Below are 57,671 nucleotides of genomic sequence, written 5' to 3'. Positions count from 1 at the left end.
ACAAAACGCATCTATTTCTGGCGCCGAAGTCGGTTGCCAAGGTGAAGTGGGGGTAGCTTGCTCCATGGCTGCCGCTGGTCTCGCAGAGCTAATGGGTGGAAGCCCAGAGCAAGTCTGTATGGCTGCAGAAATCGCAATGGAGCATAACCTTGGTCTAACTTGTGACCCTGTTGCTGGTCAAGTTCAGGTACCTTGTATTGAACGTAATGGTATTGCAGCAGTAAAAGCCATTAACGCTACTCGTATGGCATTGCGTCGTTCTTCTGATCCACGAGTATCTCTTGATAAGGTCATCGAGACAATGCTGGAAACGGGGAAAGACATGAACGCCAAGTATCGAGAAACATCACAAGGCGGATTAGCCGTAAAAGTTATTTGCTGATAACTTAATCTAGAAATAAACTAAGGGCATGGATATCCATGCCCTTATTTGTATATATAACTATTATGATTGCGATTAAACGCCCTAAAATTAAGCATTTTTCTTCGCTTATAGAATTGAACGTTACGTCAGAACAGAGCTTATTTGTAGAAACCTTTGACCACCTGTATGAACACAGAGACAAACAGGATGTCATTTATTCAGTTTCTGAAGACGGTAAGCCGATTGGTTTCTTTGCGCTTGATGAAGGATATGAAAAGAAGTTTACCTTTGTAAAAAGCCGAGAAATTGGATTAAAAAACCTGGTAATAGACCAACGTTTTCAGCGACAAGGAAAAGCAAAGGCAACACTCGAGCGCCTATTCGTTTACCTTTATACTGCATACGCAAATTACGATTCTGTATGCGTCATCGTAGAAAAGGAAAATGAAGCCGCTTATGAGTGCTTTTTAAGTGCCGACTTTAAAGACACTAACAAGCCATTTTATGATGGTAATAAACAGCTTAGAATCTTACGAAAAGCGATAACCGCACCTTTCTGAAGAACCTAACACGCTAGGACTGTTGACCTTTCTGCATCGAACCTATGTGCATTTCAAGATACTTAAGCGTTTAGGTCTTAGGTATTTAGGTAATTAGGTATAGATACAAAAATCCCGAGACATGCTCGGGATTTTCATATTCTAAATATCAAGGCGATTACTCACCTTTATAGATACAACCTGCAGTACAGGTTTCTTTGATTTCGACTTTACTCAGCAACGGTAATGACGGTTTCAGTTCATTCCATATCCATTTTGCCAGTACTTCGCTGGTTGGGTTTTCCAAGCCAGGAATGTCGTTCAAATAATAGTGATCTAAGCGGTCATAAATCGGCTTAAATGCTGCTTTTATCTCAGAGAAATCGATAACCCAGCCAGTATATTGGTCCACTTCACCTTCAACGTACAAGCGAACAAGGAACGAATGACCATGCAAGCGGCCACATTTGTGTCCTTCAGGAACATGTGGAAGACGGTGCGCCGCTTCAAACATGAACTCTTTATACAATTCAGTTTTCATCAGTTAACTATGCAGTAGCTTAATTAGGGGGCAATGCTACTCAAATCCCTCGCATTAGACAAGGGAAGATCGGTAACATCTTATTGTTGAGGAAGAGTTGCAGTATATCCCGAAAGTAACCTAAATATGCCAGAGCAAAAAACGGTAGATACAACAGCTTAAACCGTAAAGAAAACACGTGAAAAGAAACCAATAGTAATAATCACAGATAGCGCGCTGAATGCACATAACGTCGGCGTTCTCGCCTTGGGGTATTTTTCTAACAACAATACAAGGCAGAAAAACGCGGGGTACAAGCCAAAGATGTATCTGGGCATTGCGTTTACTCCAGAAGAAAACGGCAGATACAAGTTAATGAACATGAAAATCGCTTCCGCAAAGTAGCGTTTGACACATAGGTACCCCACCATCGCAAACCCGAGCAAAGCCATTAACGTGAGGTAGAGTTTGGCCCCTCCCCTTTCAAACCCATATTCAATCCAATTGAACGGGTGAGAAAAAGTTCGCCCCCAAGCGATTTGTATATGTCCAAACGCCAGCGCGTCTCCCGTTTGAAAATACAGAAATGTCATGAACCCGAAAAACCCCAAAGGCACGACCCAAATGGCCGTCATAGCTTTGGCTGCCGGCATTTTAAAACGAATCAGCTCTCGAAACCCGTAGTACTGAACGGCGATGATAAGTATGGAAAATACGAGCATCACACCTAAGTTACGCGTAATGGCGGCAACAAGCCCCAGTAACGCAACGTATAGCCACTGCTCTCGATAAGCAAAAAGAAAGACACCAGCAACCAGCGCAATAAATAAAGGTTCGGCATACCCAGCCATTGAGTAGACGGTAAAAGGACAAAAACACATAATCCATACAGCGTTTTTCTGCCCAGACGCGCTGATCCCCATTTGTTTTAGCACCATAACGAAGACAGGAACACTGAGTGCAAAAGAGAGATTTGAGACAACAATCAACGCTAGCCTAGCGTCATCTATGATGGGCAAGAGTAATTTAGCTAGGTACGGAGTAACTGGCATGAATGCCCAGTTTGCGGCATTTTTTCCACTTAGCCACTTAGGATATAGATCATAGCCATAATCCATCATTCTCCTGAACCATACGCAATCAAATCGACAGATCACCTGCCAAGTAGTGAGGTCGCTGGTATCGACAGTATTAAAAGAATCAACTCCTATAAAACCGACTAGATACAACAAAGCACGGCTGAATATTACGGCAAAGAGTATTAGTAGCCATTCTTCTTTTGATAACGAGATATCGATTTCTTGTCTTGGTGACGTTTTATTTAACAAGCCTTCACGATGAGGGGTAACATTAGGAATCATTGAAACACCACTGAGCTTATATTAATTTCATCGGGTGCATTTATTTTTAAATAATTCAATTCAATTAAAGACTCGTTCATATTCGGAATTGACAGTTTAACTCCATCAAAGGTACGGAATGAGCTCAACTTAATTCCATTTAAAAAATAAGAAGCATTATTCGCCATGTCTAATTCTTTTATTTTTATGGCGATTATTTTCTTACCCAGTGGAATAGAAGAAAAGTAGATTCCACCTTCAGATTTTAAGGTCCGAAAGCCCTGCTGTGTTTTCTTCGTCCAGCCTTCTCTCGATATTAGAGGGGATTTTTGGGTTAAATCGACAACACCGGATGGAGGTATCTTAAAGGTTTCACTATCTCGCCCCCAGTAGCGCGTTTTTTTATCTATATAATAGGTTTTGTAAGATAAACTCACTTGTGGGGTGGCAATGAGGTACAACACCCAGAGGTAGTAACAGGAAAGCACAGCAAACAGTATAAGAAGGAAAACACGAGTGCTCGTTTGCCCCTTACTCAATCTAATCCCATCACTGTTTGAACCCTGTTCCTGAATCACGTAGTTCGACACGTTTTTACCTCCTTGTTAGATTCACCTTTGAAGTTTGCTGTCTTCTATATACCCAAGTGATCTCAAGATGCAGGATTCAGAGCCTCATATTCTGTTCCAGTTCAAGGAGAAGGACGCAGTGGAATGACGAGTCCTTTCCAAGTTCTTTGACGATGAAATGGGATAGAATATGGGCTCCCAGGGGCGAGTTTAACTGGCTTTCATACTGCGTTACCGATTCTTGATTTAGAATGACTAGATCTTCATATCGGTGCCTTGTCTGAAAGCCAGTTCCCTATTCTTTGGTAGGGAAGCCGCTGAACTCCGCATCTTGAGGTTACTTGGGTATAGTGTTCATCGAAGGGTTAAGTTCTACATTACGCCTGTGGGATCATTGTCAGCCTATAGTCAGCTAACAGACATGCTATTGACCAGATTTGATAAATATAAGCTGGATTCCAATATCTCTTTCTTCTTTCTTCTTTCTTCTTTCTTCTTTCTTCTTAGTAAAATCTGAACGCTCTAGAAATAAACCGTATTTACAACTTTCGGGAAGGTTAATATTTATTTTAATTCAAAAAATATTAAATAAAGCTCACTAATATCTGAGTTATTCACTCAAGTATTCAGATTTTATTTGTTCTAAATCAATTTTATATTAACTATTAACATCGACTTCACATTAATAATTTAAAAGCACGAGTCGGCGATATTTATTAACATAAAATACATGGCGTCTACAACGAACATTAGAAGTCATCATTTATGCAAATTTCGATTACATCTAAGCTACTATTAACATTGGTTTCAGTTTTCACTCTGGTATTAGCTTCATCAACAACCTACCAGTACTTTCAGCAACGTAACTTAATCAATACCGTATTAAGTGAACAGTTGATGGATAAAGCAGGGAACTATTTTGACAGCCTTAATATGATGATGTTAACAGGCACAATGTCGCAGAAAGAGACATTACGAGAAAAGGCATTAGCACAAGATGGCATCGAAAACGTTAGGGTGTTGAGAGCTAACGCCGTTTCTAAGCTTTATGGAGCGGGCGCAGATTATCAAAATCCAAGAGATGAGATTGATAAGCGCGCGTTGGCAGGCGAAACCGTAATAGAAACCATTGAGGCGAAATGGGGAAAAGGCATTGTTGTTGCTTTGCCGATGATGGCTAGAGAAAACTACCGAGGCACCAATTGTATCGCCTGTCACATGTCTAAAGATGGTGAAGTGCTCGGTGCTATTAGGCTGGAATATAACTTAAGCCATTTAAATACCTTGGTGAGTCAACGCACTTTAATCGCCGTCGCTATCATGACTGGAATTGCTGCTTTAGGTTTTTTCATAGCGCTAGGCGTTATACGCAAAATTGTCGTCAACCCCCTTAAGAAAACGTCTTTATTTATGAAGCAGGTCAGCACAAAGAAAGACCTGTCTATCCGACTGGAAACTCATAAGAAAGATGAAGTGGGCCAACTCACAGAAGACATCAACACACTGCTCGATAATGTTGCAGACAGCTTAGCTCAAGTACAGAGGACTTCTCATTCTTTGGCTCTATCTGCAACGCAACTTACTGGCGTTGCACGCGACAACGACAATGCCGCGAACAATCAGCAAATAGAAACGGCCGAAGTCAATCAGAACATTATCGAGCTGCAAGAGCAGCAGCAAAGAATTGAAAATGCGACCATTGAAGCTTCCTCTTTAATTACGCACACCACAGACACGGCCAAATCGGGCTCCACACGTTCGCACAACGCAAGTGAAGACATTCAAAACCTAGTGGGTGATATTGAATCGGTAAAAGGTATGATTACCGACTTAAATGAACAAACAGGTCAAGTCTCTTCTATTCTAGCGGTCATCAAAGGCATTGCCGAACAAACCAACTTACTTGCTCTAAACGCGGCAATTGAAGCAGCCCGAGCAGGTGAGCAAGGAAGAGGGTTTGCCGTCGTTGCGGACGAAGTTCGCCAACTTGCCAGCCGCACTCAGGAAGCCACAGCCAGCATCGAAAACATCATCTCGAATTTTCAACAAGGCAGTGATCAATCCCTAGAATCTGTGGATCATGTCTGTCAGCAAGCTCATTCGAGAGCAGAGTCTATTGAATTGTTGTCTCGAACATTGACAGAAGTGGTAGAGGAAATGCAGCAAGCGAATCAACATGCCAATAGCATTCAGGAACAGGTGAGAATGCAGACCTCTGTTAGCAACAATGTGAGCCACAAGCTGGAAACCATCACTTTACATGCCGATCAAACCTCCGCCTCCGCTAGTCAAACACGAGAGATCAGTCTAAATCTTGAGCATTTATCCGAACAACTTGAGGCATTACTTAATCAATTTACGCTTCCACACGACATTAAAGGTTGAAGCTAATGATTTGACAGGTAATATGTCAGGTTGAAATTGAAGAAATGATTTCTAACCCGATTGAGCGTTCACAAATCACTCAATCGGGTTGTATTTTGACCTCTATGGAGAATATATCAAACATGACTTACGCGCCTGTAACAGACGTACTAAGCGGTAAGCTGGCTGTAGATAGTGAAGTCACTGTCCGCGGTTGGATCCGTTCACGTCGTGATTCCAAAGCTGGAATCTCTTTCCTTGCCATTTATGACGGCTCTTGTTTCGACCCGATTCAGGCCGTGGTCCCAAATAATCTTAATAATTACGAAGACGAAGTATTAAAGCTAACTACAGGCTGCTCTGTTGAAGTAACAGGTAAGATTGTTGAGTCTCCTGCAAAAGGTCAAGATTTCGAACTCGCTGCAACCGACGTTAAAGTTGTAGGCTGGGTAGAAGATGCTGACACTTATCCAATGGCGAAGACACGTCACTCTATTGAGTACCTTCGCGAAGTAGCACACTTACGCCCACGTACAAACGTGATTGGCGCAGTGGCTCGTGTTCGCAACTGCTTGTCTCAAGCTATTCACCGTTTCTACCACGAAGAAGGTTTCTTCTGGACATCTGCCCCACTTATCACTGCATCTGATGCAGAAGGCGCAGGTGAAATGTTCCGCGTTTCTACGCTAGACATGGAAAACCTACCTCGCACTGAAAAAGGCGACGTAGACTACAACGAAGATTTCTTCGGTAAAGAGACTTTCCTAACGGTTTCTGGCCAGCTTAATGCGGAAGCTTATGCTTGTGCACTCAGCAAGGTTTACACATTTGGTCCAACTTTCCGCGCGGAAAACTCAAACACGAGTCGCCACCTAGCAGAATTCTGGATGGTTGAGCCTGAAGTTGCATTTGCTGATCTTGACGATGTAGCGAAACTGGCTGAAAACATGCTTAAGTACGTTTTCAAAGCAGTTCTTGCAGAGCGTCGTGACGACCTAGAATTCTTTGCTCAACGTATCGACAAAGAAGCAATCACTCGCCTAGAGCAGTTTGTTGACGCTGATTTCGCGCAAGTTGACTATACAGATGCGATCCAAATTCTACTTGATTCAGGTAAAGAGTTTGAATTCCCAGTTGAGTGGGGCATCGACATGTCTTCTGAGCATGAACGTTTCCTTGCAGAAGAGCACTTCAAAGCGCCAGTAATCGTTAAGAACTACCCGAAAGACATTAAAGCTTTCTACATGCGTCTAAATGATGATGGTAAAACAGTAGCGGCAATGGACGTACTTGCGCCGGGCATCGGTGAGATCATCGGTGGTGCGCAACGTGAAGAGCGTCTAGATATTCTCGACGAGCGCATGATTGCAATGAACATCGATCCTGAGCACATGAGCTGGTACCGCGACTTACGTAAATACGGTACGGTTCCACACGCTGGTTTCGGTTTAGGTTTCGAGCGCTTGGTTTCTTACGTAACAGGTATGGGTAACGTTCGTGACGTGATTCCATTCCCACGTACGCCACGTAGTGCAAACTTCTAGAAGCTGCCTACCCTTCTGAATCCAAACGCCACTCAGATGAGTGCCGTTTTTGTTTTAATTGTCTCAATCTCAGTTAGGAACCAAACCATTTCTTGAGCTTTTGCTTGCTGTATATCCAATTAACTTCAAGAAATGGGTTAGCTGAAATGAAAAGAATAATAGGTCGGTCTTATCCTTTAGGGAATATAATTCAGCCAAAGTGCTAGACTGAAACAAAGATAAGATAGACCAAAGAACTATTAAGGATTGTCCTATGAACGCCAAGGACTTTAATACATCACTTACTTTTAAATTGTATACGATAGCAGGATTACTATTTGGTATTTACGGGGGGCGAGTATGCCCAATGCTGGAGACTCTAACACTTAAAGAAGTGCTTTTTCATACTGGTGTGGTCTATGCCATTCTTTTTGTAATAAGACTCACGGTCACTAACCTTTACATTAACAAGCAAAATGCCAATTTCATTCGCTTAGATACCGCACTATTTTTCTTAATTAGCCTTCCTTTTGCTTATTTTTACCACTCTGTTTATGAGTTCCCCATCGAGAGTAATTTAAAAGTTCTCTTTGGTATGACATTGTTTGGGTTCTTTACCGGAAGCATTTTACATTTGAGCTATCAAATAAAAGATTTCAGCTCTTTAATTAAACAAGATCAAACGAGCATCAACTTAATCGGCAAGCGGCACTCTATGGTAAAACAAATGATCACTTTGGTCGTTTTGTTGCTTTCTACGTTGGCCATCATGCTCAGTATGGTGGCATTTAAAGATATTCATTGGCTTGAAAATACACCAGAAGCCCTGCACGACGGTTCTGGAAAACTCAGTATCTTAAAAGAGTTTATATACATTGCCGCTGTGCTCACCGGTTATGCCATTACCATTATGGTGCTTTGGGCAAAGTTAATGAAAAAGGTGCTACTCAGCCAAGAAAAAGCACTTATTCAAGTAACAAATGGCAATATCGCAGCTAGACTTCCGATTGCACAAAATGACGAATTGGGCGCGATGGCCACTTTAACGAACCAAATGTTGGATTCACTGCAAGAATCACAGGATGAAGTGCAAACCACACGTGACGTCGCTATCGTTAGCCTTGCCGCACTCGCTGAGTCTCGTGATAACGAGACTGGAGCGCATATCTTACGTACTCAAGAATATGTGAAAGCGTTGGCTATTCATCTTTCTTCTTCGGAAAAATTCAGCAGCCTCTTAACCCCTTCCTATATTGACCTTCTTTATAAGTCAGCTCCTTTGCACGATGTAGGTAAAGTCGGTATCCCCGACGCCGTACTATTGAAGCCAGGAAAACTGACCGATGAAGAGTTCGATATTATGAAAGGACATCCACAAATTGGTGCAGACGCTTTATCCATTGCGGAAAGGCGAATGGGCAGTTCATCATTTTTGAAGCTTGCTCGTGAGATTTCATTGTCACACCATGAAAAATGGGATGGCAGTGGCTATCCAAATTCGCTTTCAGGAGAGAGCATTCCACTCTCTGGTCGTTTAATGGCTCTAGCGGATGTTTATGACGCTCTAATTTCTAAACGCATATACAAGCCTGCTTTTAGCCATGAGAAAGCGAAAGGCATCATTCTGGAAGGGCGTGGTCAACACTTTGACCCTGAAGTGGTAGACGCATTTTTAAGTGTAGAGGAAGAGTTCAAACAAATAGCCGCGCACTATAAGGACAAAAAGCAGGAATCCGAAGAGCAAAAGCCTGATGCCGACAACCTACAATTTGCATAATCTTACTCAGTTCTGCATTCGAGCTTCCCTACTCCGAGAACAATGTATGGTTTGCTCTATTTACTGGCGATAATCGTCTAGATTTACAGGAGATTAATTAGATTTTTTTAGCGTTGTACGGTCACTGGTCCGCTAACAAATAAAAATACCACTTTCTGTTGAAATCCGGTTGTAACCCGTGTCGGGGAAAGGTATAAATAAGCGTATATCGATACTCAAGTTTAACCTTTCCCCATTAATTAAAACGGACGCCGATTATGTTTGAAAAAGTCAATGCCGCCCCCGCTGACCCAATCCTTGGTCTAACTGAAGAATTCAAAAAAGATACCCGCGAGGCTAAAATTAACCTAGGTGTTGGTATCTACAAAAATGAGCAAGGTCAAACTCCTGTTCTGGCGACAGTTAAAAAAGCGGAAGCAGCGCTTCTTGAAACAGAAAAAACCAAATCTTACCTGACTATTGAAGGAACAGCTGAGTACGGTTTAGCGGTACAAAAGTTACTATTTGGTGCGGATTCTGATGTCGTTGCGTCTAAGCGTGCAAAAACAGCACAGGCTCCAGGTGGTACTGGTGCATTGCGTGTTGCTGGCGAGTTCATCAAACGTCAACTTAACAGCCCTAAGATCTGGATCAGTAACCCAACTTGGGCTAACCACAACGGCGTATTTACAGCGGCTGGTCTTGAGACTGCTCAATACAGCTACTACAACGCAGAAACGAAAGACAAAGATTTTGCTTCTATGGTCGCTGATCTAGAAACAGCAAGTGCTGGCGACATCGTGCTTCTTCACGGTTGCTGTCACAACCCAACGGGCATTGACCCAACTGAAGATGAGTGGGAAACACTGGCTAAGCTTTGTGCTGACAAAGGCTTACTTCCTCTATTCGACTTCGCATACCAAGGTTTTGCTAAAGGTGTAGAAGAAGATGCTGCGGGTCTTCGTGTATTCGCGAAGCACAACTCAGAGATTCTAGTGGCGAGCTCTTTCTCCAAGAACTTCGGCCTGTACAACGAACGTGTTGGTGCATTTACTCTCGTTGCCAAAGAAGAAGACGTTGCTGCAACTGCTTTCTCTCAAGTGAAAAGCATCATTCGCTCTATCTACTCTAACCCACCAGCGCATGGCTCTGCGGTTGTAACTCACATTCTTAACGATGCTGATCTTCGTGTTGAATGGGAAAAAGAAGTCGCTGAAATGCGCGACCGTATTCAAGAAATGCGTGAGCTTTTCGTAGCCACTTTAAAATCGGAAGGTGTAGAGGCAGATTTCAGCTTCATTGAACGTCAGAATGGCATGTTCTCATTCTCTGGTTTATCCAAAGAGCAAGTGACTCGCTTGAAAGAAGAATTCGCTATCTACATCGTGGGTTCTGGTCGTATCAGCGTTGCTGGTATGACAAAAGAAAACATGGGACCACTTTGTAAAGGTATTGCAGCGGTTTTGTAATAGATTCGCTCTGTATTGTTTCGTTGGATTTGTCTTTTTAATGAACTAGATGGATTTAATGAACAACTCTGATTCAAAAGACCAGCCTCTTGGCTGGTCTTTTTTATTGATTCCTATACGATGAATATATCCAAGGCATCCCTAGGTCTGGGTTCAGAAAAATTTCCATCATTAGACCTCGTTACGCACTCTAAAAAATCAGCGACACCAGTAATAGAAGGTCAGCCAAGAGCGAATCATGCAAGCAGAAATTATAGAAATAAAATCCTTCATCTCTCAATACCCTCCGTTCAACGTATTGACAGAAGACCTGCTCGACAGTGTTGCAAACAGCATTGAAATCTCCTATTTCAGGCAAGGCACACCTATTATTCATTTTGGCGATCACATCCACGATTTGTACCTAGTTCGAAGTGGTGTTGTCGAAGTCTACCGCCGGAATGGTGAACTTTATAACCGCCTCGATGAAGGGGATGTATTTGGGCAGATGGGTTTGCTAACCAACAACAAAGTTCGCTTCCCAGTCACCGCGATTGAAGACACCCTTGTGTACTGCATTCCGGAAGATACATTTCAAACACTTTACGATGAAAACGATAACTTTGCGGATTTTGTTGAAGTAGAGGATTCAGCAAGGTTGCGCCAAGCGGTATCAAACAACAGTGACGCGAACGATCTTACAACCTCTAAAGTTAGAACGTTGCTAACCAGAGAGCCCGTAACGATTTTCAGCGACCAATCCATTCAAGAAGCCGCGCAGCTCATGGCAGCAGAAAATGTTTCCTCTTTATTGGTGTTCCACCAAGAAACCGCTGAAAACGAAGAAGATGACAGCCCCTTAAAAGGCATTATCACCGACCGCGATCTGTGCACAAGAGTACTTGCTGCTGGGCTTTCTCCTGATTCCCCCGTAGCTGATGTTATGTCGACCGATGTTGTCTCTCTCGATCACAATGCTTATGTGTACGAAGCCATGTTGACCATGCTCAGATACAACATGCACCATCTCCCGGTTGTGAAAAACCACCAGCCACTCGGTATTATCGAAGCAACAGATATCGTGCGCTACGAATCCCAGAACTCTCTCCTACTTGTGAGCAGTATTTTCCAGCAACAAACTTTAGAAGAATTAAAAAGCCTTTCTGAGCAAGTTAAAGACAGCTTTGTGAGGCTCGTGAACGAAGACGCCAATTCTCATATGGTGGGCAGCGCTATGTCGGTCATTGGGCGAAGTTTCAAACAAAGAATCATTGAAATGGCAGAAGAACAGCTCGGCTCTCCCCCTGTTCCCTACTGTTTCTTGGCTCTGGGATCCATGGCGAGAGATGAACAACTCATCGTGACCGATCAAGACAACGCCATCATTCTCGATGAAAGCTACGACGCAGAGAAACATGGTGAGTACTTCGAAAACCTTGCCACCTTTGTGTGTGATGCGTTGAACGAATGTGGTTACAACCACTGCACAGGCGATATCATGGCAACCAACCCAATGTGGCGCATGACACGCCGAGAGTGGGAAGAGTGCTTTAATGATTGGATCGATGATCCCAACCCTAAAGCACTATTGAACAGTTCCATATTCTTCGATCTGGATGGGGTTCATGGTCGCACTAAATGGGCTGAGCAGCTCAACGGATATATTGTTCGACGAGCAAGGAAAAACAACCGCTTCTTGGCGTGTTTGGCTCGTAATGCCATCAATCGCACGCCACCATTAGGCTTCTTCAAAAGCTTTGTGATGGAAAAAGATGGTCAGCACAAAAACTCCATTAATCTAAAAAGGCGTGGTACCGCTCCTCTTGCGGATCTGATTCGAGTGCACGCTCTCGCGGTAGGCTCACGCTCTCAAAACTCTTTTGAACGCCTAGACGACATTATTGATGCCGGCATCCTACCTAAGGGGAAAGGCGAAGATCTCCGTGATGCAATGGAGTTTATTTCAACCGTTCGTATTCGACACCAAGCACTGGATGTTGAAGCCATGATAGAGCCGGATAACAATATCGAACCAGACAATATGTCTGATTTCGAACGCCGTAACCTAAAAGATGCATTTCAGATTTTAAGCAACGCTCAGAATTTTTTGAAATATCGTTACCAAGCAAACACCTTTAAATAGCAGGTAGCATTTTGAATCCATTTAGAAAAAACCGGCTCGGTCATTCTGAGAACTGGGTGGGTCGGTTTAAAGATAAAGCAAACACCGTAACTGATGAACGGCTACGAAGTTTCTATGAAGCGGGCATTGTTGATGGTTCGACACCGCTTTCAGAGGTTCCAATGGTTGCATTGGATTTTGAAACCACTGGGTTGAATGCCGAAAAAGACGATATCATCAGCATCGGATTGGTTCCCTTTAACCTAAACCGAATTTTCTGCCGTCAAGCAAGACATTGGATCGTTCAACCCAACACCCCACTTGAAGAAGAATCGGTTGTGATCCACGGTATTACTCACAATGACATATTGGGCGCACCCGACTTAAAACGCGTTCTTGATGAAGTGCTGGATGCTTTAGCTGGTAAAGTCGTGGTTGTGCATTACCGAAAAATAGAGCGTGAGTTCCTTGATATCGCATTGAAAGAACGCATTAAGGAAGGCATCGTTTTCCCAGTCATTGACACCATGGAAATTGAATCTCAGGTTCAAGATGACTACACCGCTGGCATCATGAATCGCTTTAAAGGAACGAAGCGACAATCGGTTCGGCTAGGGTCTTCTAGAGAACGATATGGGTTGCCGACCTACCCTCCGCATCACGCACTAACCGATGCAATGGCAACGGCCGAATTGCTCCAAGCGCAAATTCAGCATCACTTTTCAGGTGATACACCAATCGAAAAGATCTGGCTTTAAGCGCTCACTCAAGTAGAAACAGATCCTGCTTAAAAATACCCATAAAAAAAGCTGCCGAAGCAGCTTTTTTTGTATCTTATACCGACATTTTACATCAGCTTATCGATACGTCTTTTCCGTTTTCATACCCATCACAAGGCTGACACACATCAGCAATAGGATAAAGGTAAACGGTAGAGCAGTAGAAATCGCACCAGCTTGCAATGCTTGAATGGCTTGTGTACCACCCACCCAAAGCAATGCAGCAGCAATTGCGCCTTCCATAAATGCCCAGAACACTCGTTGCATTACAGGAGCATCCACTTTACCACCAGCGGTAATGCTGTCGATAACCAATGAACCTGAGTCCGAAGAGGTAATAAAGAACACCATGACAAGGACAATCGCAATCACAGAAAGCACAGTACTAAATGGAAGCTCTTCAAACATCTGGAACATTGCTAATGGCACTTCTTTCAAACCATCTGTCCCTAATGCACCTACACCGTTGATCACTTGATCAATCGCTAAGCCACCGAAGACTGACATCCAAATCAAAGTCACCACGGTTGGAACGATCAATACAGCGGTCATGAATTCGCGAACCGTACGACCTTTTGAAACACGAGCGATGAACATGCCGACGAATGGCGACCAAGAGATCCACCAAGCCCAGTAGAAAACAGTCCAACCTTGGAACCAAGCTTCATCTTCACGTCCGTGCGGGTTACTCAGTGGAATGATGTTTTCAACATACGCCATAAACGTTGTTGGAATAGAACCAAACGCTACAGCATAACCTAAAAGAGCCACAAAAATCAGCAGTACAAAAGCAACAATCATGTTGATGTTACTGATAACTTTTACGCCGCCATCAATGCCACGGAAAACAGAAACAACAGCAAGCAGTGTAACCAATACGATCACAGCAATTTGCAAGCCGATACCGCCATCCATGCCAAACACATGATTAATACCACTTGCAGCCTGTTGAGCCCCTAAACCTAGCGATGTCGCCAAGCCAAACAAGGTCGCCAGTACGGCAAGAATATCAACAACGTGACCAGCCCAACCCCATGCTCTGTCGCCTAAAATAGGATAGAAAATTGAGCGAATAGAAAGAGGTAAGCCTTTGTTGTAAGCAAAGAAAGCTAATGAAAGAGCTACGATACCGTAAATAGCCCAAGGGTGAAGCCCCCAATGGAACATTGTGGCACCTAGCGCCAATTTAGCCGCTTCTGGTGTGTTTGGTTCAACGCCAAGAGGTGTTTCATACCAACCGGTAAAATACGCGACGGGTTCTGCGACACTCCAAAACATCAAGCCGATGCCCATGCCTGCTGCAAATAGCATCGCTAACCAAGACATGAAGGAGTAATCTGCTGAAGCATTTTCACCACCAAGACGGATCTTACCGAATGGCGAAACAATCAATGCAAGACAGAAGACTAAGAAAATGTTGCCCGACCAAATAAACAGCTTGTCAAACATGCCGATGATTTGCCATTTCAAACCATCTAGTGTTGATTTCGCAGTTTCGGCATCAGAAACTAAAACAGCAATTAAAAATAGAATGATCAATCCGGCACTGGTGCCGAAAACTGGATTATGAACATCAAATCCCCACTTCTGTACGTTATCTTGACCAACGGTATAGTCGGTACTGTCGATACTGTACTTGTCGATTCCTTTTGTCATATCTCCTCTTTAACCTTGTAACAGGTTCGTTAGATTAGAACGCAATTCACCAACATTCAGAACAGGAATGATTAGTGAACAGAACAGTTCATTGTTTTAAATCTCACAAACCCTAACCAAATTGAACGTTCAAAACCAGAGATAACTCGAAAAACCTGCCAAAATCTCAGATTTCACATTCCGAATGCTTATTTTTAAACCAATCAATACAGCTATTTGTTTTGTAGTCTAAACATTCGTACTCGTATCACATTATGCAGGGTTCAGCACTTTATCTCCAAAAAGAGTGTTCTATCATTTATTTTGGCGTACCCAAGCGACGTAACTTAGGTATACTCAACACAATTATGCTAAAAACCTTAAGGTGTCATCGCCTTTAATAACGACGAATAGACGTCGCAAATAGATATATCTCACCGTATAAATTTGGGTGATAATGCAGTTTACTCTCCTCTACAACACTGGAACGGAAAAAATAAGTTGGAAAAACACGAAGAAGTTCTGATAGCGATGCGCCAAATCATTCGGGCGATCGACTTACATTCAAAAAAACTTGGTAAAGAGTTGGGGTTAACCGGACCACAACTCATTCTTATGCGTTCTATTCGCGAGCTGGGTGAAGTCACCATTCGCGAATTGTCGAACAATACCAACATGAGCCAAGCTACAGCGACGACTATCCTTGATCGCTTAGAACGTAATGGTTATGTAGAAAGGAAGAGAAGTGTGAGTGATAAACGCAAAGTGCATGCGTACCTCACAAATGAAGGCAATGAAATTTTAGAAAAAGCCCCTCTCCCATTGCAGGACAACTTCATTGATCAGTTCCACAAGCTGGATGAGTGGGAGCAAAGCCTACTGCTATCTTCTGTTCAACGCATCTCATCAATGATGAATGCTGAAAGCTACGACGTAGCCCCAGTTCTTGAATTAGGCAGTATCACAAAAAACGAACAGCCAGTCGGTTAATCAGAATTATTTACAAAGTCGAAGCGAGTGATTCCACTCGCTTTTGTATATCTAAATGTTACCTACGCAACCTAGTCTACCAACCCTTTCTCTAACGCATATTTAGCAAGCTCTGCTGTCGAGTGAAGATCCAGCTTGTGTTTAATATTTTGCCTATGCGTTTCTACAGTTCGGTAACTAATGTTGAGTGCGGATGCTATTTTCTTACTGCTCTGCCCTTCCGCCACCAGCTTAAGTACAGCCTCTTCTCGTCGACTTAGAGGGTTGGGTTTTTGGTTAGCAGGCATAATAGGCTGGGTGAATAACGTTTGAGTAACCGACTCACAAAAATACGTTGAACCTTGAAAAACCGTTTTTATCGCCTGTACCATCTTTTCTGCCGAAATCTCTTTCAGCATGTACCCCACCGCACCAGCTTGCATGACTTTCATGATGTATTCACGGTTATCATGCATGGTCAGCATCAGGACTTTTACATCAGGATATTCTTCCTTAAGTAGCATGGTGGCTTCTATGCCGTTCATAACGGGCATGCTTACATCCATCAAGACAACATCTGGTTTTTCGCGCGAGACGGCTTCTATCGCTTCAACGCCATTACTTGCTGTCGCAATCACATTAATCTCTTCTTCCATTTCTAGACGCGCCAAAAAACCATCCAATACCACTTGGTGGTCATCAACGATTACAATATTAATAGCCTTACCTTGGCTTACTGCTTTTTGCATTCCATTCATCCAGATAAATTAAAGTTGCTCTGATATCTCTTAAAGGTAGTTTCACGGTTAAAGCTATACAGTACTTAAATCAAGACCAACACAGTAATTTCTGTACCGTAATTGGGTTCGCTAAAGAGCTCAAAATCCCCACCAATAAACTCAACCCTTTCCCGCATATTTCGGAGCCCTATCCCTTTAGCTCTCATCGTATCGCTCACCGAAAAACCGCGTCCATCGTCACGTATCATTAGCTGAATTTGATCGCCAATTTGGTGGACAATCACTTCAACTTTAGTGGCAAACGAATGTTTCTCAATATTCATGAGTGATTCTTGCACAACACGGTACAAGGTTGTTGTTACCTCAGAGTTCATTCTCGACAAAGAATTGTCGATATTGTATTCCACGTGAATCTCAGAATGATCTTTAAAATCCTGAAGTAAAGTAACTAAAGCCGCTTGCAGCCCTATATCATCCAGAGAACTCGGGCGCAGGTTATGAGATATACGGCGAACTTCATTAATGGCAGTGACCATCGAGAGCTGTGATTTTTCTAAGTGTGCCAGAGTTTTATCATCAATATCAGGGACTTTTTGTTTTAATTTGTGCGCTAATAACTCTAGATGACACTTACAAGACACCAAGAGCTGGTTAATACCATCATGAAGCTCTCTAGCTAAGTGCTTTTTCTCGTCCTCTTGAAACATAACGGTTTTATGCGCCAGCTCTTTTAAGTTTTTATCCGCTATTCGGTGCTCATGCCAATTAACCGCAAGCGTCAGCACAACAATCACGGCTACTGTGACACTCAAGATAGAAATAGTACTGATAAACGTTGCTTCTATATTTTCATTTATAGATGCCTCCATTTGAGCAACTTCCAAATGGATATCTTCAATATATAACCCTGTTCCTACCATCCATTCCCACTTCGACAGCCAAGCGGCGTAGCTCAGTTTAGGGACAATTTCATTAGTGGAAGGCTTCTGCCACAAATAGTTTGCAAACCCACCTCCGTTGCGAGCTTGGTCAATCAAAGACACAATCAGCAAGTTTCCATTTTCATCTTGCATATCTATCAGGTTTTGACCGATCAACTCAGGAAGGATCGGATGAACTAAATTGACGCCTTCTTTATCGTATGCAAAGAAATACCCATCCGAACCGTATCTTAATCTGGTTAGGATTTTTTTTACCTGCTCTTTGGCATCGTCGTCGTCTAAGGATTCGTCGGTGTATACATGATGAATTGCATCAAACGCTAGGTCGAGTTTATCTTTCAACGCGTTTTCGCGAGAACGAATAAGGCTTGTGCGGAGAGTTTCTACCTCTTTCAAGCCTAAAGCTTTTGTTTGATGTATCGAGATCCAACTAATGCTGGCTGTAACCAAGATTAGTGGTAATAGAGTGAGCAAAATCAATTTGGCTCTAAGAGGCATTCCATTCCCTCTTTCACCCAAGCGTTGAAACTATTTGGGGATAACGTTTAACCTGCCTCTGACTGTATCAGAGGCAGGCATTAAGTCCCATTCTTTCAACGAAACTAGCGATAGCAATAATCGTGAGATCACATTCCGTAGAAAGAAGGGAAAGCAAGGATTGAACCTAGAACCGCAACTTGAATGGCGATAAAAGGCATCACACCGCGGTATATATCCCTCGTTGTGACTCCTTTAGGAGCAACCCCTTTCAAATAGAATAGGCTAAAACCAAATGGCGGAGTTAGGAAAGAGGTTTGTAGATTCATCGCTATCAAGATAGCAAACCAAACCATGTTGATGCCCATTAGCTCGGCAACTGGCGCCAATATAGGAACAATGATGAAACAAATTTCTACGAAGTCGATGAAGAAACCTAAAATCAGAATCACCAGCATAGTAATGATTAGGAAACCCCATTTTTCACCTGGAATTTGCAACATCCACTCTTCAACTAGGTAATCACCACCTGTATAAGTAAACGCCATAGAAAACGCCGTTGCACCGAGTAAGATAGCGAAAACCATTGCCGTAACTTTAACGGTTTCTTTCGACGCCTCGTACACCATGCTCCAACTAAATTGACGATATAAAAGTGCCAAAACTATCGCACCAGCACCACCAAGCGCTGCCGATTCTGTAGGCGTAGCGACACCAGCGAAAATTGAACCTAGAACAACAACGATAAGAGCCAAAGGAGGAACAACGGCTTTTAGCGCTTCTATCACCTCTTCACGGCGAGAAACAGATTCATCACGATCAATAGGCTGCGCTGCATCTGGGTTCATTTTTGCGTAAATTAAGATGTAAACAATATACGCGCCCACCAGCACTAAACCAGGAATCACAGCTGCTTGGAATAAATCCCCTACAGGAACCCCTAATACATCACCAAGAAGAATCAATACGATAGAAGGTGGGATAATTTGACCTAACGTGCCCGAAGCACAAATGGTTCCGCAAGCTAAGCCCTTGTCATACTTATATTTAAGCATGACAGGCAAAGAGATAAGCCCCATAGCCACGACAGAAGCACCAACCACACCAGTAGAGGCTGCAAGCAACGCACCGACTAACACTGTCGATATCGCGATACCACCGCGCACCGTACCAAACAGGCGCCCCATGGCTTCAAGCAGCTGCTCAGCCAATTTGGTCTTTTGCAGAACAAGCCCCATGAAGATGAACAGTGGTACAGCCATCAAAACCGTGTTCTGCATAATGGATTCTATGCGATACGGCATAAAGGCAAACATTTCTGCCCCTTCAGCCCACACGCCAAAGAGCAGAGCAATACCACCAAAGGTAAACGCGACAGGAAACCCTAATAGCAAAGCCACCAGCGCAACCAGAAACATGACAATTCCAATCATAAAAATACTTCCTTGTTATCTGGTATGAGCTGGGCTTGGGTTAAAAATCTTATTCAATGAGTTAAGCAGTAAACCAATGCCGCTAACCGCCATGAAGAAGAAAGAAACTGGGATCACTGCTTTAATGATCCATCGATACGGCAATCCGCCGGGATCGCCTGATGTCTCTCCTAGAGCATAAGATTCTTTGGCAAAGTCGATGCCATACCACGCAACAAGAAGACAAAAGGGAAATAGGAAAAAGAGGGTGCCCAAAATATCGATGATCGCTTTTGCTCGGTAAGAAAGGCGCTCGTAAAAAATATCGACACGAACATGCCCACCCGCTTTGAGTGCGTAAGGTACACCCAGCAAGAAAACAGCAGAAAACAAATGCCATTCCATCTCTTGGAAGGCAATGGATACATCGTTAAAGGCATACCGCATTACAACGTCGTAAACAACATTAAGCAGCAGTAATAGAAATAATATACTGGAGATCCAACCCAGCACATCGCTGATACGGTTAAAGAATCGTTCCATGTAAATGAGGCTTCTCATTCCATACTCCTTGGAAAGACAAACGAGAGGTCAGGGTCTTACTCAGTACTACGTCGACAATCTAAGGGGGGCGTAGAATCGAAGTAGACCCTGATGTTTCTTGGGCTTATGTACTCAAATCACTAAAGCATTTCAACTGAAAATGACTGAGCACAAGCTGGGTGATGACTCACCCAGCAGCAGGTTCTTTGACCTATTTATCTTTAGGGTCTAATGACCGAATTATTGTTGTGCCTGACTGTTCAGGTAAGCACGGTGTGAAATGTCAGTCCATGAGCGAACTTGCTTCAAGTAATCCGCTTGAGATTTTTGAATCTCTTTTGCAAGCTCATCACTTTCAGCGTGTTTCGCTAACAAACGATCATTCGCTTCACGTAATGCACTCATTACGGATGCAGGGAAATCTTTCACCTGAACGTTTGGATATTCAGACTTGATTGTTGACCAGTTTTTACCACTTTCATGGGTTGCTTGCGTGTACATATCGTACGCCGCTGTTTTCATTGCCACTTGAAGGATAGCTTTCAAGTCATCTGGTAGACGTTTCCAAGTACGCTTGTTCACAAGGAATTGAAGCTCTGAACCTGGCTCATGCCAACCTGTGTAGTAGTAAGGTGCAATTTTGTGGAAACCCATTCGTAAATCTAACGATGGACCAACCCACTCTAACGCATCAATGGTGCGGCGCTCTAATGAGGTATACAGTTCACCTGGTGCAATGTTTGTAGGCTTCGCTCCTAGCTCTGCAAGGATTTCTCCAGCAAAACCTGGGATACGCATTTTCAGGCCTTTTAAGTCATCAACCGAGTTGATCTCTTTTTGGAACCAACCACCCATCTGAATATCTGTGTTACCACCAGGGAAAGACATCAAGTTGTGCGGTGAGTACACCTTATCCATCAACTCCATACCGCCACCATGGTAGAACCAAGCATACTGCTCTGCTGGTGTCATACCGAAAGGCATAGACGTAAAGTAAAGCGTGTTAGGCACTTTGCCTTTCCAATAGTACGAACCAGAGTGACCCATATCATATTGACCCGATTTCACCATATCGAAAACACCAAGAGGCGCTTTGTGCTTGTTCGCGGAGTCAATACGAATCTGTAGACGACCGTTAGACATTTCTTCGGCCATCTTCGCCATGTTCTTAGTCGCATCACCGAATACTGGGAAGTTTGGTCCCCAAGTTTCAGCCAGTTTTAGTCGATACACCTTGTCCGCCGCGCTTGCGGAAGCTGCCACCATTGCAGCACATGCCGCAGCAGCGATTAAAGTGCCTTTTAGAGTGCGTTGAATTGATTTTTTTAAGAGACTCATTGTTTCACGTCCTATGTTGTGTTTGCTCACAAACCATCCCTGAATGGTGTTGCGAATATACCCAAGTGACCTCTACATCCAGATATTCTTGTTACCCATACCTTCTCTTCACCAAAAACGTTAAGAAGTTAGGCTAGAACCTTTCCGGATCTCACTTGGATTACACAACAATGCCCTATTACAACCCATTAACCTATTAGGGTGAGCACGGACGTAATTATTTACACTGAGAGCATATAGAACTTTAGTCTTACGTAGATATACGTAATCCAATAGATATCTGTAATTATTAAACTTTTTATTTCAACAGGTTGAGCAAGGTAGGATTTGAAGCGTTTAGGAAATGTACGTACGAACTGTTGCGTTTTTTACGTTAAATTAATTGAAAAAAAAGAAAGCAAAAAGCCCCAAAACTGGGGCTTCATCACGATTCGAATCGCTAATTAGTCTCTGCTTTGGATAAGAACAGCGTAATTTATGGCGCTAAATCGACACTGAGTGTATATCCAGAGTTGAGGTTATTTATACTGGCTTGTAAACAACTTTGTTGCCTGCCAATTGCTCTTTCACTACTAGGCTTTCTTCTAGAAGTTTTTTTAGAGCACCTGTTGCCCAAGATGCCGCTTTCGCGTCTTCTTGACCAGCTTCTAGGCCAATCCCTTTAGGGTTAATGCCTTCTGGATTCTTTGCAACGATATCCAAAACACTCTGTTGTTTTGGCGTTAAGCTAACAGTGGATTGCGCTTTTACAGCTGGCTTTTCCACTTTTGCTTCAACGGCTTTCTTAGCAGCAGGCTTCTTTGCTTCAGGAGCTGCTTTAGCCACATTTAAAGTCGCTTTGATGCGTTTTTGCAGTTTAGCCTGCACTTTACGTTTGTGAGCGAGTCTCATTGGGTTTTCTCCATTTCACTGCTATACCGCGCAGTGGTGAAAAATTTGAAGCGCGATTTATACCAAAATCTGACACTAATTTGTAGCCTATCGGGAACTTTCAACGTAAAAATGGGGGAAGACCCGCCGAAAGGCTATTATTTAAGCAGAACCTGAAGCCGGAGCTATCACTCAAAGGGATTGAATAGAGCAACATTATGAATACCGTGCACCTAACCAACATACCGTTCAGTTACTACTCTTCTACTGGAAAAGTAGTGATGGCACTGGCAACACTGATTGCCTTTTTTCTGCTCGTGCTGTCACCAGGTATTCCACAAGCTTTACTGTCACTTTTTGGTCTTCTAACCTTTTTTATTGTCACTCACTTTCTTATTGAAAAGAGTAAAGTATCTTTCACCCTAACAGCGACCCATTTTCAACAACACATGTTCAAAGGGGGCTGGGTTGTTAAATGGAGCAACATTAGTCAGGTCGATATTTGCACTTACGAGAAAGAGGGGTGGCACCAACCCATTCCTTGGATTGGTATCAAGTTAAAGGACTACGAACCTTATCTTGATAACATTTGCCCAAGAATCAGTACACAGCTGCTTTTGGAACAACGGTCTTTGCTTTATTTAGGAATGAAGCAATCAGGAAAGGAGAATACGCCCTTTGAAGATGTGGTTTTGGATTCCAAGCATTTTGTCACCCCCAGCGGCTTTAAGTACAAAGGGTTACAAGCCATGCTGGCAAATAGAATGGCGTATCAACGAGAAAACTTTGGATACGATATTTTTATTTCTACGTCGGATTTAGATAGAAGTGGCGATGAATTTGTCGGCTTAGTTAGACGATATCTAGCAGCAGCCGACAAGGAAAGCGTGTAAGCATCATCACTCTTAATAGAGCGGCATTTCATCTGCTACGAACGGGTTAGTTGCTCTTTCACGACCAAATGTTGATTCAGGACCATGACCCGGTACGAATTTCACATCATTGCCAAGCGGCCAAAGCTTCTCTTTAACAGAACGAATGAGAGTATCGAAGTCACCTTGTGGGAAATCCGTTCTTCCTACACCACCATTAAACAACACGTCGCCGACGAATGCCGTCTCGGATGCGTAGCTATGGAAAATAACGTGCCCTGGACTGTGACCAGGAGTATGGAAGACATCAAGCTTCTCATTACCAAAGGTGACGATGTCACCCTCATTTAACCATTCAGTTGGTTCAAACGCTTCAGTTAATGGAAACCCAAACATTTGGCTTTGCCCTTCTAGACCTTGTAACCAAAAGTTATCGGCTTTGTGCGGTCCAATGATGTCAACCTTATGGGATTGCGCTAGCTCTTCAGTGCCACCAACGTGATCTAAATGACCATGAGTGAGAACGATCTTTACGACTTTAACGCCCAATTCACTGATTGTCGCTTCCAGTTTTGGCACGTCGCCCCCAGGATCAACCACAATGGCCTCCATGGTTACATCACACCAGACAATGGAACAATTTTGTTGGAAAGAAGTGACAGGCACCACTCTATATTGAAGGCTCATTTTCCTTACCTTGTATAGACTTAAACTGCCAAGAACTATGACATTTACCTTAAATTTTTACAAGCAAAGAGACGGGCTGAAGAAAGCTACCAAGCCCGAACGGGACCAGTATCAATATGGATAAAATTACTTTTAGGGTAATACCCTACTCCGCCCGCTTTTAAGGATAGTGCCGCTTTTTTAACTTCGGACAACCGAACGCCATCCAATCTAAAATCGATCGCTCTTCCTTGCATGTGGTAACTTTTTTTAGCGACCGCTTTGGATTTTTTACGTAACGCTTCATTCGTTGTTGGCGATCGGTATCCGGAAATGATTTGAACTTCCGCTTCACTGCCAATGATGCGCTGAATGGCATTTATCTGATCGAATAAAGCTCTATCCATTGCATGCACTTCATTTCGACGATGATCGCGGCACAAACGGTTTATAAGAGCCATCTCGTCTGACACATACTGTTTGCCATCGAAATAGCAAGACTCAAGCAATTCACCCGTATGTAGGTTATTGAGTACCAATGTTCGCGGCTGATTTGCATATGTTGCAAGTACTGAAGGAGTAAAAGGAAGAGTTGCCATAGCACCAACTAAAACGGTACTGCGTAAAAAATCTCTGCGAGTGAGTTCTCGTGTTGTCATCTCAATGGTCTAGCGCGGTTTGCAAAGTCGCGACAGTAACCACAATTGATATAACCGTCAATTAGCCAGCAGCTCAAATTATTGACGGTTGGACCTAATAGTAGTGGTTAGTTATTGAGCAGAAAGATTTTTATTTAAATTGATCAAATTTGTAAGTTTAGCGTCAAAATTTGAACTACGACTCAGTTGGTCGTATTTGTACACATCACTGCGATATTGAACTTGCCCGTTTTCCGTCCATACCGTTTGGTAAATAATGGAAACAGGTATCCTCTCTTTTAATGCCACCGCAACCGTTTCTTTTCGGCTTATTCTTTCATGATGGCTGGGGCGCATTTTGGAATGGGTGTTTAACAAAAGGTGCGCAAAATTCTCTGCAGACTCAATACGAATACAGCCAGAACTGAATGCCCGTCGAGATTGAGTAAACAACGACTTAGCCGGCGTATCATGCAAGAAGATCGCGTTCTTATTTGGGGTATTGAATTTGTATTTACCTAGCGCATTAAATGGCCCGGAGGTTTGACGCATGCGATAAGGAAATTGCTTAGGGTCAATGCTTGCCCAATCTATCTCTTTTGGGTCGATCAACGTCCGATTGTGCCAGCTTTCTACAATCTCGTAGTTATGGCTGGTCAAATACGATTCCTCGTTGATGACCTTGGGTAATATGTCTTTCTCCATGATTTTACGAGGCACATTCCAACTCGGATTCACAATCACTGAATCCATTCTGGTATCGATCAAAGGCGTCTTCCTAGAAGGGCGACCGACAATCACATCAGAAGAAAAGGTTTCTTTCCCATCTAACCAGTACGACATGGAGTATTGAGGAACGTTGACCAGCACAATGCGATCTCTTTGAAGCGGCCAGATACGCAACCGCTGTGCATTCAACGCGATGAGACGAAGGCGTTCCTCAATTGACACATTAATCCATTTGATCGTTTTAGGCCCAATAATGCCATCAGGCTCTAAACCATGCTGCGTTTGAAACTGTTTGATCAGCACTTCAAGGTTGGCATCGTATCGTTTATCTGCATTGTTTTGAGTTGAAAGATCTACCGACGACACGTCGTACCTCAACACCTCAAGTCGATTAAGCAATACACGTTTATGTGAAAGCTTATCTCCACGACGAGCGTATCGTTTCTTTTGGGTGTAATCGCTCAAATAGATGTTAAGCCATGGCTTGAGCTCACGAATCGCAAATTGATAGTTGGAATATAGAGGGGATTGCGGTGCCAGAGCTGAAATAAACTCAACCAGCTTATCCTGAGATAACGCTACACGAAACGCATTCAAGTTGATTTCAGAAGGAAGAGACAGGGTTGCAGGTACTCTTCCTCCAAAAAACCACCCCTTCCCCATAGATTGAGCTAACTCTGTATAGCTGATGTAATTCAAGAGAGTGTCTGTCGCCAGAACATCAAACTCTTGCCAGCGATTGTGATAACGAGCTTCTTTGAGTGCCATCAACCTTTTATAAAAAAGCTCACTTACGTCCGACAGTGCTAGGTTTTCTAACTGAGATTCAAACGCAACGATCGCATCATATTGAAACCAAATAGGTTGATATTGATATTCGTGGTAAAGCGAAGTGATGGCGTCTTGATGCGATAAAGTCACCCCTATTGGGGTTGAGCTGTTTACCCATGTTGCAGCGTAGTAATTGTTCGCTGACGAAAAATACGGAAGCATAGCTATAAGTATGAAAAAACAGCACTTCTTCAATCCCATAGCCAGCCTCACTTACTTTAGTTTCTAATATATGTGTTCCTAAAGTATGGCAAAAAATACTGTAAAAACTTGTATCAGTTTTTAGATTATCGCCGACCAGTGGTTATCCCAATGAATACCGGATGAATATTTTTTTTCATCACCTTGAACTGGTCGTGAAATCACCTTTCCTGCACCTGAGCTTATTTTGAAAGAATTGTTATTAACAACAACCCCCGAAGCATCAGGAAGTGATTCAATTTCCAATAATTCTCCAGTTGATATGCGCCATATTCCATAGCAATTCCCTCTTGGAGATGTGGCTAGCACCCAATCACCCGCAACAGCGATGCTTGCGATATAGTGATTAAAGCGCGCCCACTGCTCAGGTTCTGCGTTAAATTGAACCATAGGTTGCCCTAATCGATGGGCAGCGAGCAGAGCTGGATAATCATCTGGTGAACCACGATACTGCTGCCCACAAAAAACGAGATCTTGAGTGTGAGTGGAATCATCAATTCCATAGGCTAAATGGCGAATACTCAACTTGTTATCTGGAAGAGATACTTGCTCTAATATTTTACCTTCAGCACTTATATAGGTGAGGGATGGCGACATTGTTTCGAGGTTTAACGGTGTGCGCCCATTGGTGTGAACCCCACCGACTCCCACCGCTAAATTGCCGCTAGGTAACATGATGATTTCGTGAGGGCCTAAGCCAAACCCTGTGAACTCAGAAACCTTTTCGAAATTTCTAGCAACGTCATAAACGCCAATGATCCCCCGACTTGAGCCTTTTTCCCCTTCCGTGGCATACAGTAATTGCCCATCAGGAGAAAATACGCCGTGCCCATAAAAATGACGCTCAGGTTTCGCTGCTACAATCGGCAACATGTCACCAGTATGAAAATCAAAAGGCTGGAAGAAAGCACCTGGTCTTCGACCAAAGACCACTGCCAGTGATCCATTTTTGTGGATTGCCACACCATGGCCTCTTGCAGGAAGCGGGATCTGGTGGATTGGGCTGCCTTCTATATCTGCGACCGTCGCAAAGTATTTATCGCGGTTTAGAATGGAGCATCCTATCAATGCAGGCGAATTCAGGGCATATGAAGAGTCGTGCTTTTGCCCTCTTGATGAGCAAGCGACCGTTAAAAATGGCGCAGAAGCACCAAATAAGGCTGCTTTGAGCAGCCTTCTACGTGTGTGATCAGTCACCATCAGTTGCGTTAAACCCTACTACTACACCCAATTCAATCGCAACCTCTTCATGGATCAGATATTTCAAATGATCCAATTTATTGTATTGCGCCAACGTGCTTTGATAGCCTTCTTTCGACTTCAGTTGTACAAATAGGCTTGCATCTTCCGGCCACGTATCAAGAGTAAGTTCAAACTGCTCAACAATGGCATTTGCCAGTGCCTCTCTTCCACGTTGTCTCAATTGATTGTCGAGACCATACCCATGAGCCAAGTGCAGAGACTGCAGAGCCTTTACGTTTGCTTTTAGGTTTGATAGCGACGTTTGTGAGCGCCAAGATTCCGAAAAATACGGTCGAGGATTGCCAATCTTAGCAAGCGGTCTGCTCATCTTTTTCAAGCTATATTCCAACTGGTTCGACAGTAGGCTGAGGTATTCAGAGTTCCACTTGTTGCTATCCAATGATCGCCACGGGTTTTCTTCCCATGCCTGCGCAATCACTTGGGCTCGGTTAGCAATGTTTTCACTGATCGCCAAACCACTCTGACAAGTCTTGCCTTTATCCGTTGAAATTGGTGATGCCGAATCATACAGCAACCACTCAATGGCTCCTAAACCTTGAACAGTCACGCTTTTTGTAGAGATTTCTTCAGCGGTCCAGACTTGGTTTGACTTCACTAATGCAGACATTTTTCTGCCCGTCGTGTTCTTTTTATCTGGCCAAAACTGCATATTCCAACTTTCATTTAATGCATCTTCAGGACCTCGTTCTTGTCCTTGTAATGCCATCCAGCTGATCATGGTGCTATGCCAAACAGACTTAAGCGCTTCCTCGCTCAAATCCTGAGAAAGACAGTATTGTTGCCATCTGAGTGCTTGAAGTTTACTTTCAGCAAGCAGTAAAAATGCCGCTTCTTTTTCAACTTCATAAACGGCTTCACTAGCATGGCTACCCGCGTAATCTTTTGTCGCTGGGTCATAGGCAACGGCTGAGCCGTTATCGCCGCTCTGAACCATAACCGCTTGAGGGCTCTCAGCATCGTTGGACTGACACCCCGCCAAAGCGAGTAGACATAAACTCAATGTTTTTTTCATGTTTCGCCTCAATTACAGTGAGTTAAGGAACGCGACCAAAGCTTCACGCTCTTTTTTCGACATGCTTAGAACTTTCTCTTGCGCTGGTTTTGCTTCACCACCATGCCAAAGTACAGCTTCCATGACATTTCTGGCACGACCATCATGTAGGAAATTCGTATGCTTATTCACTTCTTGTGTATAGCCAATACCCCAAAGTGGTGGTGTTTTCCATTCACGACCATTTGCAAGATACTCTGGTCTGTTATCTGCAAGCCCTTCGCCCATATCATGCAATAACATATCAGTATAAGGGTGAATGGTCTGTTCTGATAATGCAGGCAGGCGATCATTTTTGGCCGTTTTAATGTTTACAGCATGGCAAGATTGGCATCCCGCTTCAACGAATTTTGCTTGACCTAATACGACTTGAGGATCTTTTACATTTCTTCGAATCGGTACAGCTAAGTGTTGAGAATAAAATTCGACGAAGTTAAGGATCTTCTCACTCACTTCTGGTTTTCCACCATGAGGTAAGTCGGCACAAATAGACTGTGCACTGGTGCAGTTTTCATTTGGGAATAGCGCGCTCGTTAGACCTAAGTCTCCGTTAAAAGCGGCCGCATTCTGCTGCATAAGATTAGGTTGACCCGCTTTCCACCCAAATCGACCCAGCGCATAATCGTTTGCTGCGACATCCCATACGCGGTTTGCTTTCCCTGAAATTCCATCTTTATTTTTGTCTTCAGGATCAGCCATCGCTTGGATAGTCTCTTCCGGAATCGCCTCTAAAAGCCCTAGGCCAATCATTGGAGGCGCAATACGAGCAGAAAGCTGCGTATCTGGGTGCATTGGACCATAATTCAGGTTTGTAATACTTAGATTGGGTTTTCTTAACACCACTTTTTCACCATCGGAAAACGCCACTTCTACATCACTGTAGGTGAGTTTGATTCTCCCTTCTGGCTTGGCGTCAGGAAGACCAAAATCTTGTAACTGCCCACCGTATGTAGGTTCAGGAACAATACCATCACGTATGAACTGTTGTTTTTGTTCTGGAGTCATCGCCGGAATACTTAGCCTAACTAACATGGAAACGGCATTTTCTTCGCCAGGCTCTGGCGGGTGACCACGTCCATCTTTAATGTGGCAATTTTGGCAACCATTGGTATTAAACAAAGGACCTAAGCCATCCCGAGCATCTGTTGAAGCTGGCGCTTGAACCCATGGGTTACGGAAAAAACTGTTACCGACACTGAATTCTAGACGTGATGTCATGGGTAAATTATTAGCAGGAAGTGAAAACGCGTTAGAACCGTCTTTTTTTACGCTGGTTCCACCACCGGATTTGGTTTCATAAGCGTGAGTACTGGCTGAGATTAGCGTGGCGATAATGGTAGGAATTAGAAACTGCTTCATTCTTGTGCTTCTCAAGTGTAAAAAGGGCTCATATAGAGCCCTTTAATATTTTTATAATAATGTGCGATTAAAACTCGTGGTCAGCAGTATCTGGGTTAAGGCTATCGATGCCAATAATGTTAGCAGCACGCTCAATAGAACCAGTCTGCGTTACAAGAGACATGATGGTGTCGTTAACCAATGCATTACCCTGTGGGTTATTAGATGCAATCAACTGATCAAAGTGTTGGTTGTTTTTCTCTGCAGAAACAACCAATTGACCAACCTGAGCACGCGCCATATCAAATTGCTTCTGAATTTCTTTCGCTGCTTGTTTGTCTTTTTGAGCAACTAAGTCATAAATACTCGGACCTGAAACAAGCTGACCATTTTCACGCTTGTACAAGCCAGTGAAAACATTATAGATACCTTGTTCGTTATAGTAATGAGAGTTATGAGTGTTATCAGAGAAACAATCGTGCTCGTCTTCCGTCGAGTTTGCTTCTAGTGCAACTTTCATACGCTCACCTGCGAGCTCACCAAGAGAAAGTGAACCCATGCCGAATAGCATCTTGCGCAAGCCATTGTCTGCTGAACCCGCTAGAAGTTCTTTACGGTAGTTGTCTGATTGATTTGGAGCCCACTGCTTTTCCATCCACTCAAGATCTTGGATTAGAAGCTGAGAGGCTGCTTTCAAGTAATCGCGGCGGCGGTCACAGTTGCCGTTGGTACAACCGGAACCGTCAACAAAATCGGTGTATGAACGTTCGCCAGCACCAGAGTTAGTGCCGTTTAGATCCTGACCCCAAAGCAAAAACTCAATGGCATGGTAACCAGATGCAACGTTTGCTTCAGATCCACCAATCTCATTCAGATCGGCAATCAGCTGAGGTGTAATCTCACTCGCGTCAACGACTTGAGAACCTACCTGAATTTTTGTATTCGCAACGATGTTAGCCTGCGCACCTTCGTTACCTAATTCATATTGGTAGTCGCTTGTGACGTAGTCGATCAAGCCTTCATCTAATGGCCATGCATTCAACTGACCTTCCCAGTCATCAACAACAGCGTTTCCGAATCGGAATACTTCTGTTTGTTGATAAGGTACGCGAGAATCGATCCAAGCTTGACGTACAGATTCCAAAGAGGTTTTAGAAGGGTTTGCTAGGAATTGGTCAATGGATTGATCAAGGTTCTTGGCAGTAATGGTCGCATCAGAAAAAACAGCGTGAGCGAGGTCTGCGTAATGCTCTACTACTTGGCCTTTAGTGACAGCCGCAATTGACGCACCACTGGTCACAAGAAGTGAAGCAGTAATGGCACGAGCAATGAGTCGTTTTGAGATCATGGAAATCGTCCTTGTTGAGCAAAAAATTGTTATATGTGATTAGTAGTGCTAATTATTATCATTTGCACCTAGATTTCGATCATACAAATTTACATTTTAATTTCAAGCGACAAAAACGAAAAAACCCCACATCTGTGGGGTTTATTTCAAACAAATAATAGATCTATCACAAATCCAGTAAGTGCTTACCATGCGAGACTTTTGCTTTCAAATAGCTCTCGTTTCCATGTTTGATATGAGCATGGGTGTTCACCACTTCTTCTATCTCGATTCGATGATCTTGCAGCTCTTTTATCTTCTTTGGATTATTGGTGATCAGGCGAATCTTTTTAACGTCTAATGCATCAAGCATTTGGGCTGCTTCCGTGAAATCTCTGAGATCATCACCAAAACCTAAATGATTGTTTGCTTCATACGTGTTCATACCTTCACTTTGTAAACGATAAGCATCAATTTTGTTGTACAAGCCAATGCCACGCCCTTCTTGACGCAAATAAAGAATGATGCCGCCTAGCTCACCCATTTTTTCAATGGTTTCGTCTAGCTGTTCTCCACAGTCACAACGTGACGAGTGAAAAACATCACCTGTTAGACACTCGGAGTGCATTCTAACCAGCGGTGTTTCACTCTCTTTATCGGCTGATTTGAAAATAATCGCGACATGTTCTTTATCTGTTTCTAATCCGTGAAAAGACAATAATTCTGCGTCGATGTGACTTTTAGAACCAACTTTCAACTCTACTCTGGCTCGTACTTCCGCCATAACTCTTCCCATTTATGATGAATGTGCTCTGCACACTCTTATATTCGCTCTCTATATTGTATGACAGAGGCATTCTGACTACTAGATGGGGATACGAGATATGATAATCAACCGATCACTCCCTATCTCCCCGATTAACAATTGCTATATTATAACAATTAACACCAATCACAAAACTTCCATCAAATGAAATACGAATAAAATGAAAAAAGCCCGCAATGTCTGCGAGCTTAGAGGATAATTAGAATAGGTTGTTCACAAAAAACCACCAGCTTTGGGTGGTTAAAGCGGCATTAGATCGACAATAAACCGCCTAATGTTGCTTCTTCTGCCAAAGGATAAGCTGAACCCAAAGGTTTTCAAGCTCTGAGAGCTCTTCTTTTGTTAAAACAGATAAGGTAGATGCAGAACCGGAAACGGAAGATTGCGCGCCAGAAGCGGAATGGACCTTATTTTGAAAAATTTGCCGTAAACTGGAGATAGTTGGTTCCACGAAACATCACCTTTATTGCGAAACGTTTTTCTATATAACTACAATAATTTATAAGAATGATAGTAACATTTGCTATACAGTACAAGGAACGTTTAGCAGTTTTTCTGGCTTAATGTCACAAAACGATTTTGACACAATGAGCCATTTACTAAAATATGAGACAACTCAAAACTTTATGAGCTTTTTAATTAATATAAAGAACCAAACAAAGATAACGCCTAGAAACACTGCCAACTCGACATACTCTCAGTGAGCTTTTTGTTAAAAACCAGCCTCTCTTCTTTGTATCATTAAAAAAATCATCAAACACCCTCGCTTTTTTTATTCTTTTCTTTCACTACTAAACAAAGCTACCCCGTTGTTTAACATGGTAAATATCGAACTTGTTTCATTTTTCTTAAAATCTGACAACTTGCGATGACTGAGTTTAAAAATGAAAGCAATTACCCAAGTTCTATCGATGATTTGTTTGTTTGCAGTAAGCTTTACATTGCAGGCAGAGCTAACAGATGAAGACAAATACAACGACACCTTTCACATTGGTTTTCTCAGTGATGACCTCTCTCCATATTCGCTGGTTCAGAATGGTAAGGTCACCGGTCTTTTGCCAAGTATCATCCGTGAATTCCAATTCTATATGCTTGGAAACGTAGAATTTAGAGTGTACACATCCCCAAAAGCACTTCATCAAGCACTTGTTAACAAAGACATCGATGCAATTACGACACAAGGTACAAACTACAAAGACACGTCGCTTTCGTATTCAAACCCCATTATTTCTTCTAGACAAATTGGTTTAGCACGTGAACAAATTGGGTATCACCATGAGTTAAATACTCACACTTTGTCTTACATGAGTGGGGAAGCTTTTCTTAAAGGGTTGTACCCAAATGCAAAATTAATTAGGTCCGACTCGGTCTCTGATGCCATTTTCAATGTGGCAATGGAAGTATCCTACGCAACGGTTGGTGATGGTCTCATGCTGTATCAACAGCTCCAATCTGGTCCTTACTCTGACTTTTTGTCAATTTCACTGTTCGATGATCTTCCTGTTCAAAGCCACTATCTGGCAGCGAGAAGTGGTAATAGCCAACTGATCGAAGATTTCAATAAAGCCATTGCCAGCTTCAAAAGGAGTACTCGCTATTCCGAAGTTCTAAAAGAATGGCTAGATGAAACACAAGAACGTTTCTTACTGGTTAAAAATGACACGCTTGCGCTCACTGAAGCGGAGCAAAAATGGTTAGCTAGTAACCCTCAATTGTTAGTCATCACCAAAGGCAATACGCCCCCCATCGATTTCTTTAATTCAAATGTGGGTCATCAGGGTATCTCAGCGGAAATCTTGCAAGAGATATCTCGGCTCACAGGAATGCAGTTGGAATACTTAAATCTCGATTTCTCTCAAAACGAGCCCATCGATTATCATCATTCCAACACGTTGCCCCTTATTCACGCCGCAAGCTCTTCGGAGCAAGCCAAATACGCCGATCATTTATTTTCCCACCCTTATATGCGGGAGCCATGGGTGCTCATTGGTCGGAGTGAGAACTACAAAAGTGACCTAATTTTTTCAGATTTGGATAACGCTAAGATCGGCACCGTTAAGGACACTGTGGGAATAGACAAAATTCGAGACTATTGTGCCGCATGTAACGTCGTTCTTTACGACAGTAGCGACCAACTTCTCGAAGCTCTTGATCAAAAAGAAGTCGATAAAGCAATGATGTCCCTCTTCATTGCCTCCCCCAAACTTCAATCCAAGTACGCTGGTCAGCTACGAGTTGTTAGCCTGATGAACAAAAACGCGGAAGTACCCATTTCACTCTCAGTCGAGAAAGATCAGCAGCTTTTAATCAACATCATCAACAAAGCGTTGAACGCTATTCCTCCACAACGGATTCAAGACATCCATAAAAAGTGGCGTAATGCGAACTACGAAACTGGAATCAACAGTAAAGATGTTGTTTATGGGTTTCTCACCGTTGCAGGGATTGCTGGCTTTATTATTTTGCTGTTTATCGCGTGGAACTGGAAACTCAAAAAAGAAGTTTTCCATAGAAAGAGAGCAGAAGAAGAACTGCAAAAACGTGTCAACTATGAGCGTTCGCTGTTAGATGCGATTCCCTTTCCTATCGTTGTTCGCGACGCTAACGGCATTATCCAGAGCACCAATAAGTCCGCGAGCGATCTCAAGTATCTCAATTACCTAACCGAGTCTCTTGTTAACAACAAAGATGAAGATAACTTGATTTTGAGTGGCTATTCCCTTCCTAGGCTAGAAAATGAAGTGGTGATTGATGGCGTCGAAAAATATTACGCTTACTGGAAATGCCCCTATGTCACCCCAGATCATCAGATTGATGGCACGGTAACCATACTCGATGACATCACCGAGCTGCACCTAACAAGAAAACGAGCGCGTGATGCCGAACAAAGGGTTCAAAAGCTCGCAGACAATGTTATTGGTGCTGTACTCCAACACACTCAAAGTAAAAGCAACCTTCACTCCATCCATTTTACATTTGTAAGTGCCGGTATTTGTGAGTTGATTGGTATTGAGCCAGACCAACTAATGAACTCCCCTCGAACCTTCTTTAGCCCAATGAGGCAAAAGGACAAACGGGAATTGATTCACAAGGTTCGTCAAGCCATTAATGAAGGCTATATGTCGCAGGATGTCGGATTACTTATCGATAATGAAGAGAAGTGGCTCCACATCCAAAGCAAGATTACTGAAACCGATGACAGCTACATTTGGAATACCGTTCTTACCGATATAACCGAACTTAAGCAACAACAAAAGGAATTGCGAGAAGCAAGGCAAAAAGCCATTTCTGCTACAGAAGCCAAATCTCGTTTTTTAGCGAATATGAGCCATGAGATCCGGACTCCAATCGGAGGGATTGTGAGCTTATTGGAACTTTGCGAACAATACCCTGTTATTGAAGAAGTTGAAAAAATTCACGGTAGCCTTTCGCAGTCTGCTAATAACTTATTGCACATCGTGAATGACATTTTGGATTTTTCCAAGATTGAGGCTGGAAAACTGACGTTAAGCCCTCAACCCTGTGTATTCGAAACATTAATCATCCGCATCACGCAACTTCAAGCGAGACATGCTCACGCCAAGGGGCTTAAATTTGGTTTGTGGCTCGATCCAGAACTTGCTCACACCATAAGCATTGATGAAGTTCGCTTGGGGCAAGTCCTCAATAACTTACTCAATAACGCTGTAAAATTCACCGAGCATGGAACGGTTAGCTTATCCGTTAGCCTGGTAGAAGAAACGGCTCATCAGCAATCAATCATGATAAAAGTGACAGACAGCGGAATAGGCATTGAAAAAGAAAATCTCAAGGGCTTGTTTCAACCATTTGTTCAAGCTGATGAAGGCACAACACGGAAATTTGGCGGCTCTGGGCTCGGGTTAACCATCAGCAAACAACTCATTAATCAAATGGGCGGCGACATTGCAGTAAGCAGCAAGATTGGCAGCGGCTCTCAATTCAAAATCATTCTGCCTGTCGAAGTCATTCAAGCAGCCGAGCACTTGGATAAAGCCCCGCTACAAGGGCTCATTATTAATGATTTCTTTCAATCAAAGGTGCTATGTGCGTACTTAGAAGATTGGGGGATATCAACCAAATTTGGAGAAACGGAAAGCAAAGAAAAATTGGATTTCTTAATCAGTAAGCATCAGTGTGACTTCCTATTCATTTCTGAAATGGATTATGCTCGCCTAGATCTGACTGCTGATTGGTGGACTTCAAACCATGACTCTGTTCAATGCTTGGTGCTGTCTGAGAAAGGCATGCTTTCACCGACCCCAAAAGACGACCACTGGCTACTGTCTTCAAACCCGGTCATTCCATCACAACTCAAACATTGCATCGACTCTCAGCCTGTTCGCAACGAAGTAAATGAAGTGGTCCACGATGTTCTTAGCTGCACCTCCAAGCAAACCCGAGAAGAAGCAGTTGATTCAAATAGGTTGATACTCGTAGCAGAAGATCACCCGATAAATCGTCAAGTCATTGCTAGCCAGCTCAAGCAACTGGGGTATCACGCGGATATTTTTGTTGATGGCAAAGAAGCATTTAACGCATTTCAACAACACAGCTACGGTCTTATCATCACAGATTGCCATATGCCTGAAATGGATGGGTACGCCCTCACTAGTGCGGTTAGACAATTGGAGTCCCAAACACAGAAAAAACGGACACCTATTATCGCTCTCACGGCGAACGCTATTCAGGGAGAGCGTGAAAAGTGCCTTGATCTTGGGATGGACGATTTCCTCTCTAAGCCGACCAAAATGCCCATTATGGATGAGGCTATAACTCGCTTGCTTCCTGCTGAACCCTCCCCTCTAGAAGCCTCGCAAGAGGGTTTCGAAAACACCGAGTTGGACTTTGGATTTCTAGATTTCTCTGATGAAGAGACAGTCTCAAGTGACACGTTACCGAGCACAGCAACACCCGAAAAAGAAACGCAGGTTACAGCTCCTCTTATCGATATTACGAAAGTGTGCGACATATTTGGTGATATGGATGTTGCCATGCAAATCGTTAAAGAATTCATCGACAGTCAAAACAAAGATCTATTAGAACTCAGCGCTGCAATGGAAAACGACAATCACAACGAAATAAAGCATGTGACCCATAGAATGAAAGGTGCCGCAAGAATGCTGGAGTGCCATGCACTATCCGATGTGTTAGCTGATTACGAACATGCCGCCACACATGAAGAAAGCCAAAAATACGACATGCTGCAGACAGAAGTTATCGCCATTACAAATGCTCTTAACCAATTTGAGTACACATAAAAGCACCCATGAATACCATTCAAAATAAAAAGATTCTCGTTGTCGACGATTGCGAATTAATTCGAAATACGTCGCGGATTATGATTCTAAAGATCGGATTTTTGGCAGAAAACATTTTCATGTGTTCCAGTGCTAACCGTGCACTCTCATTATGTAAAACCCATATTTTCGATGTCATCATCATCGATCAGAACCTAGGCAACGGCGCTAGCGGATTAGAGTTTTTGCAAGCCTTACATCTACAGGAGCTTCGATCTCACGATACCATTGTGATTGTTGCGACAGCAGATAACTCGGTGAATGTTGTGCAAAGGTTTTCATCATACAACCCCAATGCCTACATCATAAAACCATTGAGAATGGATACACTCTCGACAAGTATCCAATCCAATCTCAACCTACAAAAGTTGAGTAGGAATGCTATTCATGCCTACCAACAGGCTGGGCTTAATGGATTTATGACTGCGCTAAAGTCCACGTCATCCTCCAAAAAGGCAATCCATGTCATTGAGCAGTTTTCTCACTTTAGCGTGGTACCACTTGAACATCGTCTGATCGTTCTTAAGGCATTTTTCAAGTCACACCCGACAACAAAGATCGGGCTTATCTATGCTTTCCTGCTATTACAAAAAGGAGAGATTTCACAGTCTGAATCGATATTGCACTCACTTGTTCAACGGGCGGATTACCGCCCCACTGACTACTACCCTTTCAAGCTCGCATTGTCGATGGCAAAAGGAGAGATAAAAGTCAGCAAAGAGCTGACTAATTCTATATTGAGTGGAAGGAACTGTGACCCATCAGCGATATCCAGCCTTTTGTGGACCTCATTGATTATGCCTAACCTTCTTTGTGACAACATGCTGCACCGGCTAAAACAGCGACTTGGGAAAAACTTATGGCTCGATGAAGAACACAAACTCTTGCTGTGTGCCCAACTAGCAAAAAATGATTGGAGTAAACCCAAAGCAACATGGAATTCGATTCCACTACCAACAAACAATCGGTTTTCCAGTACTTATGAAATGTTGTTTACCGCTTGGTGTGAGAGTAAATCCGGTAGTAATACCAGTCATCCGATAAATACTTTAATTAGCTCACCGTTATTTGAACATTCGTCATTAGCAAACTTGTTTCTTCTTGATGTATTAGAGCAATCCCCAAATGATACCGAACTCAATAAAGTTCATAATCGAATTAACCTTATAAGTAAAAAGGTCTTATGCTTTTTTAAAAGATCAGTCGTTATGTGCGCAACAGAAAAGCGCTCAATAGAAACACAAAGTATTCAGCTCGCATAGCTTCCGGAGTCGTAATGAATAGACACGTACTAATAATTGAAGACCATGATTTCCAGAGAAAATTCTTGCATTTACAACTGGAAAAGGCTGGGTTGAACCATATCTCTTCAGTGTCTTGCGGTACCGAAGCTCTCGATTACATCGCAAAACATCATCCTAATTTACTAATTTGCGATTTGAACATGCCAACAATGGACGGCATAGAATTGCTTCAAAAGCTCGGAGAAGAGAGTTATCAAGGTGAAATAATCATTTCCAGTGCTCAGAATGAAATCGTGATCAATTCTGCTGAAAAAATGTGCCAACAGTATGGCTTAAAACTCATTGGATTAATGGAGAAACCCGTTACATCTGAAAAGCTTTCTCTACTGCTCCATACTTCAGGTCAAGACTCATCACAAAAACCTTCAGAGCCTATTTCAATCTCTGTGACTGAAAAATCGGTCCTTAAAGGAATCGCAAATAATGAATTCGAGCTTTACTACCAACCACTTGTTAGCTTCAAGACCGGAGAATGGCTAGAAAGTGAGACACTCATTAGATGGAACCATCCAGAATATGGTGTGCTCACTCCCTACTTCTTCCTAGATAAAGTACAAGAGCTCGGGTTGTTGCATCCCATCGCATTACAAACCTTAAACCAAGCCATTCAGGATTTACCCAATACTGAATTTCGGCGGTTTGCATTTAACATCACTGCGAATGAGTTGATGAATGACGAGTTTACCCAGCATTTGTTCACACTAATTGACGACAGAACCTTGTCAGCTTCTTCCATTCGCCTTGAGCTCACAGAGTCCGACATTATACAAAACCTCGGTAAAGCACTCGCGTCTGCCACTCGAATCTGCATGAAAGGGGTAGCACTAGCAATTGACGATTTTGGCACAGGATACTCCTCTCTCAAACTATTAGAGGAGTTGCCCTTTTCAGAGCTAAAGCTCGATGTCAACTTTGTTAAAAATGTGAATAACAGCAACGTTTCGAGAGCGATTGTAGAAGCAAGCCTCTTCCTTGCTGAACGACTCAATTTCAATACGGTCGCTGAAGGAATCGAAGACAAAGCACTTTGGTCATGTTTACAAGGGCTATCAGGGGAAAATGGGTTGGCACAGGGGTATTTTATTGCTAGACCAATGCCAGTATCTCATCTAAATGAATGGCATAAAAACTGGAAAAAAAGAATTATCATCGAGGAATTATTGTAGTTTAAGAGGATAATATTCAAAATCTAAACAATGATAGATGATTGTTTAATGTAACAACTCAATAGAACTCGCCTAGCGCGATAAAATGATCAGAACTCATAAATGGTCCGATGTGATCAGCGAATATAAGTCGAAGTCATGCTACTGTCCCGCTACATTTCAATCCGCTATCAATTTATCTTGTTGCTGCTTATTGTATCTGCAAGTTTGCTGACCATCATTTTCATGAATGTCAGTATCCATAAAGAAAGCAGTGAGCGCCTTAATGCCTTAGAAAGTCGATACTACCCTGCACTAGAGCGGGCAGTAAAACTGAACTCTTTGCTTCCGAGCTTAAAACAGCAATTTGATGCCGCTGTTGTAATGGAAGATGAATCCGCACTGATCACAGCAGATGAACTCACCCAAACGCTACTCAACGATGCACAAAAAGGGGCACGTGTACTGCCTGAGTATGCCCAAAACTTTGAGAACTTCGCTTCTTCTCTACAAACATACTCTCAGCAAGCAAAACAGCTCAGCCTAGATTTTATTGAGCTGAATAGCACTTTCGACGAGTTGAGCCACCGCGCTACGCTCATCGATAAACAACTTAAAGCGCTGCACTCTATCTCCGATCAGCTTCGAGAAAACATACGAAAGCAAGTTGTAGAGACCATTCAAACGTCTGAAGCGGAAGCGAACCAAGCTTCGTCTGTTTCCATACTATTGGGTGGTATCCTTATTGTTTCCCTTGGTGTCACTTCATTTGCCATTCAACATTCCATTACAAAGTCGATTTCTTTAGTGACACAAAAGATGAAAGAGATTGCCAGTGGAGATGGCGACCTAACTGCGCGCATTGAATACAACGGTAAAGATGAAATCTCACTATTGGTTAGTCGAGTCAATCAGTTCATCGAGAAGCTACAAGTCATCATAAAAAGTACACTTAACAGTAGCAACATGCTTGAAAAAGTCTCTACTCGCATGGAATACAGCGCTCAGAACACGCTGGCTTTAAATAACCAGCAACAAATACAAATTGAAGATGTTACCCGCTCTATTGGCGAAATGCTGGGCTCTATCAAGCATGTGGTTGATTTCGCCTCACAAGCCGATCGACAAGCTCAATCTGCCAATCAAAAAGCAGAGCAAGGGGCAGAAGTCGTGACCAAGACTTCCAATCAAATAGAGTTACTCGCAGAAAAAATTCGAACTACCGCTGCCAAACTAGCTGAACTTGAATCGAATACAAATAACGTGGGTTCTATCTTGAGCACCATTCAAAATGTTGCGGAGCAAACAAACCTGCTGGCACTCAATGCCGCTATCGAAGCTGCCCGAGCGGGTGAGCACGGCCGTGGGTTTGCTGTTGTAGCTGATGAGGTTAGAGTGCTTGCCAGCAATACGCAAAGCTCAGCAACAGAAATAAATGCCCTTCTTGTAGAGCTGCAAAACGAAGCTCATGGCGCAGTTGAAGCGATGTCTCAGGGCTTAGAGAGCTCGTCGCTCGGTGTACACAACGCGCGAGAAGCTGGGCAAAGTCTGTCTGAAATCACCACGCAGGTTGCAAGTATCACTCAAGTGAATAAGCAAATTGCTCAGGCGACTGAATTGCAGCATCAAACTTCCAATCAGATCCAACAACGGCTGGATGACTTTACTGATTGTTCTCAACAAGTCTCGCATTCCACTAGCGAACTCGAATCTCTCAGTCACGAGCTAAGTAACATTGTCGCTCAACTGAGCCAATCCACCTCTCAATTTAAAGTCTAATCCCTTTCGGAGAATAAAAATGACGAACAAAACTTTTCGCCTGCTACCATTAGCGGTGATTTGCGCTGCCACGTTTTCAGCTCAAGCTGCAGACGCTAATTCAGAAAAACGTATTGAAGCACTAGAGCATCAAGTTAAGCTATTGGAAGCACAAAAGTCGTCTTCAATCGCTGACAAAATTAGCTTCAATGGCTTTGCCTCAGTCAATATGCAGGTTGCAAACAACAATCATGGCTTCGCCTACTCGACAGACAAAATCAAGTTTGACGAAGGCTCCCTAATCGGTCTTCAAAGTAAGTTTGCAATCAATGACTCAACATCAGCGACAGTACAGCTGGTTGCGCGTGGAACCAAGAAAGAGAGTTGGAGCCCTGATATTGAGTGGGCGTTTGTTAGCCATCAATTTACGCCAAACCTGAAGGTTCGAGGCGGTAAACTTCGCCTACCTCTATTTATGTACTCCGACTATCTAGAAGTGGGTTATGCGCAAGTTGGTGTTCGTGTTCCTACCGAAGTTTACGGTCCTGTCGTTGTCACGTCGCTGACGGGTGGAGACTTCATTTACGATATCGAGTTAGAAGATAGTACCCTTTCGTTCCAAGGCTTTGCGGGTTCGCAAAAGCTAACTGCGAACAAGCACTCTTATAATGCGCCAACGGAATTCAATGAAATCTTGGGTGGTGTGGTTAACTGGACTGATGATACGTGGACGTTGCGTGCTGTATATGGCCAAGCAAAAGTTTCTTCTGACGTTGATTGGAACAGCACTAGTGCAGCACTGAAACCACTTGGTGGCGTCATCGCAAACACCACCTTTGATAACGATGCTGCTAAGTTTTACGGCTTAGGTGCCCGATACGACAACGGCAGCCTAATGTTGTCCTCTGAACTGACTCGCACAGAAGTGGAAGGTTTTTACACAGATGTAGATTCAGCCTACCTAACCGCGGCATACCGCCTTAACGAAGTAACACCGTATTTCACTGTTTCGCATATGCGTACAAAAGATAACGATGTAAGAAACAAGCATTACGCGTCGGTAAAAGGAAGCACTGCTAACCTTGCTGCTCAAGCTGAAACACTATTCACTCAAGCCAAAGCGATGATGGCAATCAATCCCGGTAGGGCAGCAATCCTTATGGCTCAAGCGCAACAAAAAGCAGCTGCAGCAAAAGCCGCTGGAAGTGTTGAAGGTTCCGCAAAGGCAATCCAATCGACTCAAAACATCCAACGCACTACCTACAGCATTGGTGCTCGCTGGGATGTTATGACCAACGTGGCGCTAAAGGGAGATGTCAGTTACATGACCGATTTTGGTGACACATTTGGCGGGTTAAACTCGGAAAGCCAAGATAAAACTAACCTACTCTATACGCTAAAAGTTGACGTTGTATTTTAAGGAAGAAATATGTTGAACAAATTAATCGTTGTAGCGGCATTGGCTCTGAGTACAAGCGCAAATGCCGCAGTAGTTGTTGTTGGTAACCCTTCAATGGACGCCCTTAGTGCTGCAACCGTCAAGAAACTCTACCTTGGCAAAGCAAAATCTCTCAATATTGACGTTGTGGATCTCGCTGATGGCGACGCGCTCAAAGAGGAATTCCACCAAAAAGTCACTGGGAAAACAGAAGCGCAGTTGCAAGCTTATTGGGCAAAGCGTGTGTTTACAGGTAAAGGGCAACCACCAAAAGCTCTACCTAATGCTGATCTGGTAAAAAATACGGTTCAAACAGGCAACAACATCATCGGTTACATTGACGAAACCCAAGTTGACAGTAGTGTGAAAGTGTTGCTCAAACCTTAGTGAATTGTTGGGCAATTTGTAGGATTTCGCCAAATTGCCCTTCATTCTACATACCATTACAAATATCATTAATCACCTTACAAAACTTACAAATATTTCCTTCCAACTATATCTCACTGAATTTCATTACTATTTTTTGTTAACAATTAGTCACAAATCAATATATTTCCATACATATATATTTTGAAACGTATTTTATAGGTATTCCTGTGCATAGGGTAAATTGACATCACTCGCATCCTCAATAGAATCAATCATATCAATAAGGGGGAGCGGTATTAATTATGCCAATGAATGAAAATAGAGAAGCGATATTAAAAGCAGCTGAAGAGTTATTTTTCACCCATGCATTTAAAAGAGTGACATTTAGATTAATTGCGCAAAAAGCCGGCGTGAGTCCTGCGCTAGTTGTTTATTATTTTAAGAATAAAGAACAGTTATTTGATCAATTAATTGAAGAGCATACTCCTAGGCTTGCGAAAGAGTTTTCTTCTTTCAAATCAAGGAGCCAAGTTCAGCTATCAGAAATTATTGTAAAGTATGTACAGTTTTGGCAAAACCACCCTAATATCCCTATTCTTCTTACGCGCGGAGGATTAAGCCAAGACTTTGAATCTAGGAAGAAATTAGAGGAATCGCGCTTTAATCATGTCACCAAACAAACTTTGTATTCCGCTCTTAAAAAGGTGCCAGGTTGTAATGATATGAATATCGACTATTACTATATGTTGGTCTCTTCTCTGAGTACGCAGCCATATTTAAATATCGATAACAACGAAGCTTGTAGTAAATTTAACATCACGGACTATACCCGAGTTTTGGAAGACTTGAAATTTTCTGCCCCTTCAATGTGCTAATCAAGATTTTTTAAGAAAGGCATAGACATAATACATTGTTATGCCTTCTTGTATTAAAAATTATATGAAAAGTCGACTGCAATATTAGGAAAAATAAATAAAATAAAATAAAATAGAGTAATGTGCAGTAAAAAAATGCCTAAGTGAAAATAACATCAATGGTTAGTTCACTTAGGCATTTTTATATCCCAATAACCTAAATCCAAATAACCTAAATACTTAGATATACAAAAAAGCCATCAGCGTAATGCTGATGGCTTTCAACTTATTGGATACTGAGATTACTCTTCAGAATCTTTTTGTTCTGGTGCATCTTGCTCTGAAGCTGATTCAGGCTGCTCAGCATTACTTTCAGCTGTCGCTTCTGTCTCTTCGCCTTCAGGTACGTCAGACTCTTCGATTTCTTCGATACGTTGCAAACCAACAACGTTTTCGTCTTCAGCCGTTCTAATTAGGGTTACACCCTGAGTATTACGACCTACCTGGCTTACTTCAGATACGCGAGTACGAACAAGAGTACCGGCGTCGGTAATCATCATAAACTCGTCGTTTTCTTCCGTTTGTACGGCACCGACTACACAGCCGTTACGGTCTGAAACTTTGATAGAAACAACACCTTGAGTCGCACGACCTTTCGTAGGGTACTCAGCAAGAGGTGTACGTTTACCGTAACCATTTTGCGTGACTGTTAGAATGTCACCTTCATTTGAAGGAACAATCAACGAGACCACTTGGTCGCCTTCAGCCAGCTTCATACCGCGAACACCCGCAGCAGTTCGACCCATTGCACGTACTTTACCTTCTTCAAAGCGTACAACTTTACCTTGCTGGGAGAACAACATAATGTCGCTTTCGCCGTCAGTAATGTCTACACCAATCAACGAGTCATCGTCACGTAGGTTAACAGCAATGAGACCGTTAGAACGTACATTGGCAAACTGGTCTAGAGACGTCTTCTTAACCGTTCCGTCACCCGTTGCCATAAAGATATACTTATCTGCAGAGTATTCAGATACCGGTAAGATCGCGGTAATACGCTCGCCATCCTCAAGAGGAAGAATGTTTACAATTGGTTTACCACGCGCATTTCGGCTCGCTTGAGGTAATTGATAAACTTTCAGGCGATATGTCTTACCACGAGTAGAGAAGCACAAGATATTATCGTGCGTATTCGCAACCAATAGACGTTCGATGTAATCTTCATCTTTCATCTTAGTTGCACTCTTACCTTTACCACCACGGCGCTGCGCTTCGTAATCGCTTAGAATTTGGTACTTAACATAGCCTTCGTGAGACAGAGTAACGACTACGTCTTCTTGGGCGATAAGCTCTTCCATATCGATATCATGGACAGCCGCAGTAATTTCTGTACGACGCTGATCACCAAAGCCTTCACGCACGGCTTCAAGCTCTTCGCGGATCACTTCCATCAAGCGCTCTGTGCTCGCAAGGATGTGCATCAATTCTGCGATTTCTTCTAGAAGCTCTTTGTACTCGTCTAGAATTTTCTCGTGCTCAAGACCTGTCAACTTATGTAAACGAAGATCTAGAATCGCTTGCGCTTGCGTTTCAGTTAAGAAGTACTGACCATCACGAATACCGTATTCAGGCTCAAGCCAATCTGGACGAGCTGCATCATTACCCGTACTTTCAAGCATGGCAGCAACGTTACCCAAATCCCAACCTCGAGCAACAAGACCTGCTTTCGCTTCTGCTGGTGTAGCCGCATTTCGGATAAGCTCGATGATTTCATCGATATTAGCCAACGCTAGAGCAAGTGCTTCAAGGATGTGCGCACGATCGCGAGCTTTACGCAATTCAAAAATAGTACGACGAGTCACAACCTCACGGCGGTGATCGACAAAGCACTTAAGCATGTCTTTCAGATTGAACAACTGTGGCTGACCGTTGTTCAGCGCAACCATGTTGATACCGAAAGTTGTTTGCAACTGAGTTTGAGCGTAAAGGTTGTTAAGAACCACTTCGCCTACCGCGTCACGCTTACATTCAATAACAATACGCATACCGTCTTTATCGGACTCATCACGTAGTGCACTGATGCCTTCAACTTTCTTATCTTTTACTAACTCAGCGATCTTTTCGATAAGACGCGCTTTGTTCACCTGATATGGAATTTCAGTGACAATAATGGTCTCTTTACCATTTTTGTCTGCTTCGACCTCTGCTTTTGATCGCATGTAGATCTTGCCACGACCGGTCTTGTAAGCGTCAACAATGCCTTTACGACCGCTAATCAATGCTGCCGTAGGAAAGTCTGGTCCTGGAATGTAATCCATCAACTCATCGATTGTGATTTCTTCATTATTAATGAATGCCAAGCATCCATCGATCACTTCGGTTAAGTTGTGAGGAGGAATATTCGTTGCCATACCTACTGCGATACCAGAGGCACCGTTTACCAGCAAGTTAGGAATCTTTGTAGGAAGTACTGCAGGGATCTGCTCTGTACCGTCGTAGTTTGGTACGTAATCCACTGTCTCTTTGTCGAGGTCAGCAAGCAGTTCATGGGCAATTTTCGCCATACGAACTTCGGTATAACGCATTGCCGCTGCAGAGTCGCCATCTATCGAGCCAAAGTTACCTTGACCATCGACGAGCATATAGCGAAGTGAAAACGGCTGCGCCATACGCACAATCGTATCGTAAACTGCACTATCACCATGAGGGTGATATTTACCGATGACATCACCTACCACACGGGCAGATTTTTTATATGGTTTATTCCAATCATTGCCTAGTACATTCATCGCGAATAAAACGCGGCGGTGTACTGGTTTTAGGCCATCACGCACATCTGGAAGAGCACGACCCACGATAACTGACATCGCGTAGTCTAGGTATGAACCTCTGAGCTCATCTTCAATGTTTACGGGCGTGATCTCTTTAGCTAGATCGCTCATAGAGCCATTATCCCTCTATAGTTTGATCGTATGTTAGATACGTACAAGGTTCAAAAATATAACACACAAATACCCCGTTCGGCATCTCTTTCCCCTTCGTTTTATCAGGTTGTGACCTTGGTTGTGATTCAATCGTTGAGAAATCGTACAGAAAAACTTTATCTGTATGAATTATAGCCATATTGTGATGCCTAATTTCACAAAATTGGAATTCAGGTGTTCTCCTGCTTTTCAGTCGCTATAATGCTTCAATCCTAATCCTGAGTATGATTGTTATGACCAAACAACAAAATGTCGATCCTGCGGAAATCAAAAAGTTTGAAGATATGGCTTCCAGATGGTGGGATTTAGAAGGCGAATTTAAACCTCTCCACCAGATCAACCCATTAAGACTGAATTACGTTCAGGATAATTGCCAGGGTCTATTCGGAAAAAAAGTACTCGATGTGGGTTGTGGCGGAGGCATACTTGCCGAAAGTATGGCGAAAGAAGGTGCTGAAGTCACAGGTTTGGATATGGGTAAAGAACCACTCGAAGTGGCTCGACTCCATGCATTGGAAACGGGTACAAAACTGGAATATGTTCAAAGCACTGTAGAAGATCATGCGGCAGAACATCCAGAAAGGTATGACGTAGTAACTTGTATGGAGATGCTGGAACACGTCCCCGATCCACTTTCTGTTATTCAGTCCTGTGCTAAACTGGTGAAGCCTGAGGGTAAGGTCTTTTTCTCCACTTTAAACCGCAATTTCAAATCTTACTTATTTGCAATTGTTGGCGCAGAGCACCTTTTGAAACTCGTGCCTAAAGGTACGCACGATCATGAGAAGTTTATCCGCCCAGCAGAACTTCTAAAAATGATCGATAAAACTGACTTGTTTGAACAGTCGATAACCGGATTACATTACAACCCGCTGACCGATACTTACTCTCTCGGCAGCAATGTCGACGTAAACTATATCGTTCACACAGCACGCCTTAGTTAGTATCAACACTGCCTGTTCCAACTGGTGCAGGCAACCATTTTTGAAACTGTCTTTTCCTTACTTAGATTCTATATCTCTGACTTCCTCTACTTCGCTATACAGCGACTTCTTTAGCCATCTCTTCTGCCAACAGAGATCCGCATTGTAGACCTTTAAGTTATTCAAATTTTCTTTAATCTACTGAGTTTTTTTATACGCCTAAATCATCCTAATTTGTTTTATAAGCAACGTATTTTACTGCGCTCTAAAAATTTGAGTTTCAGATATAGTTTTCATTCAATTTCTGAAAAAATGAGACACCAAACAAGAAAGTTAAAATTTTGTCAAAAGTAGAGATTCATCGCCTTTTCGCACAATATGACAACGACTTGTGTGACCTTTGTACAGCTTAATTTTAGGGTCGATTTTTTCCTAAAGATCAAGAAAAATATTTTTTCCTCTGCTCATAATTAAAACACTCTGGAATTGGATCTTTTTTACAGGTAATCTCCGCCTAAAATGATAGGTTAGTGCCTACTTACGATTTTTTTTCTCCCCCCAACTTATCCACAAGTCTTTCAACTTATCCAACTTGAAAAATCGGTCACCGCGCACTATCTTGTAACTCGTTCAACCGAACAACACCACATATAGTGTTTTGACGCACAATATGTAGTGGATATAGATCACAAAGCCGACTACATTTTTACAAGAACTACCAAAGAAATACGGCTTTTAGCAGTTTCGTCAGGGAAATCTACCAGAATGAACCAACAACTAACTGTGACAAAAAGGGACGGTCGCAAAGAAAACATTGATTTGGAGAAGATCCATCGCGTTATCGCATGGGCTGCAGAAGGACTAGACAATGTTTCCGTTTCTCAAGTTGAATTAAAGTCACACATTCAATTTTACGACGGTATTACAACGTCGGACATACATGAAACCATTATCAAATCTGCTGCTGACTTAATCTCTGAAGAGTCTCCAGATTATCAATATCTAGCTGCTCGACTCGCTGTATTCCATTTGCGTAAAAAAGCGTACGGACAGTTTGAGCCACCAACACTTTATAAACACGTTTCCGAGTTGGTTGATGCTGGCAAGTACGATAAGCACCTAATCGAAGATTACACGCAATCTGAGTTTGAAGAATTGAACAGCTTCATTGACCATAGCCGCGATATGAATTTCTCATACGCAGCCGTGAAGCAACTTGAAGGTAAATACTTCGTTCAGAACCGCGTAACCAAAGAAATCTACGAGAGCGCGCAGTTCCTTTACATACTGGTTGCAGCATGTTTGTTTGCGAAGTACCCGAAAGATACGCGACTTGATTACATTAAACGCTTCTACGATGCGGCTTCAACATTTAAGATTTCCCTACCTACACCGATTATGTCTGGTGTACGTACGCCTACTCGCCAGTTCAGCTCTTGTGTGCTGATTGAGTGTGATGACAGCCTCGATTCTATCAATGCGACTTCTAGCGCGATCGTGCGTTACGTTTCTCAACGTGCAGGTATCGGTATTAACGCTGGTCGTATTCGTGCGTTGGGTTCTGAAATACGCAACGGTGAAGCTTTCCATACTGGCTGTATCCCATTCTACAAATACTTCCAAACAGCGGTTAAATGCTGCTCTCAAGGTGGTGTTCGTGGTGGTGCAGCCACAGTATTCTACCCACTGTGGCACCGCGAAGTTCAATCTTTACTGGTATTAAAGAACAACCGTGGTGTAGAAGAAAACCGTGTACGTCACATGGATTACGGCGTACAGATCAACAAAATGATGTACTCGCGTTTGATTAAGGGCGGAAACGTTTCTCTGTTCTCTCCTTCGGACGTCCCTGGTCTATACGATGCGTTCTTTGAAAACCAAGATGAGTTCGATCGTCTATACGAAAAGTACGAAGCCGACGAATCTATTAAACGTGAAACAGTGAAAGCAGTCGATTTATTCTCTCTTCTTCTGCAAGAGCGTGCTTCTACTGGGCGTATCTACATTCAAAACGTAGACCACTGTAATACTCACAGCCCGTTTGATCCGGCTGTAGCACCGGTTCGTCAATCTAACCTTTGTTTGGAAATCGCGCTTCCTACTAAGCCTCTGAACAATGTTGAAGACGACCAAGGTGAAATTGCACTATGTACGCTTTCTGCGTTCAACCTAGGCGCTATAGAAAGCCTTGATGATTTTGAAGAACTGTCTGACTTGGTTGTTCGTGCTCTTGATGCATTACTAGATTATCAAGACTACCCACTTCCGGCTGCTCGTAAGTCGACCATGAATCGTCGTACGTTGGGTGTAGGTGTGATTAACTATGCTTACTACCTTGCTAAAAACGGCGTGAAGTATTCAGATGGCAGCGCAAATGGTCTAACACACCGTACATTTGAAGCGATTCAGTACTACCTATTGAAAGCGTCAATGAACCTAGCAAAAGAGCAAGGCGCGTGTCCTCTGTTCAACGAGACCAACTACGCGAAAGGTTTGTTGCCTATCGACACATACAAGAAAGACCTTGATAAGGTATGTGACGAACCACTGCATTACGATTGGGATACGCTACGTAAAGAAATCGTGGAACATGGTCTTCGTAACTCGACGTTATCGGCGCTAATGCCATCTGAAACATCTTCGCAAATTTCTAACGCGACTAATGGTATCGAACCACCACGTGGCTTCGTTTCTGTAAAAGCATCGAAAGACGGTATTTTGAAGCAAGTTGTACCTGATTACGTCAATTTGAAAGAAAACTACGAATTGCTTTGGACTATCCCGTCAAACAATGGCTATTTGCAGCTTGTAGGCGTTATGCAGAAATTTGTGGACCAAGCAATTTCTGCGAACACTAACTATGACCCAAGTGTTCAGCCAAACGGCAAAGTTCCGATGAAGCTTCTGATGCAAGACTTGCTAACCGCATACAAGTACGGTCTTAAGACGCTTTACTACCACAACACTCGTGATGGTGCGAGTGATGAACAATCAGAAGCAGCGAAGGCTCAAGAAGATGATTGTGCAGGCGGCGCTTGTAAGATTTAAAGCTTTGGGCATCGACTCAGAGTAAAAGTTAAAACAGCCTCTTTGATTTCAAAGAGGCTTTAATGGATTTGAGGCATTTATGGCTTACAGTACTTTCTCTCAAAAGAAAAATGACCAACTAAAAGAACCAATGTTTTTTGGTCAGTCAGTGAACGTAGCGCGTTACGATCAACAGAAGTTTGAAATTTTTGAAAAGCTGATTGAAAAACAGCTTTCTTTTTTCTGGCGTCCAGAAGAAGTGGATGTGTCTAGCGATCGTATCGACTACAACAAACTGCCGGAGCATGAAAAGCATATTTTCATCAGTAATCTGAAGTACCAAACACTTCTTGATTCTATCCAAGGTCGTAGCCCAAATGTTGCGTTACTTCCGCTTGTATCTCTACCTGAAGTAGAAACGTGGATCGAGACTTGGTCTTTCTCTGAGACCATTCACTCTCGCTCATACACTCACATCATTCGTAATATCGTGAATGACCCAGGTTTGGTGTTTGATGACATCGTAGAAAACGAGCACATCTTAAAGCGCGCGAAAGACATTGCTCATTACTATGATGATTTAATCGAACTGACAAACGATTATCACCGCTATGGTGAAGGTAAGCACGTCATCAACGGAGAAACTGTAGATATCACTCTAACCGAGCTTAAGAAAAAGCTGTACGTTTGTCTGATGTCTGTTAATGCGTTAGAGGCGATTCGATTTTACGTAAGCTTTGCATGTTCCTTCGCTTTTGCAGAACGTGAACTGATGGAAGGTAACGCTAAAATCATCAAGCTTATCGCTCGTGACGAAGCACTGCACTTAACGGGTACTCAGCACATGCTGAACTTACTTCGTAACGGTCAAGATGATTTAGAGTTCTTACAAATCGCTGAAGAGTGTAAACAAGAATGTTTCGACCTATTTAAAGAAGCTGCAGAGCAGGAAAAAGAGTGGGCAGAGTACCTATTCAAAGACGGTTCTATGATCGGTTTGAATAAAGACATTCTGTGCCAATACGTTGAGTACATCACGAACATTCGTATGCAGTCAGTAGGTTTAGGTGTCGCATACCCAGACGCAACGTCTAACCCAATTCCATGGATCAATGCTTGGTTATCTTCAGATAACGTACAAGTAGCGCCTCAAGAAGCGGAAATCAGCTCTTACCTTGTTGGTCAAATCGATAACGAAGTCGATGCTGAAGATTTCGGAGATTTTGAGCTGTAATGCAAAAAATTAAAATCAACGAACTTAGCCCTATTATCGCCAGCAGCGAAAAGACGTTGCTGGAGGAAATGGAGAGCGCGGGATTTGAACCTGAGTACAACTGTCGAGATGGTCATTGTGGCGCGTGCCGCTGTGAATTGAAGTCAGGAGAGGTCGAATACGTTGGTTTTGCGATGGCATTTACACAGCCAAAAGAAATTTTGCCCTGCATATGCAGGGCAAAAACCGATGTCGAATTAGAAAAAGTAAACTATCAGCTCAAGGTCAAAAGCGCTTGATATCTCGTAATATCACCCTTGTTACCCGCTAATTTCCTGCATCTCAAACACATTCAGATCTGCTTAAATTTGCATATTTTCCGAGTAAATATTCAGCCGTCTTGAACGAGATATCCTTCTCACCTATTGATTTGCCATCGTCGTCAAACAATGACATTCGATAACCACCATTCGGGGTATCGTTGTCCGCTATAGGTGCTGCTAACCAAGTCGATACTAAATCGCTGACATGTTCGCTATGTGCTTCTCCTAACAACACTTTTTCACCGGATACTCGGTACCAAACTTTGATCATTGATTGTGTAATCATGGGTCCCTCCAGATCATAAATGATGATAACAGTGTGCCATTTAATTGTTCTGACCCTTCTTATATTAGCTAATTCTCAGCCGATCCCAAGCCTCAAATTAAAGAAAATGGTCAAAAAACACCTTGCATAAAAAATGAAACATACTTGGTGTTTTTTACTCGACTTTACTCTTTGAGAGATAACGACAAATTAAAAGTCAACGAATTCTCTTATAACTTTTACACTGCAGAGTTAGGTACATAAAGCTCTTTTTTTCTAACCAGAGAGCTGTAATGTCCAAAGACAGCTTTTTCCTCTAAATGACGCCTTAACATGTCCAGCATAACTGCGGCAATTAAGCTACGTTTATCCTGCTTTCCATAATTTCGCGCAAACTCGAGCACTTGCCCCCACTCGCCATTTCCAGTGGATAAAGCAACCGCAAACACATTGTCCTTCAACTTCCCACAAGATAACCCAAACGTAGCTTTACCGTTTTCTCGGGTTGCAGCCGCCAAGGCTAAAGAAGCGGCCAGTGGATCTTGCTCAACCAAATTTTTATCCATTTCTGTATTCATCACCCAGCTTTGTTTTAGCTGTTTTGCCATTGGCTCACTTTCGTGCAACCAACTCGTCAGAAAACCACCGCTAGCCTGCTCTGCGAGTGATAACGTCGTACCGCCTTCAACCAAAAGAGCCGCTACATTGTCAATCATGGGTTCATCCACACTCACGACATTGTCTTTCAAGTGCCCATACACAATTTGAAGGAGCTTCAAACGCCTTTCCATGTCTGCAGCAGGGCCAAATATCTTCACTTCAATGAAAGGCAAATAAGAGCGGTATCCCAGTTCATACTGATCGGGCAGTTTTATCAGGTCTAATTTATCCGATATACCTGACTCAGAGAGCCCAATAGTATAAAGTCTGCTGCATTCGGACGGTAGGATATCGCGGTATGTCTCGCTTAGTATCGGAATAATTTGCTCCTCTACCATGCGCTTAAATTCGCTCGGTACACCCGGCGTAAAATATAGCTTGGCTTTATTGAGTGTCATCGAAAAACCGCAAGCCGTCCCGATTGGGTTATCGATAATGGTGGCTTTTTCAGGGAGCATCGCCTGTTTGAGATTACTGTCCGGCATAGTGAGCCCACGACGAGTAAACTTCTCTTCCATAACGGTTAACCACTCTTGAAACAAACTGAGTTTTTGTCCTGATGCTTTCGCCGCTGCCGACGCTGTTAAGTCATCGGTAGTCGGACCTAGCCCACCATTTACAATTACAACATCGAAGGACTTGCTTAAACGCAAAATCTCGTCTTTTAATACGTCAAGCTGGTCGCCAACCGTAGAACGTGCCGAAAGCTGAAATCCACTTTGATACAGGATTTCACCTAGCCATGAAGCATTGGTATCCACGATATCTCCGTGAAGCACCTCTTCGCCTGTACTCAACATTGCCACTTTCAACATAAACTTAACCTTTGCTTTTTTCTTCTGATATCACAATTGTTCGATGCAAAATAGTAATTCATAGTCAACTACATTCAGCTCAACTATTCTAATTAGACCGCCCTACAAGCTGATATTTTTCAATTTTTTAACGATTAAAGGGATTGCATCTATCATTCGTAAAGAGAATAATGCTCAGCTCACTATTTTTGGTTTTTCTCAATGGAGATCTCTGTGCGACTGAAGTCACTGTCTACCGCATTGCTTGCATTTGCTACGTCAACCCAAGCTGCTGATTTTGATATCAACAACTACTCTTATGACTTATATAGCGGCGATGATCAACAAAGCTACAGTCTTAACATTGAAACAAATGTAAATCCATTCTATCTCTCTTTAAATGACAATATTGAGACGGAACCAAAACTCGAAGCGCCTCTTCCATTGTATCTTCAAGTTCAGCCTGAAAAAGACTGGAATTACCTTAAAGAACAAACCTATACGATTTTGGGTCTCAGCGTTGCTACAGTGGGCTTAATGACACTTCTGCCTGAGAGTATTACCAAGTGGGATGCAGAAGCACGCGATATGAGTAAGCTTGGGAAAAAATGGTCTGATAATGTCAGCCAAGGTCCTGTATGGGACAGAGACGAGCACTTCCTCAACTATATAATGCACCCATACTTTGGTGGTGTTTACTACACGGCTTCTCGTCATGCAGGATTTAATGAATTTGAGTCTTATCTCTACTCAATGACAATGTCGACGTTGTTCTGGGAATTTGGCGTAGAAGCGTTTGCTGAGATCCCATCTTGGCAAGATATTTTCATCACACCTTTCTTTGGCGCTGTTGTCGGTGAACTGATGTTCGAAGGCGAACAAAAAATTGTCCACAATGGTGGTGAAGTATTAGGGTCTGAAACCCTAGGTGACGTCTCGCTGTTTTTCCTAAACCCAGTTGGTCACATTCATTATTGGGTGACAGACGCATGGGGTGGTGATGCGAAGTTTAACTTCCGAACTCAGCCTTGGACAGGTTACCAAACCGAAGTCGATATGGCAGTAAACCCGCAAGGTCCACTAGACAAACAGTTCTACGGAATGGAACTGACGTTAACCTTTTAACGTTGTTCTTTACCTTGTCCAAAGCGCCCTTCGTGGCGCTTTTTCAATTTTTAGAGCTTTATTCGATTTTTAGAGCTATATCCACTGCGCTTTTAATAAACTTGATTCTTATCATATTTCCCTACCGCTAATTTTCTATACTCACTTATACCCAAGCGACCTCAAGGTGCAGAGTTCAGCATCTTGAAGTTACTTGGGTATAGTTAATAGCCACCCTGCGATCAGGAGGATGTAATATGTACACGACTTTTATTGTAAATTTTGTCGGCACTGCAACCCCTACCACTATCAAAAAATTAGCGTCAACGACACACGATAATGGTGGAAAGTGGCTTCTTAGCAAAGTGAATTTCATTGAACACCAAGTCGCAGCCGTTATAAAAATTGAGTTGCCATCTGAGAATGAAGATACCGTCAAAGATGCTTTCTTAAATACACCCGACCTCATCGTACAATTCAGCCAAGCGAGCGATCTGAGCTACGAAGCCGATACCATCCACCAAATCAGATTGGACTCTAATGATAGAGCCGGTATCGTGAATGAAATCAGTCATGTGCTGGATGGACAGGGAGTTAGCATATTAGACATGGACTGCCAGCGCGTATTTATTGCTGGCGGAGGCGGTGTTAGTTCCAGTCTCTTCAGCTCGACCATGGCATTAAAAATACCTAAAGAATCCAACATCAACGACATCATTAATGAGCTGGAATCGCTGAGCGAAGACACGCGTGTCGTGTTGGAGGATTAAAACAAGATGAGAGTATCACTTGATACTCTCATCATACCCATATTGAAATACTCTTTTCTGCTTACTTACGTTCGCTAAACTGCGTGAATTTCTTCTGGGGTTTGCGCATAAATATTGATCGGCTTGCCGAGTGGCGGAATGTGTTTTTGGTTTTCTGCCATTTGTGCGACCACTTGATCAAACTCTTTGTCCGACATACTGCGCCAGTATTTGGGATCTCGCCCGATTTCTTTGTCGTAGGCGGCGGTTGTTGGGTCTTTGCTACGGAACGCTTCTAATAAAGGCAAGTCGGGCAATGGTTGGCTAACGTCCATATATTGCTGAATCACGTTCCACAGGCGTTTATGATCGTCTGGGTGGGTTGAACCAATCATTTCTCCAATGGTGACGTGCTGGCTGTAATCGCTGTAACGGTGCACAAGAGCGATGCCAAAAGAAAGGTGACCGTATTGGTTGGTTGAACTGAATAAACAGCAATCAAATTCAACAAAGGGGTGGCTGTATACCACATCTTCATCATTATCATAAAGGGTAACCATGCCTGTCTGGCGGCTCAGCGTGTATTTTTTTCTTAGCATTATATGGGCAAAGTATTTAAATGAAAGGTATGTAGTCAACCACCCCCCCCCCCTCCGGGCAAAAGAACGTAACATACAGACCAAGCTACAAGCTCAGCAATACCATAAACAGTATCCATAAGCGAATGCCCACCGAATATTGGTAGGAACGATACTAATAGAAAAACGGGGAATAAGAATATAACCACTCCTTTTGAAATCATATAAATGAAATATACAGCCTGATATATATTTATAAAATCCGAGTTTGATATGCTTTTCTCATTCCAATAATTAGAGTCGTCACCTTTTATTTCAGAAGGCTTCAACTTTTCAATTAAATTTAAGGGTGCATCGTCCTGAGTTTGGGTGTAGTCAAAATTTTTCCCTGATATATTTAATCGACCAAATCTATTTTTTCTTGTTTCTGGGCGATCTTGGTGTTGAGGTTGAGTACTATCAAATACTGAGAGCTCTTTACTCATTGTTATTTACCTACCGATGATGTTTGCAACCAGCCAATATCATCGCTGTCAAAGAGTGGAAGGTCGCGAACCGCACCCCTACGCAGGTCGATTGCGACAAAGCCATCAGCCATTACTTCTGAGCTACCGCTAAACAACATGGATTTCTTCTGGGGTTTGCGCATAAATATTGATCGGCTTGCCGAGTGGCGGAATGTGTTTTTGGTTTTCTGCCATTTGTGCGACCACTTGATCAAACTCTTTGTCCGACATACTGCGCCAGTATTTGGGATCTCGCTCGATTTCTTTGTCGTATGCTGCCGTTGTTGGATCTTTACTACGGAACACTTCTAATAACGGCAGGTCGGGCAGTGGTTGGCTAACGTCCATATACTGCTGAATCACGTTCC

General features: G+C 42.9%; 49 protein-coding genes (2 of these 49 cut by a window edge). 23 read left to right on the top strand and 26 right to left on the bottom strand.

All coding sequences use genetic code 11. The features are described 5' to 3' along the window. Together LDO37_RS07210 and LDO37_RS07205 are read left to right on the top strand one after the other, a co-directional pair. On the top strand, positions 1-382 hold the end of the coding sequence (locus LDO37_RS07210) for an L-serine ammonia-lyase (protein WP_126608833.1). It extends 980 nt beyond the left edge of the window; 382 of the gene's 1,362 nt are visible here — the last part of the coding sequence; its start codon lies beyond the left edge, outside the window; it ends in the stop codon at positions 380-382. A gap of 65 nt (positions 383-447) precedes the next feature. Next, on the top strand, positions 448-924 hold the full coding sequence (locus tag LDO37_RS07205; RefSeq protein ID WP_224055383.1) for a GNAT family N-acetyltransferase: 477 nt from the start codon (positions 448-450) through the stop codon (positions 922-924). Between the two features lie 157 nt (positions 925-1,081). On the opposite strand, the gene queD is transcribed toward LDO37_RS07205, so the two are convergent. From queD to LDO37_RS07190, 3 genes are all read right to left on the bottom strand, one after another. Further along, positions 1,082-1,444 carry a 6-carboxytetrahydropterin synthase QueD gene (gene queD / locus LDO37_RS07200; protein WP_101114681.1) on the bottom strand — a complete coding sequence of 121 codons (363 nt, stop codon included), beginning with the start codon at positions 1,442-1,444 and terminating at the stop codon, positions 1,082-1,084. A gap of 158 nt (positions 1,445-1,602) precedes the next feature. Then, positions 1,603-2,784 (bottom strand): hypothetical protein, encoded by a 1,182-nt coding sequence (locus LDO37_RS07195; RefSeq protein WP_224055382.1) that lies wholly within the window; start codon positions 2,782-2,784, stop codon positions 1,603-1,605. Beyond that, positions 2,781-3,353 (bottom strand): hypothetical protein, encoded by a 573-nt coding sequence (locus tag LDO37_RS07190; protein WP_224056055.1) that lies wholly within the window; start codon positions 3,351-3,353, stop codon positions 2,781-2,783. The genes LDO37_RS07195 and LDO37_RS07190 overlap by 4 nt, the downstream gene beginning before the upstream one ends. Positions 3,354-4,097: 744 nt before the next feature. On the opposite strand from LDO37_RS07190, the gene LDO37_RS07185 reads away from it, so the two are divergent. The 6 genes from LDO37_RS07185 (at position 4,098) to LDO37_RS07160 (ending at position 13,303) form a co-directional block, all read left to right on the top strand. Then, positions 4,098-5,717 carry a methyl-accepting chemotaxis protein gene (locus LDO37_RS07185; RefSeq protein WP_126609880.1) on the top strand — a complete coding sequence of 540 codons (1,620 nt, stop codon included), beginning with the start codon at positions 4,098-4,100 and terminating at the stop codon, positions 5,715-5,717. A 122-nt stretch (positions 5,718-5,839) separates the two neighbouring features. Then, positions 5,840-7,240, top strand: a complete 1,401-nt coding sequence (gene asnS, locus LDO37_RS07180) for an asparagine--tRNA ligase (protein ID WP_126609886.1) — start codon at positions 5,840-5,842, stop codon at positions 7,238-7,240. 253 nt (positions 7,241-7,493) lie between these two features. Next, a complete protein-coding gene (locus tag LDO37_RS07175; RefSeq protein WP_126609881.1) occupies positions 7,494-8,996 on the top strand; it encodes an HD-GYP domain-containing protein in 1,503 nt (500 codons plus the stop codon). Positions 8,997-9,253: 257 nt separating this feature from the next. Next, positions 9,254-10,444: an amino acid aminotransferase gene (locus tag LDO37_RS07170; RefSeq protein ID WP_126609882.1), complete on the top strand. Its 1,191-nt coding sequence runs from the start codon at positions 9,254-9,256 to the stop codon at positions 10,442-10,444. 238 nt (positions 10,445-10,682) lie between these two features. Further along, positions 10,683-12,566 (top strand): DUF294 nucleotidyltransferase-like domain-containing protein, encoded by a 1,884-nt coding sequence (locus tag LDO37_RS07165; protein WP_126609883.1) that lies wholly within the window; start codon positions 10,683-10,685, stop codon positions 12,564-12,566. 11 nt (positions 12,567-12,577) lie between these two features. Continuing rightward, positions 12,578-13,303, top strand: coding sequence for a 3'-5' exonuclease (locus tag LDO37_RS07160; protein ID WP_126609884.1), 726 nt, complete (start codon positions 12,578-12,580; stop codon positions 13,301-13,303). Between the two features lie 99 nt (positions 13,304-13,402). Here the strand turns inward: LDO37_RS07160 and LDO37_RS07155 are convergent, their stop codons facing one another. Beyond that, entirely contained in the window at positions 13,403-14,980 is a 1,578-nt protein-coding gene (locus LDO37_RS07155) for a BCCT family transporter (protein WP_101114672.1), read from the bottom strand. A gap of 480 nt (positions 14,981-15,460) precedes the next feature. On the opposite strand from LDO37_RS07155, the gene LDO37_RS07150 reads away from it, so the two are divergent. Continuing rightward, on the top strand, positions 15,461-15,949 hold the full coding sequence (locus LDO37_RS07150; protein WP_101114716.1) for a MarR family winged helix-turn-helix transcriptional regulator: 489 nt from the start codon (positions 15,461-15,463) through the stop codon (positions 15,947-15,949). A 71-nt stretch (positions 15,950-16,020) separates the two neighbouring features. Here LDO37_RS07150 and LDO37_RS07145 read toward each other — a convergent pair whose 3' ends face one another. From LDO37_RS07145 to LDO37_RS07120, 6 genes are all read right to left on the bottom strand, one after another. Continuing rightward, positions 16,021-16,677, bottom strand: coding sequence for a response regulator transcription factor (locus tag LDO37_RS07145; protein ID WP_101114671.1), 657 nt, complete (start codon positions 16,675-16,677; stop codon positions 16,021-16,023). 74 nt (positions 16,678-16,751) lie between these two features. Next, positions 16,752-18,107, bottom strand: coding sequence for a cache domain-containing protein (locus LDO37_RS07140; protein ID WP_126609885.1), 1,356 nt, complete (start codon positions 18,105-18,107; stop codon positions 16,752-16,754). Positions 18,108-18,235: 128 nt separating this feature from the next. Further along, positions 18,236-19,519 (bottom strand): TRAP transporter large permease, encoded by a 1,284-nt coding sequence (locus tag LDO37_RS07135; RefSeq protein ID WP_101114669.1) that lies wholly within the window; start codon positions 19,517-19,519, stop codon positions 18,236-18,238. A gap of 15 nt (positions 19,520-19,534) precedes the next feature. Continuing rightward, positions 19,535-20,059, bottom strand: a complete 525-nt coding sequence (locus LDO37_RS07130) for a TRAP transporter small permease subunit (protein WP_101114668.1) — start codon at positions 20,057-20,059, stop codon at positions 19,535-19,537. Between the two features lie 222 nt (positions 20,060-20,281). Next, positions 20,282-21,379 (bottom strand): TRAP transporter substrate-binding protein, encoded by a 1,098-nt coding sequence (locus LDO37_RS07125; RefSeq protein ID WP_101114667.1) that lies wholly within the window; start codon positions 21,377-21,379, stop codon positions 20,282-20,284. A gap of 522 nt (positions 21,380-21,901) precedes the next feature. Then, positions 21,902-22,270 (bottom strand): MarR family transcriptional regulator, encoded by a 369-nt coding sequence (locus LDO37_RS07120; RefSeq protein ID WP_126607546.1) that lies wholly within the window; start codon positions 22,268-22,270, stop codon positions 21,902-21,904. A gap of 197 nt (positions 22,271-22,467) precedes the next feature. Here LDO37_RS07120 and LDO37_RS07115 point away from each other — a divergent pair, with 197 nt between their 5' ends. Then, positions 22,468-23,142: a DUF2982 domain-containing protein gene (locus LDO37_RS07115; RefSeq protein ID WP_126607547.1), complete on the top strand. Its 675-nt coding sequence runs from the start codon at positions 22,468-22,470 to the stop codon at positions 23,140-23,142. Positions 23,143-23,154: 12 nt separating this feature from the next. On the opposite strand, the gene LDO37_RS07110 is transcribed toward LDO37_RS07115, so the two are convergent. The 9 genes from LDO37_RS07110 to LDO37_RS07070 all read right to left on the bottom strand — a co-directional run bounded on the left by LDO37_RS07110 (position 23,155) and on the right by LDO37_RS07070 (position 32,442). Next, the gene (locus tag LDO37_RS07110; protein WP_126607548.1) at positions 23,155-23,808 is read right to left on the bottom strand and encodes an MBL fold metallo-hydrolase; all 654 of its coding nucleotides are present in this window, start codon (positions 23,806-23,808) and stop codon (positions 23,155-23,157) included. A gap of 86 nt (positions 23,809-23,894) precedes the next feature. Next, positions 23,895-24,446 (bottom strand): DUF882 domain-containing protein, encoded by a 552-nt coding sequence (locus tag LDO37_RS07105; RefSeq protein ID WP_126607549.1) that lies wholly within the window; start codon positions 24,444-24,446, stop codon positions 23,895-23,897. Positions 24,447-24,557: 111 nt separating this feature from the next. Continuing rightward, positions 24,558-26,186: a L,D-transpeptidase family protein gene (locus LDO37_RS07100; protein WP_126607550.1), complete on the bottom strand. Its 1,629-nt coding sequence runs from the start codon at positions 26,184-26,186 to the stop codon at positions 24,558-24,560. A gap of 81 nt (positions 26,187-26,267) precedes the next feature. Then, positions 26,268-27,386 carry a DUF1513 domain-containing protein gene (locus LDO37_RS07095; RefSeq protein ID WP_126607551.1) on the bottom strand — a complete coding sequence of 373 codons (1,119 nt, stop codon included), beginning with the start codon at positions 27,384-27,386 and terminating at the stop codon, positions 26,268-26,270. After that, the gene (locus tag LDO37_RS07090) at positions 27,376-28,461 is read right to left on the bottom strand and encodes an imelysin family protein (RefSeq protein WP_126607552.1); all 1,086 of its coding nucleotides are present in this window, start codon (positions 28,459-28,461) and stop codon (positions 27,376-27,378) included. The genes LDO37_RS07095 and LDO37_RS07090 overlap by 11 nt, the downstream gene beginning before the upstream one ends. A 12-nt stretch (positions 28,462-28,473) precedes the next feature. Continuing rightward, on the bottom strand, positions 28,474-29,859 hold the full coding sequence (locus tag LDO37_RS07085) for a di-heme oxidoreductase family protein (protein WP_126607553.1): 1,386 nt from the start codon (positions 29,857-29,859) through the stop codon (positions 28,474-28,476). 67 nt (positions 29,860-29,926) lie between these two features. Continuing rightward, positions 29,927-31,186 carry an imelysin family protein gene (locus LDO37_RS07080; RefSeq protein WP_224055380.1) on the bottom strand — a complete coding sequence of 420 codons (1,260 nt, stop codon included), beginning with the start codon at positions 31,184-31,186 and terminating at the stop codon, positions 29,927-29,929. A 166-nt stretch (positions 31,187-31,352) separates the two neighbouring features. After that, positions 31,353-31,949 (bottom strand): GTP cyclohydrolase II, encoded by a 597-nt coding sequence (locus LDO37_RS07075; protein WP_126606791.1) that lies wholly within the window; start codon positions 31,947-31,949, stop codon positions 31,353-31,355. A gap of 313 nt (positions 31,950-32,262) precedes the next feature. Continuing rightward, on the bottom strand, positions 32,263-32,442 hold the full coding sequence (locus tag LDO37_RS07070; protein ID WP_101115543.1) for a hypothetical protein: 180 nt from the start codon (positions 32,440-32,442) through the stop codon (positions 32,263-32,265). Between the two features lie 433 nt (positions 32,443-32,875). On the opposite strand from LDO37_RS07070, the gene LDO37_RS07065 reads away from it, so the two are divergent. The 7 genes from LDO37_RS07065 to LDO37_RS07035 all read left to right on the top strand — a co-directional run bounded on the left by LDO37_RS07065 (position 32,876) and on the right by LDO37_RS07035 (position 44,198). Further along, the gene (locus LDO37_RS07065) at positions 32,876-37,270 is read left to right on the top strand and encodes an ATP-binding protein (protein ID WP_126610224.1); all 4,395 of its coding nucleotides are present in this window, start codon (positions 32,876-32,878) and stop codon (positions 37,268-37,270) included. Positions 37,271-37,278: 8 nt separating this feature from the next. After that, entirely contained in the window at positions 37,279-38,571 is a 1,293-nt protein-coding gene (locus LDO37_RS07060) for a response regulator (RefSeq protein WP_126610223.1), read from the top strand. Between the two features lie 14 nt (positions 38,572-38,585). Beyond that, positions 38,586-39,779, top strand: a complete 1,194-nt coding sequence (locus tag LDO37_RS07055) for an EAL domain-containing response regulator (RefSeq protein ID WP_126610222.1) — start codon at positions 38,586-38,588, stop codon at positions 39,777-39,779. Between the two features lie 138 nt (positions 39,780-39,917). Then, a complete protein-coding gene (locus LDO37_RS07050) occupies positions 39,918-41,537 on the top strand; it encodes a methyl-accepting chemotaxis protein (RefSeq protein WP_126610221.1) in 1,620 nt (539 codons plus the stop codon). A gap of 19 nt (positions 41,538-41,556) precedes the next feature. Then, on the top strand, positions 41,557-42,936 hold the full coding sequence (locus LDO37_RS07045) for a hypothetical protein (RefSeq protein ID WP_126610220.1): 1,380 nt from the start codon (positions 41,557-41,559) through the stop codon (positions 42,934-42,936). A gap of 9 nt (positions 42,937-42,945) precedes the next feature. Then, positions 42,946-43,341 carry a phosphate ABC transporter substrate-binding protein gene (locus LDO37_RS07040; protein WP_126610219.1) on the top strand — a complete coding sequence of 132 codons (396 nt, stop codon included), beginning with the start codon at positions 42,946-42,948 and terminating at the stop codon, positions 43,339-43,341. A gap of 284 nt (positions 43,342-43,625) precedes the next feature. Beyond that, entirely contained in the window at positions 43,626-44,198 is a 573-nt protein-coding gene (locus tag LDO37_RS07035) for a TetR/AcrR family transcriptional regulator (protein ID WP_224055379.1), read from the top strand. Between the two features lie 281 nt (positions 44,199-44,479). On the opposite strand, the gene gyrA is transcribed toward LDO37_RS07035, so the two are convergent. Continuing rightward, positions 44,480-47,119, bottom strand: a complete 2,640-nt coding sequence (gene gyrA, locus LDO37_RS07030) for a DNA topoisomerase (ATP-hydrolyzing) subunit A (RefSeq protein ID WP_126608883.1) — start codon at positions 47,117-47,119, stop codon at positions 44,480-44,482. Between the two features lie 275 nt (positions 47,120-47,394). Here gyrA and ubiG point away from each other — a divergent pair, with 275 nt between their 5' ends. From ubiG to yfaE, 4 genes are all read left to right on the top strand, one after another. Beyond that, positions 47,395-48,105: a bifunctional 2-polyprenyl-6-hydroxyphenol methylase/3-demethylubiquinol 3-O-methyltransferase UbiG gene (gene ubiG, locus LDO37_RS07025; protein ID WP_126608884.1), complete on the top strand. Its 711-nt coding sequence runs from the start codon at positions 47,395-47,397 to the stop codon at positions 48,103-48,105. Positions 48,106-48,849: 744 nt separating this feature from the next. Beyond that, the gene (nrdA, locus tag LDO37_RS07020) at positions 48,850-51,132 is read left to right on the top strand and encodes a class 1a ribonucleoside-diphosphate reductase subunit alpha (protein WP_126610038.1); all 2,283 of its coding nucleotides are present in this window, start codon (positions 48,850-48,852) and stop codon (positions 51,130-51,132) included. A gap of 79 nt (positions 51,133-51,211) precedes the next feature. Next, complete coding sequence (gene nrdB, locus LDO37_RS07015) at positions 51,212-52,345, top strand: class Ia ribonucleoside-diphosphate reductase subunit beta (protein ID WP_126610037.1); 1,134 nt, start codon at positions 51,212-51,214, stop codon at positions 52,343-52,345. Then, positions 52,345-52,623, top strand: coding sequence for a class I ribonucleotide reductase maintenance protein YfaE (yfaE, locus tag LDO37_RS07010; protein ID WP_126610036.1), 279 nt, complete (start codon positions 52,345-52,347; stop codon positions 52,621-52,623). Before nrdB ends, yfaE begins: the two co-directional genes overlap by 1 nt. 43 nt (positions 52,624-52,666) lie before the next feature. Here yfaE and LDO37_RS07005 read toward each other — a convergent pair whose 3' ends face one another. Together LDO37_RS07005 and LDO37_RS07000 are read right to left on the bottom strand one after the other, a co-directional pair. After that, on the bottom strand, positions 52,667-52,933 hold the full coding sequence (locus tag LDO37_RS07005) for a 30S ribosomal protein S6 modification protein (RefSeq protein ID WP_126610035.1): 267 nt from the start codon (positions 52,931-52,933) through the stop codon (positions 52,667-52,669). Between the two features lie 218 nt (positions 52,934-53,151). Further along, the gene (locus LDO37_RS07000; protein ID WP_126610034.1) at positions 53,152-54,387 is read right to left on the bottom strand and encodes a CinA family nicotinamide mononucleotide deamidase-related protein; all 1,236 of its coding nucleotides are present in this window, start codon (positions 54,385-54,387) and stop codon (positions 53,152-53,154) included. A 201-nt stretch (positions 54,388-54,588) separates the two neighbouring features. On the opposite strand from LDO37_RS07000, the gene LDO37_RS06995 reads away from it, so the two are divergent. Both LDO37_RS06995 and LDO37_RS06990 read left to right on the top strand, forming a co-directional pair. Further along, positions 54,589-55,491 carry a DUF3943 domain-containing protein gene (locus LDO37_RS06995; protein WP_399480960.1) on the top strand — a complete coding sequence of 301 codons (903 nt, stop codon included), beginning with the start codon at positions 54,589-54,591 and terminating at the stop codon, positions 55,489-55,491. Positions 55,492-55,727: 236 nt separating this feature from the next. Continuing rightward, the gene (locus tag LDO37_RS06990; protein WP_101115525.1) at positions 55,728-56,240 is read left to right on the top strand and encodes a glycine cleavage system protein R; all 513 of its coding nucleotides are present in this window, start codon (positions 55,728-55,730) and stop codon (positions 56,238-56,240) included. 74 nt (positions 56,241-56,314) lie between these two features. On the opposite strand, the gene LDO37_RS06985 is transcribed toward LDO37_RS06990, so the two are convergent. The 4 genes in view from LDO37_RS06985 to LDO37_RS06970 are tightly spaced (at most 35 nt apart) and all read right to left on the bottom strand, a layout consistent with a single transcriptional unit that may run on beyond the window. Further along, positions 56,315-56,818 carry a hypothetical protein gene (locus tag LDO37_RS06985; RefSeq protein WP_224055377.1) on the bottom strand — a complete coding sequence of 168 codons (504 nt, stop codon included), beginning with the start codon at positions 56,816-56,818 and terminating at the stop codon, positions 56,315-56,317. Positions 56,819-56,853: 35 nt separating this feature from the next. Then, complete coding sequence (locus tag LDO37_RS06980) at positions 56,854-57,282, bottom strand: hypothetical protein (protein ID WP_126607216.1); 429 nt, start codon at positions 57,280-57,282, stop codon at positions 56,854-56,856. 2 nt (positions 57,283-57,284) lie between these two features. Then, positions 57,285-57,422 (bottom strand): hypothetical protein, encoded by a 138-nt coding sequence (locus LDO37_RS06975; protein WP_185829761.1) that lies wholly within the window; start codon positions 57,420-57,422, stop codon positions 57,285-57,287. After that, positions 57,412-57,671: the end of a hypothetical protein gene (locus LDO37_RS06970; RefSeq protein WP_224055376.1), read on the bottom strand. The gene runs 328 nt beyond the window's last position; 260 of the gene's 588 nt are visible here — the last part of the coding sequence; the start codon falls outside the window, past its right edge; it ends in the stop codon at positions 57,412-57,414. The genes LDO37_RS06975 and LDO37_RS06970 overlap by 11 nt, the downstream gene beginning before the upstream one ends.

The organism is Vibrio penaeicida (genome assembly GCF_019977755.1).
Lineage (GTDB): Bacteria > Pseudomonadota > Gammaproteobacteria > Enterobacterales > Vibrionaceae > Vibrio > Vibrio penaeicida.
Note: the sequence above shows the minus strand (reverse complement) of the source record. Positions and strands in the feature narration are given on the sequence as shown.

Coding starts and splice junctions, on each gene's coding strand:
- LDO37_RS07205 (WP_224055383.1), top strand. CDS start 448: ATGATTGCGATTAAACGCCCTAAAATTAAGCATTTTTCTTCGCTTATA.
- queD (WP_101114681.1), bottom strand. CDS start 1,444: ATGAAAACTGAATTGTATAAAGAGTTCATGTTTGAAGCGGCGCACCGT.
- LDO37_RS07195 (WP_224055382.1), bottom strand. CDS start 2,784: ATGATTCCTAATGTTACCCCTCATCGTGAAGGCTTGTTAAATAAAACG.
- LDO37_RS07185 (WP_126609880.1), top strand. CDS start 4,098: ATGCAAATTTCGATTACATCTAAGCTACTATTAACATTGGTTTCAGTT.
- asnS (WP_126609886.1), top strand. CDS start 5,840: ATGACTTACGCGCCTGTAACAGACGTACTAAGCGGTAAGCTGGCTGTA.
- LDO37_RS07175 (WP_126609881.1), top strand. CDS start 7,494: ATGAACGCCAAGGACTTTAATACATCACTTACTTTTAAATTGTATACG.
- LDO37_RS07170 (WP_126609882.1), top strand. CDS start 9,254: ATGTTTGAAAAAGTCAATGCCGCCCCCGCTGACCCAATCCTTGGTCTA.
- LDO37_RS07165 (WP_126609883.1), top strand. CDS start 10,683: ATGCAAGCAGAAATTATAGAAATAAAATCCTTCATCTCTCAATACCCT.
- LDO37_RS07155 (WP_101114672.1), bottom strand. CDS start 14,980: ATGACAAAAGGAATCGACAAGTACAGTATCGACAGTACCGACTATACC.
- LDO37_RS07145 (WP_101114671.1), bottom strand. CDS start 16,677: ATGCAAAAAGCAGTAAGCCAAGGTAAGGCTATTAATATTGTAATCGTT.
- LDO37_RS07140 (WP_126609885.1), bottom strand. CDS start 18,107: ATGCCTCTTAGAGCCAAATTGATTTTGCTCACTCTATTACCACTAATC.
- LDO37_RS07135 (WP_101114669.1), bottom strand. CDS start 19,519: ATGATTGGAATTGTCATGTTTCTGGTTGCGCTGGTGGCTTTGCTATTA.
- LDO37_RS07130 (WP_101114668.1), bottom strand. CDS start 20,059: ATGAGAAGCCTCATTTACATGGAACGATTCTTTAACCGTATCAGCGAT.
- LDO37_RS07125 (WP_101114667.1), bottom strand. CDS start 21,379: ATGAGTCTCTTAAAAAAATCAATTCAACGCACTCTAAAAGGCACTTTA.
- LDO37_RS07120 (WP_126607546.1), bottom strand. CDS start 22,270: ATGAGACTCGCTCACAAACGTAAAGTGCAGGCTAAACTGCAAAAACGC.
- LDO37_RS07115 (WP_126607547.1), top strand. CDS start 22,468: ATGAATACCGTGCACCTAACCAACATACCGTTCAGTTACTACTCTTCT.
- LDO37_RS07110 (WP_126607548.1), bottom strand. CDS start 23,808: ATGAGCCTTCAATATAGAGTGGTGCCTGTCACTTCTTTCCAACAAAAT.
- LDO37_RS07105 (WP_126607549.1), bottom strand. CDS start 24,446: ATGACAACACGAGAACTCACTCGCAGAGATTTTTTACGCAGTACCGTT.
- LDO37_RS07100 (WP_126607550.1), bottom strand. CDS start 26,186: ATGGGATTGAAGAAGTGCTGTTTTTTCATACTTATAGCTATGCTTCCG.
- LDO37_RS07095 (WP_126607551.1), bottom strand. CDS start 27,386: ATGGTGACTGATCACACACGTAGAAGGCTGCTCAAAGCAGCCTTATTT.
- LDO37_RS07090 (WP_126607552.1), bottom strand. CDS start 28,461: ATGAAAAAAACATTGAGTTTATGTCTACTCGCTTTGGCGGGGTGTCAG.
- LDO37_RS07085 (WP_126607553.1), bottom strand. CDS start 29,859: ATGAAGCAGTTTCTAATTCCTACCATTATCGCCACGCTAATCTCAGCC.
- LDO37_RS07080 (WP_224055380.1), bottom strand. CDS start 31,186: ATGATCTCAAAACGACTCATTGCTCGTGCCATTACTGCTTCACTTCTT.
- LDO37_RS07075 (WP_126606791.1), bottom strand. CDS start 31,949: ATGGCGGAAGTACGAGCCAGAGTAGAGTTGAAAGTTGGTTCTAAAAGT.
- LDO37_RS07065 (WP_126610224.1), top strand. CDS start 32,876: ATGAAAGCAATTACCCAAGTTCTATCGATGATTTGTTTGTTTGCAGTA.
- LDO37_RS07060 (WP_126610223.1), top strand. CDS start 37,279: ATGAATACCATTCAAAATAAAAAGATTCTCGTTGTCGACGATTGCGAA.
- LDO37_RS07055 (WP_126610222.1), top strand. CDS start 38,586: ATGAATAGACACGTACTAATAATTGAAGACCATGATTTCCAGAGAAAA.
- LDO37_RS07050 (WP_126610221.1), top strand. CDS start 39,918: ATGCTACTGTCCCGCTACATTTCAATCCGCTATCAATTTATCTTGTTG.
- LDO37_RS07045 (WP_126610220.1), top strand. CDS start 41,557: ATGACGAACAAAACTTTTCGCCTGCTACCATTAGCGGTGATTTGCGCT.
- LDO37_RS07040 (WP_126610219.1), top strand. CDS start 42,946: ATGTTGAACAAATTAATCGTTGTAGCGGCATTGGCTCTGAGTACAAGC.
- LDO37_RS07035 (WP_224055379.1), top strand. CDS start 43,626: ATGCCAATGAATGAAAATAGAGAAGCGATATTAAAAGCAGCTGAAGAG.
- gyrA (WP_126608883.1), bottom strand. CDS start 47,119: ATGAGCGATCTAGCTAAAGAGATCACGCCCGTAAACATTGAAGATGAG.
- ubiG (WP_126608884.1), top strand. CDS start 47,395: ATGACCAAACAACAAAATGTCGATCCTGCGGAAATCAAAAAGTTTGAA.
- nrdA (WP_126610038.1), top strand. CDS start 48,850: ATGAACCAACAACTAACTGTGACAAAAAGGGACGGTCGCAAAGAAAAC.
- nrdB (WP_126610037.1), top strand. CDS start 51,212: ATGGCTTACAGTACTTTCTCTCAAAAGAAAAATGACCAACTAAAAGAA.
- yfaE (WP_126610036.1), top strand. CDS start 52,345: ATGCAAAAAATTAAAATCAACGAACTTAGCCCTATTATCGCCAGCAGC.
- LDO37_RS07005 (WP_126610035.1), bottom strand. CDS start 52,933: ATGATTACACAATCAATGATCAAAGTTTGGTACCGAGTATCCGGTGAA.
- LDO37_RS07000 (WP_126610034.1), bottom strand. CDS start 54,387: ATGTTGAAAGTGGCAATGTTGAGTACAGGCGAAGAGGTGCTTCACGGA.
- LDO37_RS06995 (WP_399480960.1), top strand. CDS start 54,589: ATGGAGATCTCTGTGCGACTGAAGTCACTGTCTACCGCATTGCTTGCA.
- LDO37_RS06990 (WP_101115525.1), top strand. CDS start 55,728: ATGTACACGACTTTTATTGTAAATTTTGTCGGCACTGCAACCCCTACC.
- LDO37_RS06985 (WP_224055377.1), bottom strand. CDS start 56,818: ATGCTAAGAAAAAAATACACGCTGAGCCGCCAGACAGGCATGGTTACC.
- LDO37_RS06980 (WP_126607216.1), bottom strand. CDS start 57,282: ATGAGTAAAGAGCTCTCAGTATTTGATAGTACTCAACCTCAACACCAA.
- LDO37_RS06975 (WP_185829761.1), bottom strand. CDS start 57,422: ATGTTGTTTAGCGGTAGCTCAGAAGTAATGGCTGATGGCTTTGTCGCA.